We start from the raw sequence: 57,671 nt of genomic DNA on the forward strand, positions 1-57,671 counted from the left end.
TCATCGACATTGTTGCTGAGGCGGACTTTTATATTATCGGCACGCCGATCTTCCAGTCTTCCCTGACAGGCGTACTGAAAAATTTGTTCGACCTGGTGCCGGTGAACGCCCTGTACAATAAGGTCATGGGGTTTGCCGCGACAGGCGGCACGTACCAGCACTATCTCGTCGTGGAAAATCAGCTCAAGCCGATTGCCGGTTATTTCCGGGCGTTTGTCGCACCAAGCTACGTCTACTTGCATGACGACCACTTTAATCCGGACAAACAAATCGCCGACGAGGATGTGCTCAGGCGAATCGATAGATTGGCCGAGGAAGTCGTATTCATGCAGCGCAAGCTTAAATCGTAAGCCGCTAGCCAAGCTGAACTGCCGCCCCGATCAAGCGAAGCCTCCGTTGCATTCGTAAACAATTCGCAAAAACCGCCTGTAAAGGCGGTTTTTTGCTCTGCCAGGACGTTTAAGTTCTTTACCGTGCTAAAGGGAAGGGGAGGGGGGTTCCTTCCTTGGTGTTAGCGAACGTATACTCAGGTCCGATGACTAACGAACGAATCGGATCGTGCTTATGGCTGAAAAACGATGTTATTCCAGACGTAACGAATCCCGGCATCGTTATTGAACTGAAAGTGGAAAAAACGATCCGATTTGCGGGTAATAACCATACAAGAATTCGTTACAAATTCAAACGTCCGCATTCGGCGCTGATAACGAACGCTGGATTCGTTAGCCACACCGCCGCATGAGGACACTACGACTGAGGGCGCAACTGGAGCGAAGGTACCTATTCCTATTCCCTTCCAGCGTACGAACGTATGGGCCTACATGTCAAAGAACCGCCCGGACTTCACATTTTTCGGACGGTTTTTGTACCACCTGCGCCAAAAAAACGCGAATGAACCGCCAATCGGGTCACGGACCCGGCGACTGGACGGAAAACACGATATCCTGCCCTTGGCAGTCGATCGTCAGATCGCGATTGTCCAAATACCAGATGTCGGTTTCCTCCATAAATAAAGTGATCCCGGCATTGCCCGGAGTAACCGAGATCGCCGGATAACGAGGCTCGCTCTTGGTGACGCCGAGCGAATAAGCATCGTCGCCGCCGCCGCTGTACCGGACGAATACGCGGAGCTGATCGCCCTCGCGGACGCCCCATTCCTCCTTAAAGCAATTGACGGCTGCAGAAGTTACATTCAGGCTGGTCATCATTCAACACCTCGCAAAAGGGATGTAGGGATCTTGCTGTTCGGCACAAGAGCATCGGCCGCCTTATATAGCAACAGCGGTAAAAAAGAGTCGCCTCCTTCCTACCGCCGTTCGAGGTTACTGCTTGAGGGGGACGCGAGGTCCCCATCGATTTCAAGTATAAAGGATAACGCCAACAAAGTAAACATACATATATAATTTGTATGATTTCCAAAGGCGCGGCAGTAAGCTGTTACTTGATCTTCACCCGGAACGGCTGACGGATTTTGTTATAGTGATAGTCGTAGATCCGGAACACGAACGGCTCGGGCAAATATTCGCCCATTAATTCCGAACCTGTCATCACGCAGTTCAGCTTTTGGACCGTCTCCTCGGAAGAGCTGTACCCTCCGCAACCGAGCCCATACCCGTCTGAAGGGTCGAACCAGCTTTGCTCCATGGTATTCAGCGAATGTATGTCAATCATGTAGGGAGAGATCTTGTTATCAGCGTCCTTCTCAAGCTCGAACGAAAACTCCCATCGATTCGGATATTTGTTCACATCGACAAGTTTGATCCGCTCGTCCGGCACCTTAAGCAGTTTTTTCTCGCGGGTATCCACGATAATCTCGCGTTTGCTCTTGTCCAGCGCACGGATGGTACTGCCTACAAGGTCGAGCGATTGCGGATTGGCGAGCAAGCTCCCTTCAAAGTAGATCGTATGCAATGTTTTAGGCCGGGTAACCGGATAGACGAAATATTGCCGTTCGAAGCCACGGAGCGGCTTCAGCTCCAGGCCGTCTTGATCGACGAGTCTCAAATCCTCGATGGAGAACAACTGCTTGCTGTTGTTCGGATCGACCGAGAGATCGAGACGAATGGCGGTAGGAAGCAAGGTCGCCCGCTTAAACGTTACGTTTTGTCCGTCCAAAGAAACCGTCTCGTTCAGCTCGAATACTTGTTTGGCGACAATTTGATCTTTGCGGATCGATAAGCTAAGGTTCCATTCCTTATCCAGCTGCACGGTTTTCTGGTACCCGGGCTTCATCGGCACATGCATCGTTACACGTAAACGAAGCTTGTCCGGAATCGGCGCGTCTTCCTTCCAGCGAATCTCCATCGCGCCGTTCTCCCAGGGTCCGCCGCTGCTCATCATAGGCTGGCCTACGGTGTACTCCTCTCCGGTAGCCGTATCCTCCGACGTGGCCTGGATGCGGACGCTGTCGTAGCCATTCTTATCTTTGATCGAATAGTACATAACCATACGCAATTCGTCGACGATTAAATCTTCGATCCGTAATTCGATCCCGTCGTGCTCGACCGACTTGCCGATACGCTGCATATATCCCTGCTCGGCGGCGATATGGAGGCCGTCCTTCGAATCCAGCAACTGCGTCGTCAGTTTCCCGACGAACGATGCGAAAGCGGGGGAGAAGCCAAGCGCGGCGGACAGCGCGAGAACGAGCACAGCTGCGGCTGCGCCGGTCGCCCGTTTTTTTCGTTTTTTGCGGAGTAGCTCCCGTTTCGCCCGGCGGATTCCTTCGCGGATGTAAGCGTCCGTATCGGGAGGGGGAGAGGCCTGCAAATAAGCGTCCTTCAAAGACTCGATGGCCGGGGCCGGTGAAAGCTCCGGATGCGCGGCCGCTTCCGCTTCTGTTTCCCCGGGGGAGTCCGCTTTAGGGGGAGCGACGCCGGCCCTTTTCCGCCGATAACTGCCAAGACCGATGATGTACTCCCAAAAACGCCGTTTCGACTTGTCCCTCAATCCGGTTCCCCGTCCTTCCGCATATAATCTTTTAACTTGCGAAGCGCTTTGTACAGCCACGTTTTGATCGTGCCGTCCGGATATTGCATCGCTGCGGCGATCTCGCGTATCGTCAGATCCTCGAAATATTTCAGGATCACGATCTGCTTCTGCCGCGGTTCCAACACGTCCAGAGCCGATTCCAGGCTGTCACGGACCGCCCGGATCTCGGTCCCGTCGGCGCGTTCGTCCGGTACGCCGCCGAAGCGGTATTCCGCTTGACGGCTTCGCCGCCGCCGCTCGTCGTTGCAATAGTTGATCAGGATGCGGACAAGCCATGTGCCCGCATAATCCGGTTTGCGAAGCGAATGAAGCTTCATATAAGCGCGGTATGTGACTTCCTGAATCGCTTCCAGAGCGTCCGCTTCACTTCGAAAATACGCGAACGCAATTCGGTACAGCTTGTCATGATGCAGGACCATTAGACGATAAAACGCCTCGTCGTCGCCCCTGCGGGCCGCCTGAACCAGCTCGGCCGGATTCGTTTGCTCATTCACTCGGACGTGTTCCCCTTTCTGTTTTGTTTATTAGACTGGGGAATACAGGAAAAAGTTTTAAGAGATAACACAAAGGGCCGTCCGTTTTCACGGACGACCCTGTTTTTCCCGTTGACCGGGACTTATGGTTTACGCATTGAAGGAGATATTATGGGTCGGGACCCTACACAGCTAATGCAAATTACCGGCGACCCGCAAGAGTTTGCTCCGCGATTTGCACGAGCTGCTTCGTGATTTGTCCTCCGACCGAACCGTTTTGGCGGGACGATGTTTCCGCACCCAAAGTTACGCCCAGCGTGCTTGCCGCTTCATACTTCATTTGGTCAATTGCGCTAGCGCTTTGAGGTACAACATAAGTATTGTTGTTTGGCATGTGTGTTCACCTCCTCTGTAGTTGGTTTTCATATTATTATAGGAATCGGCGGATGCCATACATCATAGAGAAGTAGTAAATTTATCCAGATACATCGCGCCGTGTGAAGAAGTACCAGGCCGCAGCATGGAACACTGCGAAGTAGGCGGCCAGCATCACGATCGAGAAGCCCAGCGTCATCCCGGGAAGCGGAGCGCCGCCCTTCAGATAGGGAGTGAGATTGGTATTGGCGAACAATATATATTTGGCCCAGGCTTTCTCGCCGAACAAGAAAGTAACGGTCGTACCCGTAAACAGCAGCACGCAGGACAGAAGCACCGACATGGAGCTGCTGCGCGCAACGGCGGAGATCATAAAGGCGAACGTGACGATCATAAGGAGATTAACCGATTTGAGCCCATACGTTTGCAGTGTAAGAACGATCATCGATTTTTCTTGGACCGCGCCATCTATGAGGGTCAGATGCGGCAGGGCGACATGCCCGAAGCCATGATCGATCAGCCCTTGCACGAAACCCGCGGCAGCGAGTATCCCGATCAGCATCAAGGCGAATCCGACGACCGACACGTATTTGGCCATCAACAGCTTCGTTCTTCCGACGGGCCGGGTCAGCAGCATCTTGATCGTTCCCCAGGAAAACTCGCTTGCGATGCTGTCAGCCGCTACGATGACGGAGAGCAGCGTAATGATGCTGGTCAGCATCGACAGCGATTGCACCGTTCCCCAGACGGATTGTTCTTCCGGTGGCATGTCATGGTCAAGCCGGTATTGGTTCAGCGCAGCGGCGTCCAGCTTGTGCTGCCGTTCGCTATCTGTCAGCTGTCCCTCAACGAGCGTCTTCTCGATTTTGCTATTTTCCTCGCGCAGCTCGGTCCGCCAGTCGTGCTCCGAAGGAGGGAACAATGGACTGACATAGGTCGGGGCGAAAGCGAGCACCAGCAGCACCCCGATCAGCACCCAGTTTCGCCGTCTGGCGAAAATTTTCATAAACTCCGCCTGCAAGATCCGGAGAAAGGTAATCATGTTACGGCCTCCTCGTCATTTCCATAAATTTGTCTTCCAGCGACTTCGATTGGATCGATATGCCGGATACGCGTACTCCGCCGGCGACCAGCTTGGCGTTAATGTCGGCGATGCAGCCGGCGCTTGTCGTCACGAGAATGCCGAGCGGATCGCTGTCTACCGCCAGCCCGTCGAACGCAAGGGCGATCACCTTTCTGGCGGCCTCCTGGCTGTCGACCTGAAAGAGGATCGGGACGGCATGCTCGGGCGTATTCTCCTCCGTCACCTGCTGGATACCGATAAGCACTCCTTGTTGAATGACGCCTACCCGGTCGCACATCAGCTCCATCTCCGACAGCAGATGACTGGAGATGATGACGGCGATCCCTTCCTCGCGGGCGAGCGTCTTCAACTGGTCGCGGAGCTCGCGGATGCCGGCGGGATCGAGTCCGTTCGTCGGTTCGTCGAGAATGAGCACCTTCGGCTTGTGCATAAGCGCTTGCGCTACGCCGAGCCGCTGGCGCATACCAAGCGAGTACGTTTTGACCTTATCGTGAATCCGGTTGTCGAGTCCGACCATCGAGACGACGTCCAGGATGCGGTTGCGGTCTATGCCATTGCCGGGAACGAGCTTGGCGAAGTGGAGCAGGTTTTTGTAGCCGGACATAAACTTGTACATCTCCGGATTTTCGACGATCGCTCCGATGCTGCGGAGCGCCTTGTCCGGAGCGCGCCGCACGTCGTGTCTGTCCACCTTCATCGAGCCGTCCGAGATCGACATCAGTCCGACGAGCATCCGGATCAGGGTCGTTTTGCCGGCGCCGTTCGGGCCGAGCAGGCCGAATATTTCACCGGGGTAGACGTCGAAGGAAACGTTGCGGACGATCGCTTTTTTGCCGATATGCTTGTATACGTTGCGAATCTCGATAACAGGCGATTGCCCGGCTGAACCGGAATGATCCTGTATTTGTTGCAAGGCGGTCATAGCAGCTCTCTCCAGTCTGGTATAAGGGATGACACCAGCTTACCGCGTCACTCTTTCACCCGCCTTAACCGAATGTGAAGAGAAACTTAAGCTCGCCTTAATCGTAAAAAAACCGCCGGGGCTTACGCCAAGCCCGGCGGAATAAAATTAGTCGGTATTCGGTTGAACCGGCTCGGCGGACAGCAGGATCGTAAATACGGTCCAGCCGGGCGTGTGCCGGGAAAGCGCCAACGTCCCTCGATGCTTCTCGACGATTTTTTTGGCGATGGCAAGTCCCAGTCCGGCGCCGCCTAGGCTGTTGCGCGCTTCGTCGCCGCGCACGAACGGCTCGAACAGCGTCGGTTGAAGCCGCTGCGGGATGCCGACGCCGTTATCCGCCACCTCGATGGCGATGAGCGAACCTTGCCTGCGGAGGGCCAGCCGCAGCTCCGTCCCCGGCGGATTGTATTTCATCGCATTGGTGATCAGGTTGGAGAGAACGCGGGCCATCTGACGGGGGTCGATGCCGGCCATCCATAGGCCGTGCGGAATGTCCGCTTCCAGCTTGAACAGCTTCTCCTCCAGCTCTTCGTAAAACTCGGCGGCGATCTCGCGGAGAAATTCGGCCAGATCGGTCCGGACGAGAGTCAGCTTGAAGCCGGGCGTATCCATCGTCAGCAGCTCGAAGATCGCATCGATCAAGTTCGTCAGCCGCACCGATTTGTCGTGGATCAGCTTCAAGTATCGCTCCTTGCGTTCTTCGTCTGGCACCATCCCTTCCTGGAGCGCACGGGCGTAACCCTGGATGCTCGTAAGCGGAGTTTTCAGGTCGTGGGACAAATCGAGCAGCATATGATTTTTGCTTTGCTCCAGTACCGCCTTTTCCTTCTCGGCGTCCGACAGCTTTCCGGCCAAATAATGATAAGCGTCGCGGAGCTGTGCGATTTCCGAGTGCGCTTTGGCCGCAATCTGAATCCGCGTGTCGTATTGCCCTTCGGTCAGCTGCTGCAGTCCTTTGGCTACCGCGTGCAGCGGACGGCTGATTTTCCGGGACGTACGCCTTGCGTACAGCAAAACGAGGCCGATTTGCAGCAACAGAAAAATCGCCAGAAACAAAAGCAGGTGGCGGCCGATTAACCAGTCGGTCTGCTCGGCGTTTTTGCGCAGCTCCACCGTGCCGCTTACTTCGGCCATCGGAATTTTCAGCAGCACCAGATACGGCTTGCCGTCTTCGCCGGCGACCGGCATGGCGGTCGTATAATAGGGCAGCTCGCGCTTATTCCCGAGCAGCAGGTACAGCTCCGCATCCGTATAAACCGGGCTCCGGCCGTTGTCCGGGCCGATCGTATGCACCACACGGCCGGCTTCGTCCAATACTTCGACGGAAGCTCCGGCGGATTCCAGTTCGCCCAGAGCGATCGAGCGGTAATCGGGCTTCGCAATATCCTGAGCCGTCTGAAGCGGTACGGCGCCTTTCTCCAGCTTCATGCCGAGCGAGACGATCGTGACGCATAGCACGATAACGAAGAGCAGGGCGGTTAGCAGCACGAACTGCAAATAATTACGCATCATCGCCGAGTAGATCCGGTTACGTTTCATGACGGGCGATCCTTTTCTCGAATTTATAGCCGATGCCTCGCACGGTGATGATATAAGCCGGATTTCGCGGATCGTCCTCCAGCTTCTCGCGGATTTTGCTGATATGGACCATAATCGTATTGTCATCGCCGAAATAAAAATCGTCCCAGATCGATTCGAACAGCTGCTTTTTCGTAAATACTTTACCGGGATGACGCATCATCAGCTCGACCATTTTGTACTCAAGGGAAGTCAGGGGCAGGAGGGTGCCATGTTTGCTGACCGTACAGCTGGACGGATCAAGCTGCAAATCTCCGGCGGTCAGGACAGCAGGCTCGCTTTGCTCCGGAGCTTGTCCGAGCTTGTAATACCGGCGCAGCTGCGCCTGGATGCGGGCCGTTACTTCCAGCGGATTAAACGGCTTGGCGATATAATCGTCCGCCCCGAGGCCGAGGCCGAGTATTTTATCGTTATCGTGGCTTTTCGCCGACAGCAGGATGACCGGGATGTTATGAGTTTTGCGTATTTCTTTCAGCGTCCGCAAGCCGTCCATATTTGGCATCATAATATCAAGCAGCAGCAAGGCAACCTCATGTTCTCCGAGCATCCGGACCGCTTCGGCTCCATCCGAGGCTTCCAATACCCGCAGTCCGTCGGCTTCCAGATATAAAGACAACAGCTCGCGGATTTCCGCTTCGTCGTCGGCGATCAGTATCGTACGGGACATGAATCGGCTCCCCTTTGCGCTAGCGGTTAAGATGATGTTCATTATATAACATCGGCCGTCAATTGAATAATGGAGAGGGGATATCCGCAAAAAAAGCAGCGTTTTGAGGTAAAATGATTTTTTCGATCAAATAAATGATTGTTGTAATCATTCATTTGATTTATAATTTCATTAGGATGAAAAGGGAGGTAACCGAACATGAGTTTAACTTACAGTGAAATTAAGCAGCAGTACGCTGCGCTCCAACAAACGTATGATTATATGATGTCGAAGCGCTCGGAGATCGTCGCCTTCGTACGCGGGCTGCAAACGAATTCGGTCACGTTTGTAGGCTGCGGCTCGAGCTATTGCCTGAGCGAGTCCGCCGCGTTTTCCGTACGTCTTCGCGCCGGCTTTCCGGCGAGCGCATTGGCGGGCGGCGATCTGATGCTGAATCCGCAGCGCTACCGCTCGTTGATGGAAGAGACGCTGATCATCGCGCCATCCCGTTCGGGGAGCACGAGCGAAGTGGTCGAGGCCGTCAAGCTGATCCGCGAGTTTAAGCATGTTCCGGTGCTGGCGCTGTCTTGCGTAGCCGGCTCGCCGCTGTCCCAAAAGGCGGATTTTACGCTTGAGCTGCCATGGGCGTTCGACAACAGCGTGTGCCAGACGAGAACGGTGTCCAATCTGTACACCGCCAACCTGATGATTGCCGCTTTCCTGGGCGAGGACGAGAAGCTGCTGAACGATTTGGCGGCTGTAATCGGGCAAGGCGAAGCCTACATGGAACGCGTCGAGAACGCGATCCGCCAGGCGGCCGACTTCGAATGGTCCAATGCGGTGCTGCTGGCCGACGGGGAACTTCAGGGGATCGCTGCGGAAGGCGCGATTGCGCTGACCGAGATCGCCAAAGTTCAAGCGCATTCGTTCCACCTGCTCGACGTAAGGCATGGCCCGATGGTGACCGTAGGAGCGGACACGCTCGTTATCGCCTTGCTGACGGCTGACGGAACCGCTCATCAGAACAAGCTGATGCAGGATATTAAAGGCCGCGGCGCGACGGTGATCGCTTATGCCGATCGTGACGGCGTTATCGATCCGGCTGCGACGGATCTGGCTGTCGTTTCCGGCGCCGAGCTGGATATCGCGGTTCAAGGCATTCCATTTATCTTCATCCCGCAAATTGTAGCTTTGGTCAAAGCGGAGCGGCTCGGCATCAACCCGGACAGCCCGGATGGTCTTACCGCATGGGTTAAGCTGTAAGGAACCTGAATCCAAATAAGCAATTGCTCGCTGAACCGTCCGGATGGTTATCCGGACGGTTTTTCGCACAGGTAAAAATTACACGATTATGAGCAGTACGGTAAAGCAAAGAATACAGTCAAACCCTTGTAAACTACGATTTGGGAAACCACTCAGGAGGAACTTAGGGAAGATGCGAAAGCTGGTTAACCTCGTATGTATCGCCGCCGTTCTCGCTTATGGTTTAGCCGCGGATGTCGCGTCCGCTAGTGCTTCCGGCAGTCAGCCGTACCATTTCGGATTTAAGAAAAGCCGTAACGGAGCGCCAGCTTCCATCGATGAGGAAGGCTTCAAACCGGTGCTCGAAACGTACGATGCCATATTCCGGCGAGACGGCACCGGCAAGACGTTGTATTTAACGTTCGACAACGGGTACGAGAACGGCCATACGCCGAAAATACTCGATGTGCTCAAGGAAAAACGGGTGCCGGCGCTGTTTTTCGTAACCGGACAGTTCATCCGGGAACAGCCGCATTTGCTGAAACGAATGAGCGAAGAGGGGCATCGGATCGGCAACCATTCGTGGAGCCATCCCGATCTGACCCAAATATCGGACGAGCGGCTCGCCTCCGAGCTGAAGCAGGTGAAGGACAGCGTCGCCGAGCTGACCGGGCAGCAAGAGATGCCGTTCCTGCGGCCGCCGCGCGGCATATTCAGCGAGCGTACGCTGTCGGTCAGCCGGAAGCTAGGTTATATTAACGTGTTCTGGTCGATCGCTTATGTGGACTGGGATACGAACAAGCAGCAGGGCTGGCGGCACGCCTTCGATAAGGTGACAGGGCAGTTGCATCCGGGAGCCGTTATCCTGCTCCATTCCGTATCGAGCGATAACGCCGAGGCGATGGGGAGCATTATCGATTACGCACGTGAGCAGGGGTACGAGTTCAAGCATTTGGAAGTGATTCCGGGCGGAGTATAAAAGCGTGGCGGGAACCAGTCGGATTATGCGGACTGGTTCTTTTTGGCGCGAATCTTCTTGATCAAATCTTCGAACCGACGAAATAGCCGATCGAAATGAACAAGGTGCACCAGATCAACGCGCCTGCGCCTGCGAATATGAAATAGGTGCCTGGCTTCATGGCGCTTACCCCAGACAAATAACAAGTCAGATGCCGGATACCGGGGATAAAATAGCCGAAGCCGACCGTCCACGGCCCGTACCGGTTAAACCACGTCTCGGCCTTCTCCAGCCTCGGCGGCGTCAGCCGCAGCCACTTGCCGTACCTCCACAGCAGCGGCTTGCCGAACTTCCTTCCCAGCGTATAGCTGATCACCATCCCGCTCATCGCCCCGAGGAAGCTGACGGCGACAGACCCCGGCATACTCATAAACCCGATCGAGGCCAAATAGCCGACAAAGGTCATCAGCAGCTCGTCCGGAATCGGCAAGCCGACAATGCCAAGGGCGAGACACAGAAATAAAGCGATATATCCGTATTGCATAATCATATCTTGAACGAAGGTCATGAACAGCCACGCTCCGATTGGTTATAGACGATCAGACTTCCCTCGGTTCCGGTTCAGGAACTGCCTGGGCAGCCGGTTTTCCCATACGTGTAACTTCTAGTATATCGAGCAAAAAGACGAAGGTCGGAATGCCCACCATCAGCCCCCAGATGCCGAAGAAATGCTCCGAGAACAGCAGCACGACAAACGTGTAAAAGACGGGCAGGTGGGTTTTGGACGCCATTAGTCTCGGGTTGAGCACATAAGCCTCAATCGCATGAATGATCGTGATCGTCACGATCAGATAGATGACGTAGATAAAGCCGCCGATGCTGAAGGCGATCGCGCCGAGCGGGACGAGCGAGATAAAAACGCCCGCGACCGGTATCAGTCCCAGCACGAAGATGAGCAGGGCGAGTCCGATCAAGTTCGGGAAGCCCATAATCCATAAAGCGATAGTCGTCAACATACAGTTGATCAGCGCGATTAACAATTGAGTCTCGATCACTTTCCCGAACGTCTGCACGAATTTGCGGCCGAAAAACTCAATTTCCTTAACGAACCAGCCCAGCTTGCTCGTCCGGAATTGCGCGGTGAAGCGGATGACGTTTCCTTTGCCGAGCAGCAGAAACAAGCTTAAAATTAACGCTAGAAACAAATGAAATCCCCAATTGCCGATTTTCATCATAAAATCGAGCCCGGGCTTCAGCATGCTGGGGATGTCGAGTCCTCCGAGCAGCGAGAGCAAATAAGCGACCATCTCATTCTGCGGATTGTCGTACACTTGCTTGACCAGCTCGAACAATTGGGTCGCCTGATGGACAAGCGCGGGAAACAGCCTTACCATAACAGTAACGAGCAGTGTCACGAGCAGACTGTACAGCAGGGCGAGCACAACGGTGGCGTTGATCGGGACGACTTTGTCGATCCACCGTTTCACGTACAGGTGAAGCCGGTTCATCAGATAAGTCATCAGAAACGTAAGCAGGATCAGATTCAGCATGCTGTGGAGCCAGAACAGCAGCAGGCAGAACAGCGCCAGAACTCCGAAGCGGCGCGTATCTTTATGATTCAATATAGCCCAAATGTTCATCAGAGGCATCCTCTCAAGCGGGAATAGTCTATGGCCGTGGAAGCCATTATAGCGGACTGGTGTGTATTTTATGTGTAGGAAGTCCTAGTTTTTCTTGCTTTTCCTCCATCCATCGACACACTAAGTACACACCGATTCGGTACAGTATAGAGAGACAACTAATGCAAGAGGAGCGAGCGCAAGCATGGGGAGAAAAGTATTGCTGGTCGAGGATGAAAGTCTGATCCGCGAAATCGTCGGCGACTACTTCGAGCGGGAGCAGTGGACGGTCTATGAAGCCGAGAACGGCGTACAAGCGCTCGAAATGCTGGAGAAGCTCAGCGTCGACCTTGTCATTCTCGACCTGTTAATGCCGGAGATGGACGGCTGGACGGTGTGCAGGCAGCTGCGCGCCCGCTCGGCCGTGCCGATTATTATCGTAACCGCCAAATCCGAGGAAGACGATAAAATGCTCGGCTTCGAGCTTGGAGCCGACGACTACGTAACGAAGCCGTTCAGCCCGAAGGTGCTGGTCGCCCGCGCCAAAAGCCTGATGAAGCGGATCGAAGGGACCGTGGGCAAGGAAGATCATCTGATCAGCTTCGGCCGGATCATCATTAACAGACGCGCCCGCCGGGTCGACATGAACGGGCAGGAGATCGAGCTGTCCCCCAAGGAATACGATCTGCTGCTGTACCTGATCAAAAACGAAGGCATCGTGCTGGCCCGGGAGACGATCCTGGACCATGTATGGGGCTTCGATTACTTCGGTGATATGAGAGTCGTCGATACGCATATCAAAAAACTGCGCGGCAAGCTCGGCAGCGAAGCCCGCCATATCCGGACCGTGATCCGCTCCGGCTACAAGTTCGAGGAGGACCGATGAACAGGCGCGGGGTGGCGTTTAAGCTTTTTGCGATTACCGCACTGTTTTTTTTCCTTTTTTACGCGGTCGTGCTGATCGGACAGCTGTTCTTCTTCGACAAGTTTTACCAGTATCAGAAAACGGCCGCCCTGGAAAAAAAGCTGCAGGCGTTCGGGCAAAAATACGCGCAGGGCCGCTGGGACGACGACCGGATCTCCCGCGAGATGGCGTTGTTCATCAGCCAGAACAAAGCCCAGCTCGCGATATTAAACCCGGAGGGCAAAATCAAATACGATAATTCGTTTCGCGTCGTCATTCAGGACGACAGCGGGCGGACGGTGCGGATCTCGCTGTCTTTTCTGATCAATTCGGGACTGAAGGAGCTGCTGCAGGCGAACCTGAGCATCGGGGACCGGATCGAGGTGCTGGGCGTCTACGATAATCCGGACACGAAAGATTTCTTCTTCCCCGGGGTGATCCAAAAAGCGGGGGCGAAGGAAATCGGCAGCATTACAAGCAGCGGGATCGCGGAACCGATGGAACGGCTGGGCGGCGTAATTACCGATGCGCTGCTGCCGCACCCCAACCAGTGGAATTTGCGCCAGGGGCTGCTGTTCCTTGCGCTGGACGAATGGTTCCCTCTCTCTCCCGCGAAGGAAGCGGAGCTGCAGAGCGGAAAGCGGATTACCGAGGAATGGACGGAGACGATCAGCGGGACGCGCGGACTCGTCTCGATTCAGCCGGTCGTGGCCGGGGGGAAGGTCAGCGAGCTGGTCTTCGTCGTGGCGTCGCTGCAGCAGATTAGCGAAGCTTACGATGCGCTGAGACTGTTCTACCTCTATCTCGCGGTCGGCGGCATCGCCCTGATCGTCCTGCTCTCGCTGCTGTTCTCGAAGCTGGTCACGAAGCCGCTGCTGTCGCTGAACAAAATCGCGCTGCGCATGGCCAAGCTGGACTTCTCCGTGAAGTCGCAGGTGAAGGGCAGCGATGAGATCGGCAGCTTGTCGGACAGCTTGAACAGCTTGTCCGAGACGCTGGACAACACGCTCCGCGAGCTGTACGAAGCGAACGAGCGGCTGAAAACCGATATGGAACACAAGCTGCGGATGGAGCAGATGCAGAAGGAGTTTATTTCCAACGCGTCCCATGAGCTGAAGACGCCGCTCAGCATCGTAAGAGGGTTTGTGGAAGGCGTCAAGGACGACGTAAGCGAAGGCAAGCGGGAGCGGTATCTTGAAGTCATTCTGGACGAGACGGAGAAGATGGAAAATCTGGTGAAGGATATGCTGGAGCTCACCAAGCTGGAGTCGCAAAAAACGAAGCCGAAAAAGCTCCGCTATTCGCTCAGCGAACAGATGGAAGACATCGCCGACAAGCTGTCCCACCATCTGAGCGAGAAAGAGCTCCAGGTCGTAACCGTAACGTCGGATGAGCAGCCGGTCCACGCCGACCCGGTCAAGATCGAGCAGGTGCTGTTTAACCTGCTTATGAACGCGATCCGCCATGCGTCCGCAGGTACCGAAATTACGGTAAGGATCGAGAAAGACGGGGAGCGAATCCGCCTGTCTATCGAAAACGAAGGGGAGAAGCTGCCTGAGGATCAGCTGGACCGCGTCTGGGAACGGTTCTACCGGGTGGAGCGTTCGCGGAACCGGAAAACCGGAGGAACGGGACTCGGGCTGGCCATCGTTAAGTATATCCTCGATATGCACGACAGCCGGTACGGGGTGATGAACACGGAGCGGGGCGTCTGCTTTTATTTTGATTTGGAGTTGTAAGCGGCTCGGGTCAGCAAGTGTCGTTATTTTCATCCTGCTACCGTGCCGCCCTGCGGCATGGACATCGTATAGGTTGAGAAACCGTGCGCGTGCGCATACGTTTTGGCGTAGACGAACACAACTGCACATAAGCAAAATGTTTTCAGGCCGCATCTCGTGTCGGGTGGATCTCTTTAAACCTCGTCAACGAGCAGCCGAAGCGAAGGTACCCATTCCCTTCCACGCACCAACGTATGGGTTTGCACGTCAAAGGACCGTCCGGATGTTTTCCGGACGGTTTTCTTATTGCTGACGACGTCCGCGGCCTTAAAAACGATCCGGCTTCTCCGGTACCGGTACTGATTCCGCGTGACGGCGATACAATGATACAAAGGACATTCCGGTGTTCGGTCTCGGAAGGAATCGGGAGGAAGGGGCAACCTGCGATGAATCGTCTGTTCAGCGGCCGGATCGCTTTGTTTTGGCAATTGTTCGCTAGCTATTTCGTATTGTTTCTCGTCCCCGTCTTCGTTGCGAGCACGGTTACATATGTCTTCGTCGTCCGTCTGATCGAGAGCGATGCGGAAGCCCGGAGCGACATGCTGATGCGGCATTATTCCGATCAGACCGATTCGGCCTTTACGCTGCTGCAGACAAGCATGATCCATATGCTGAGCGCGGCCGATCTGAAAGGATTTCTGAAAGTAGCGGCCGATCCGCCGGACAACCAGCAGCGCAACGAATGGGTCCATTCGCTGATGGAGCAATTAAACAAGCTCCGCTCCGAAGATCTCGTGACGAACGCCTACTTATATTTCGCCGGCTACGACCTGGTCATCGATTCGAGGATGCATACTGATAAAACCTATTATTTTCAGTACCATTACAAAATAAGCCAAACGGACAAAGCGGCGCTGTTCCCCCATCTGACAGGGAAAAAAATGATGGTTTTCACGAAGCCGTACGCGGTGATGCAAAATCCGCTTAACGACGTCGACTCGTTTCCCGGCTCCGTTATCTCCGCCGTGATGAGTTACCCGTTCAATTCCGCCAATCCGGATCTGTACCTGGTCGTTGACGTGAACCGGGATAAGCTTCGCGAGAAGATCGGAATCGGGGAGCCGTGGGTGCTGGGAACCGCGATGGTCGACCGGAGCGGGGAAGCGATCGTCCAGGCCGGCTCGATGGAGCCCGGAGCCAGAGCGAACAAGCTGTCCTCGATTCCGTCGCGCTTTACGGATGCGTGGAGTTATGTCAGCGTCATCGATCTGCAGACACTGCTGGCGCCCGCCCGGCTGATCAGCAAGCTGTGCGTGGCGTTTTTCGGTTTTTTCCTGCTGCTTGGAAGCGCAGTCTCTTACTTGTTAAGCCGGAAGCTGTATGCTCCCATCCATGAGATCAAAACCGGACTTGTCTCGTTCCGCGATCCGCTCCATGGGTATGATTTCCGCCGGCGGGGCAACGATTTCGATGTCATCAAGCGCTACTCCGATCAGCTGATGACCGAGAACGACCAGTTGTCCCGTCTCGTAACGGGCATGGTTCCGATGGTTCAGGAGCATCTGCTGACGAGGCTGCTGCTCGGCGAATACCGGGACGGGCCGCTTGCAGCAAGCGGGACGGAGATGCAAAGGACGGTGCTGTGTATCGAGCTGCAGGCGTACTCCCGGAAGCCGGAACACGGGACGGAGGAGGAGCCGGAGCCGCCCGGCGCGTCATGGATCGGAGCGATTGCGGAGCGAATCCGCAAGTCATACCCGGGGCCGGTGTGGCTGTGCCAGACGAAGCCGGATATCCTGGCGTGCGTCGTCCACCATGAGGCGGCGGAGCGGGGCAGTCCGGACGAGGCGGCGCAGAGGCTAAAGGTGATCGTGCTGCCGTATGCGAAGGTACGCCGAATCACGATCGGCATCGGTAGTCCGGCCGATTCTTGGGAGCAGCTCCACCGGTCATACGGACATGCGCTGGCGATGCTGGAGTACAAAGGGCTCGGTCCGGAAGTGGAGCTGTGCGGAGAGGAGCGGATGGCGCAGTGCAGGACGGGCTGGGACAGTTTGTTGTCGGCTCAGGATGTGAACCGGTTCGTCAATATGTACAAAAGCCGGGATTACGGCGGATTACTGAAAAGCGTGTTCGACTTGCTGGATGCGGGGAAGCTTGCCCGGGCGGCCGAGGTCAAGATGTTTTGCTCGGACGTGCTGAGTACATGGATTCGTTCGGCGGAGACGGACCGCGGCGATTTTCATATCGCCTTTTACTCCGGCCTGTTCGACAAGCTGAACCGCTGCGTCACCTGGGAAGAAATCCGGCTCTGTCTCCGCGACATTCACGCCGAGCTGTTCCGTCCGGCCGAGCCCTATGCGCGGTGCCGTCAGTTTGCCGAAATCGCGGTGTACATCCGGGAGCACTACAACGAAGAGCTGTCGATCGAACGGTTCGCCCGGCAGCTTAACATGTCGGCCGGCCACTTCAGCCGCACGTTCAAGGAGGAGGTCGGGGACAAATACGTGGAGTACATCGCCAAAGTCCGGCTGGAGAAAGCCAAGCAATATTTGCTGGAGACGGATATGAACATCGACGAAATCGCCGAGAAGGTCGGCTATTGGGGAAGGAATTCGCTGATTCCGGTTTTTCGCAAATACGAAGGAACGACGCCTGCGAAGTACCGGGCGATCCATCAGAGATGAGACTTCCTTTTTGCGGACGTCTCTTTTTTTTCCGGCGGAGGCTGATGGCAAGCGGTTCCCTGCGCGATGCAAGAAAGGCGACAGCGGACAAATATACGCGCTTTACGGCCTGCCGGCTCCGGACCTATAGTGGGGGCAAGAAAAGGAACACGGCAGGCGAATAAATTGGAACCGTTTACAGAAAGGGCGTGACGCCTGGTGACCTCGATGTCCCGCTTCTGGTTCGTGCTGAAAAAACATAAAGCGTTATATTTGTTAATGCTGCCGGGCATTTTGTATTATTTGATCTTTAAATATTTGCCGATGTACGGGGTCGTCATCGCGTTCCAGAACTTCTCGATCGGCCGGGGGGTGCTCGGCAGCAAGTTCGTGGGGATGAAGCATTTCGTCGAGTTTTTCGTAAACACGCCGGATTCCTGGAAGCTGATCCGCAATACCGTCATGCTGAACGTGTACGATCTGTTGTTCCATTTCCCGGCTCCGGTGCTGCTGGCGCTGCTGTTCCATGAACTGCGCATCCGTTGGTTCAAACGATTCGTGCAGACGATCAGCTACATGCCTCATTTTTTGTCCACCGTCGTTATTGCAGGCATACTCGTGACGTTTCTGTCGCCGTCGACGGGCGTCGTCAATCATATTCTCGTGAAATGGTTCGGCATCGAGCCGATCCTGTTTCTCGGCCTGCCGGAATGGTTCCGGACGATTTATGTAGGCTCGGAGATTTGGCAGCGGGTGGGCTGGGGCACGATTCTGTATTTGGCGGCGATCGCCGGGATCGATCCGACCTTGTACGAAGCGGCCAAAATCGACGGAGCGAACCGGTTCCAGCAAATCCGGCATATTACGTTCGTCGGGATGGTTCCCGTCATGATCATCCTGTTCGTGCTTAACCTCGGCAACTTTATGGAGACGGGATTTCAGAAAATATTGCTGCTGTATAACTCGATGACCTACGAGACGGCGGACGTGATCAATACGTTCGTCTATCGCCGGGGCATCCTGGACGCCGATTTCAGCTTCGCTACGGCGGTCGGTCTGTTCCAGTCGGCGACGGGCTTCGTTCTCGTCGTGCTGGCGAACCGGATCGCGCGGAAATACTCGGAGACGAGTTTATGGTGAGGGGGATGCCGGGTTATGAAGATCAGGGAAAGCTGGATGTCCAGACTGTTCGATATCATGAATGTGACGGGCATGATCGTGCTTATTATCGTGATGGTGTATCCGATGGTGTACGTGTTCTCGGCTTCGATCAGCAACCATGCGATGGTCGCGAGCGGCCAGGTGCTGTTATGGCCGAAGGCGGTGACGCTGGCTGCTTACGAGCGGCTTGTATTTAACCCGGATTTGTGGATCAGCTACTGGAATACGATCCGGTACACGGTCGTCCATACAGCGCTTACGCTGGTCGCGACCTCGGCGATGGCGTACCCGCTCGGGAAAAAGTGGCTGCCCGGCCGCCGGGCGATTTTACTGATGGCGGCGTTTACGATGCTGTTCAGCGGCGGGCTCATTCCGACCTTCCTCGTCGTCCAGAAGCTGGGGCTGCTCAATTCGATCTGGGCGATCGTCCTGCCGACGCTGATCAGCACGTGGCATCTGTTCATTATGCGGACGTTTTTCGAAGCGCTGCCGGAGGAGCTGGAGGATGCGGGTACGATCGACGGCTGCGGCTCGTTCCAGGTGCTGCTGCGGATCGTGCTTCCGTTGTCGCTGCCGGTGATGGCTACGATCGGGCTGTTTACGGCGGTCGGACAATGGAATGCGTTTTTCGACGCGCTTATTTACTTGAACGACCGCAGCATGTACCCGCTCCAGATTATGCTTCGCAACATTTTGATCGCCGGGACGAATGTGCAGGGCGAAGGGGATCTGAGTCATCTGGAGACGCTCAAATACGCGATGATTATCATTGCCACGCTGCCGATTTTGTGCATCTATCCGTTTATTCAGAAATATTTCGTCCAGGGCACGATGATCGGCGGCATCAAAGGGTAGGTCCGGATTCCCCGAATCCGCATCTATAGATCCATTTCTACGATACAAAAGGGAGGCGGCCCCATTGAGGAGAAAAACGATCGCAGCGGCGATGGCGACAATGATGCTGGGCGGATTGGCGGCGGCGTGCAGCGGCAAGGACGAACCCGGACCGGACGGCAAAACGCCGGAAGCCGGTACGAAGAAACCGGTTACGTTTTCTTGGCTCGTGTACGACCGGACAGAAGGAAAAGTGCGGACGGACTGGGAAATTTTCAAAGAAATCGAGGCGAAAACCGGTGTGAAGGTCGATTTCCAGGTCGTCAGCCAGGAAGGGCTGACCGAGAAGCGGCAAATTATGATCGCGACGAACTCCGTGACCGATTTCATCCAGGTAACGACCCAGGAAGGGCGCGAGAACGGGCCGGAGAAAGTGTTCTTGAACCTGAAGGATTACTTGAACATCGCGCCGAATCTGAAAAAGTTTTACGATACGTACCCCGAGGCGAAGGCGCTCGCGACCGGCGCGGACGGCGGATTGTACACGGTGCCGGTGCTCGAAGGCGATGCGGCGGGCAAAGGGTTCAACTTCATCTGGTACGCCCGCAAAGATTTGATGACCAAAAACAATCTGAAGGAACCGACAACGCTGGAGGAATTTTATCAGTTTCTGAAGGCGCTGAAGGAGAAATACCCGGATACGTATCCGCTGGTCTCCAACTCGCCGATCGGCGACACCGGTCTGTACACCGTATTCGGCAGGGCGTTTACAGGCATTCAAGGCTTCTTCAACCTGAATCCGGCCAACGACCAATACGCGTTCGCTCCGTATCACAGCGGATTCAAGGATGCGATCGTGTACATGAACCGGCTGTACGCCGAGAAGCTGCTCGATCCCGAATATTCGCTGCTGACGCAAGCGCAATGGGAAGAGCGCATTCTGAAAGGGAAGTCGCTCGTTACCTATTTCTGGAAAGCGGATCTGGAACCGCTCACCGAGAAAGCGAAAAAAGCCGGCGCTCCCGCCGACTACGAGTTTGACGCGATCCCGCAGTTCGCCGCCTCCGGCATCAAAAACTACCAGTACTCGCGTTCGCTGGTCGGCGCCAGCGGCAGGGCGATCTCGGCCAAGGTGAAAGACAAGGAGAGAGCGGTCCAATTCCTCGATTACCTCGTCGGCGAAGAAGGCTCGAACTATCTGTCCCTCGGCATCGTGAACAAGACGTATACGATAGAGAACGGCAAGCCGCTATATATGAAGGAATTCGGAGCGAGCCCGTACGTGCCGCTGCGCCGCGATTACGGAGTCTGGTATGACAACATCACGCTCGATAACGCCAAGTCGCGCGACGCCTGGGAACGGGGGCTGAACGAGAAAAGCAAGGCGATCAACGCGAAGTACGAGAAATATATTATCCCGGCGCCTAAAGCGATCGTCAAAACCGAGGCCGAGCTGGAGCTGGAGAAATCGAAACTGAGCAACCTGAACAAATTTCTCGAACAGAAAATGACCGAGTTCGTAACCGGCAAAACGCCGATCAACGATACGACGTACAACCAATTCATCGAGCAGGCGAAAAAGCTCGGAGCGGACGAATTGCTGGCGATGTACAATACCGCCTACAAGCGGACCTACGGAACGAAATAGGCTGGAGGCGAGGAGCGAATGACGGAAAGCTTCAAGGTCATCGACGTCGACGTCCACAATGAGCAGAACGATTCGGCGTTAGTCCCGTATTTGCCCGAGCCGTGGAAAAGCCGGGTGGCGGCCGGGGGGATCGGCTCCGTCAGTTCCGGCTATCATTCGCCGGTCGGCGTGCTGCGACGGGATGCGGTTCCTCCGGGAGGCGGCAAGGCGGGCTCCGACCCGGATTACATGATCAAGCAGCTGATCGAGCGTTATGACATGGAGTACGCGATTCTGACCGGAGTTATATACAATATCGCGGCCACCCACGACGCCGATTTCGCTGCTGCGATCTGCTCGGCCTACAACGATTTTCTGATCGCGGAATGGCTCGGCAAAAGCAAGGCGTTTAAAGGAGCGATGGCCGTATCGACGCTGGACCCGCTGCTTGCGGCCCGGGAAATCGACCGGCTCGCCGGTCATCCGGATATCGTCGAGGTAATTATCTCCAGCGCGGCGCGCATGCCGCTCGGCCAGCGGTTTTATCACCCGATCTACGAGGCGACGGAGCGAAACGGCCTGCCGCTCGCCCTTCACCCGGGAGCGGAAGGGGCGGGCAGTACGACCGCGCCGACGGCGGCCGGTTATCCTTCGCGGTATATCGAGTGGCATACGTGCCTGTCGCAGACGTTCATGACCCATCTGGTCAGCATGGTATGCGAAGGCGTCTTCGTCAAATATCCGAATCTGAAGGTGGTGCTGATCGAAGGCGGCATCGCCTGGCTGCCCGGACTGATGTGGCGGCTGGACAAAAACTACAAGGCGCTCCGCTCCCAGGTGCCGTGGCTGACGAAGCTGCCGAGCGAGTATATCCGCGAACACGTCTTCATCTCGACACAGCCGATCGAGGAGCCCGACAATCCGCAGCATTTGATCGATCTGTTCAATATGATCGATGCGGAGAATATCATCTTGTATGCGAGCGATTACCCGCATTGGGATTTCGACGCGCCTACGGAAATTTTGAAGCGGCTGAGTCCGGAGGCGAAGCGCAAAATCTTTTACGAGAACGCCAGGAAGCTGTATAGGCTGTAACCGGACGGGTGCAGGAAACCGGAAGCCTAAAAGGAGGGCGGAAGGGAGCATGGCGGTGCATTACGTGTTAGAGGCGGCCGATCTGGAGGATGGCGGACGAACGATCGTTAGCGTCGAAGGACGGGAGATCGGCGTGTACCGGATCGGCGGGCAGTTTTATGCGGTTCATAACTATTGCCCGCACCAGGGAGCCCCTCTCTGCAAAGGAGTCGTATGCGGGACGACGCTGCCGTCGGACGTGTACAAGTACGAATACGGCCGGGGCGGAGAGATTGTCCGCTGTCCGTGGCACGGCTGGGAATTCGACATCAAGACGGGCAAATCGCTTATAAGCGGGAAGGTCCGGGCCCGGACTTATAAAGTGGAGGTGAGCGAAGGGAAAGTTGGAATTGTGATCGGTAGTTGAAGGAAGGGGTCCGAACGATCACTTGCGCTCACGAGCAGAAGGCTGCCGGACGACCCGGCAGCTTTTGCTGTACGCGGACGCGCCGGGTTTTGTCGATAAAAGCGGATCGATGCAAAAAAATAATACGAATCGCTGTCGTAAAAAGAAGGAAATGAGGGAATAAACGCCAAATAATAAGTCATACACGTATCAAGGAGCCATCAAGTTGTGTATCTCGCGCGACTGCGAAGCATTCACACAACCGGCATTGGTGGAGAGGCAAGCGGAAGGAAGGTGAGCAGCCGTTGCCAGCGCGTGCAGCTCCGCTGCGCGGTCTGGAGCAAGCGCAGAACGTATAGAGGAAGCCGGCAATTTTTAATAGCTGCATCTTACAATTAGAGAGGAATGATCGTGTTGAGTACGTTTTCTAACGGTGACCAGTCGGATATTGACAAGAACAAAGGGATTGCGATTTTGGCGTACATCATTTTCTTCATCCCGCTTCTGACGGCCAAAGATTCCAAATTCGCGATGTACCATGCCAATCAGGGGCTGCTGCTGTTAATCACCGCGGTAGGCATTAACATTATCAGCACAGTCATTCCGTTTATCGGCTGGTGGATCATCGGTCCGCTCGGCAATTTGGCCGTATTCGTACTTCTTGTTCTCGGCATCATCAACGCGGCGAACGGCCAGCGCAAGCCGCTTCCTTTGATCGGCGGATTCGAAATTTTGAAATAATAAGATTTGCCGAGGCAAGATGCAAGACACCCGCTTCCGGGATGGAGGCGGGTGTTTTTTAACTCCCCGGGAATCGTGCAGGGTCCCCGGCAATCAGCCCGTATCGTGATGCTTCGCGCGAAACTCCGCAGCCGACATGCCGGCGAATTTCCGGAATAACCGGGAGAAGTAAGCGGCGTCTTCGAAGCCGAGCTTTTTGGCGATTTCCTTAATCTGCATGCTCGTCATGCGCAGCAGCTTTTTCGCTTCGGATATTTTGAGTCGGTTCACGTACTCGTTCAGCGAGTAGCCGGTATTCTGGTAGACGAGGCGGCGAAGCGTGGAGCGTGATATATGATTGCGTTCCCAGATTTGGCGCTCGTCCCAGGTCTGGTACAGGCTGCTTGCGATATCCTCCAATATTTGCAGCGTAAATTCCGGCTTGCGGCTGGGTCTGTCGCTCGTCTTCCTGCTTTCGTTCGCCAAACAAAAATCGTAGATAAGCGACTCGAGCAGCAGCGCCGCCCGGTCGGCATTGTCGGCTAGACCGCTTTCCATATAGTCGCCGATCGTTTCGATTTTGCGAACCCATTTGCTGTCCATCCCGATCCGAAACACCGTATCCGTATCCTGCAGCAGGCTGTTCTCCAGCCATTCCTGAACGCGGCTGCCCTCGAAGTACACATAATACTCGTCCCAGTCTTCCCCGGGATCCGGCCCGTAATGAAACACATCGTCCGGGTGCTCCCAGAACAGGCAGCCTGCTTCCAGCCGCTGGACAGGTCCGTCCCCCACCTGAAACGTTCCGCGTCCCTTTACGATATAAGTCAGCGCCCAGCTTTCCGGCTTCGCCCCTCTGCGCATCAAGATTCTTCCGGGCAGATGCCCGAACTGGATCGGGGTTAATCCTTTTATTTTCAGCTTGGAGCGGTCGACCTTTAAATCGATAATGCGAATGGGCAGCGGACTGATCACATAGTCCAAGAACTTGGTCACCGGTTGCCTACCCTCCCTTTCTGATCCTTGCTATTGTTATTGATATAGAGCTTTATGCTTGATGATCATACAGTGGCCGCCAGTTCCGGGGCAGGACACCCGAAGCTTCGGAAACGCCGCTGGCAGCGAACTGTACAGAAGGGGTGGCGACTTGAGCAACGCAGCAGACGGCCTTCGAGCTCTTCCGCTTGTAATCGCGGATCCGAGAAATGAACGCCATTCGATTTTTTCCGATGTGCTGGAGCCTTATTTGAACCAAATGGGAATTGCCTTTGAATTACTTGAGCAGGCCGCCGGACCGTTTAACGGAGCCGAATTGTCGCAATGGCCCCTGATCATTCTCGCCCATCCGGGCTGCTTGTCCGGTCAAACCGAGCTGGCTTCCGCGGTCGTCCAGGCTGTCGAAGCAGGCACCGGGCTTGTCAGTTTCGGCGAACAGATCGCGCCCTGGGCGCACAGCTATGCCGGAAGCGAAGCGTCGACATTCGTGGCGATCCGCGATGCGGATCATCCGATCAGCCGGCTTCACCGCCAAGGCGAAAGGCGCAGGCATTACCATCTGAATAAAGAAATCATCCCGGCGATCTCCAGCTCTGCAGCGCCGCTAGTCACGCTCGGCTCGGGGCCGCTGCTCAGCGTCGTCCAAGCGGACGGTCAAGGGCGCGTTGCTTTATGGTCGACGCTGGAATGGGGAAGGCACGATGTCCTCGGTCCGCTGTACGGGTTGGACGATCTGCTGTGGCGGTCGATCGTATGGGCGGCACGCAAGCCGTTCGTAACGCGAAGTCTGCCGCCGTTTCTGACGATGCGAATCGACGACGTATCCGGGTTCGGGCAGCTCAAAGGCGGAGCTACCGGCCTGTACTGGCTCCGCGATTGCGTCGAGCTCGGCTGGAAGCCATGGGTCGGCTTGTTCCTGGACGATCTGACTCCGGATGTGCTTGACGAGCTTCGGCCGATGCTGCGTCAGAACCAAGTGACGGCATGTCCGCACGCATTCTCTTACTGGGATTTCGGTTATTTCCGCCATACTCCGAAATATCCGGATCAGGGCTATTGGTCGGAGGCGGCCGCATGCGAGCCGTATACGGAATCCGAGGTGCTCGATCGGGTCCGGCGCGTAGAGGCATGGTATGCCAAACATCCGGATATTCCGATGTCCAAAGTGTTCGTTCCGCATTATTACGAGCTGTCGGAAGGCTACATGCCCCATCTGGCGCGCTGGGGCTGCGAATTTATCTGCTCGATGAATCCGGAGAACACCCCATACCCGGGTACGATGACGTTCGGCGGACCGTATTACAAAAAAACGACGCCTCCGACACAGACTACACCGGTGTTTTATGCCGACTGGTACCCGGCCAAAGAGGAGAAGTACCGGAAATCGCTATTCGCCAGCATTACGGAAATCCGCGACGATAACGGATACGAGTGGGCGCCTAACAATAAGGTGGACGATACGATCCAGCACGGCATCAACCAAATATCCCGGGCGCTTGACGCCCAGGTGCTGGCCCAGCTGTTCACTCACGAATCCGGTTACATCCAGTATATCAAACCTGACCACTGGAAAGCGATCATGGAAGCGATAACGGATACGTTCGCTGCAAGAGGCGTCATTCATACGACGCTGGATAATGCTATGGCCTACATGCGCGATCTTCATGAGAGCCGGCTGGTCAGTGCGGCTTGCGTTGACGGAGAACTTGAGGTCCGCTTCGAGGGGACGAGCGCAGGCGAGACGAAAATAGCCGTCTACGCTGACGATACGCTGGAGCCCGTATGGCGGGAGATCCGGCCGTTTAACGGGACGCACCGCGAGATGCTGCCGGCCGGAAAATAAGACAACTAATCATTCGGCAACGCTCATATAAGGAGAGGAGTACGTTTATGCAGCTTTATTTTCATGGGGATATCGCAGATTTGCAACAAGGAATCGACATATTGGCAGGCGAGCTCGGATTCCGCAGCGGAGCGGACGGTTTGTCCGTTCATGTAAAGCGTCACGAAGGTCCGGAACTTATCGTACACAAGGACCAGGACGGGATAACCATCTCTTATACACGCAAAATTCATTTTTTCCGGGCGGCAGGTTTGCTGGTGGAAGCGCTGCAGGACGGACGGGAGATGTTCACGATCCGCGAACGCCCCCAATTCTCGATGAACGGGCCGATGTTCGACGTGTCCCAGGGCAATTCGGTCATGAAAACCGAGACGGTCGAACGGTTTATCCGGATGATGGCTGTAATGGGGCTCGATATGTTCATGCTGTATGCGGAAGACAGCTACGACGTGAAGGAGCAGCCTTACTTCGGCTACATGAGAGGCCGGTACTCGCAGGACGAAATTCGCGAGCTGGACGATTACGCCGATATGTTCGGCATCGAGATGATTCCTTGCATACAGACGCTCAGTCATTTGAAAGACGTGCTGAAATGGAATACGTTCGCCGATATTCGCGACGATGAAGAAACGATGCTGGTCGGCGAGCCGAAAACGTACGAGTTTATCGAGCAAATGATCAAGGCGGCCGCGGCTCCCGTCCGTACGAAACGGATTCATATCGGGATGGACGAAGCGTGGAAGCTCGGTCAAGGGCATTACTTGGCGAAAAACGGTTACCGCTCGAAATTCGAAATTATGAACGAGCATCTGCACCGCGTCCTGGAGATTACCCGCCGCCTCGGCCTGGAGCCGATGATGTGGAGCGACATGTATTTCCGCGCCGGCTCCAAGACGGGCGCTTATTACGACAAAGAATGCGTTATCCCGCAATCTACGATCGACGCGATGCCGAAGGACGTACAATTCGTCTATTGGGACTACTACCATTACGACGAAGAGTTTTATGTCGATTGGATCCAGCGCCACAAATCGTTCGGCTCCACCCCCGTATTCGCAGGTGGCATCTGGAACTGGAGAGGCTTCGTCCTCAACTACGGCGCGACCATGAAGTCGACGAACGCGGCGCTGAATGCGTGCAAGAAGGAAGGCATTACCGAGATTATCGCTACGTTGTGGGGCGACGACGGAACGGAATGCGACTGGTTTTCGGCGATTCTCGGCCTCCAGCTGTTCGCCGAGCACGGCTACGCGGACGAATTGTCCGAAGAGAAGCTGCGCAAGCGGTTTGCTTTCTGCACAGGCGGCCAGTATGACGACTTCATGGACATCCGCTGGGTGGACGAAGCGCCGGGAATCGGCAAGGACAATCTGGAGACGGCCAACCCGTCGCGCGTGATGCTGTGGCAGCAGCCGATGATGGGGCTGTTCGACGCCAACTTGAACGGACGGGAGTTCGACAGCTATTATGCCGGGCTGGAGAAAAAGTTTGCGGCGATCAAGGAACGAAGCGGCGAATACCGGCCGATCTTCGATATTCTCCAGAAGCTGTGCGCCGTACTTTCGGTGAAGGCCGAGCTCGGAGTGAACCTGACGAAAGCTTACCTCGCCGGGGACAAAGAGAAGCTTAACGATTACGCGAACGTCGTCCTGCCCGATCTGATCGGCAAAGTGCGCGAGCTGCAGGCAAGCCACCGCGACCGCTGGTTCGAGGTCAACAAGGCGTTCGGCTGGGAAGTGCTCGATTTCCGCTATGGCGGGCTGATCCTCGCGCTGGAAACCTCGGCGAAGCGGATCGCGGACTATGTATCCGGCAAAGCCGCCAAGCTGGAGGAGCTGGAAGAAAAACGGCTGTTGTTCCAAGGCGTGGAAGGATTGCTCGATTGTTACTGGTATCAGTTCATTCCGACGGCGAGCCGTCTTGCCCAGCCGTAAGCCAGCCGGTTGTGTTGAATTCATACTCAAACAAGAGCGGCAGGAGGATTGTCCATGACGATCAAAGTAGGGATCGCAGGGGTACGGGGATTGAGCGCGTTGATGGGATTTCGCTCGATCCCGGATGTGGAGGTCACCGCTTTTTGCGATCTCAACGAAGATTTGCTGAACGCGACCGCCGAGAAGTACGGAATCGCGAACAAGTACCGATTATTTGAGGATATGATTCAATCCGATATCGATGCGGTCGTCATCTCCACGCCGATGCAGCACCATGTCCGCCAGTCGATCGAGGCGCTGTATGCGGGCAAGCACGTCTTGTGCGAGGTGACGGCGGGCGTGTCGATGGAGGAGCTGTGGTGGCTCATCGAGACGGTGGAGAAGAGCGGCCGCACCTATATGATGGCTGAAAACAACTGTTATTTGCCGGAAAACCGCATCATCGGCGAAATGATTCGCCGGGGGATGTTCGGCGATATCTATTACGGCGAAGGCGAATACATCCACGAGCTAAAGAAAAGAACGCTGTACCCGGATGGCACGCCGAACTGGAGAGCGTTTTGGCAGTATGGCCGAAGAGGTTCCTTTTATCCGACCCACAGCATCGGTCCGTTGATGAAATGGTTCGAAGGCGACCGGATCCGTTCGGTCATCACATGCGGTACCGGCTGGCATACGGCGCCGCAATTCCGCCAGGAGGATACGGCGGTTACGCTGTGCCAGCTCGAAAGCGGCAAGCTGCTGAAGCTGCGGGTCGACTGCATCTCGGAGCGGCCGCATAACCCGGCCTATTATTCGCTGCAGGGCACGAAGGGTTGCTACGAGGCGCCGAGAGGGATGGGCGACGATCACAAGCTGTGGCTAAACCATATGGATCCGGATACGGACAGTGCGAAATGGCGGCCGCTCCATATGTATGCGGACCTGCTGCCGGAGCGGTACAAGACGGCGACCGACGAGCAGAAAAACGCCGGGCACCGGGGCTCGGACTTTTTCCTCATCCACGATTTCGTCGATGCGGTGCGTACGGGCGGACGCCCGCCTGTAGACGTATACGAAGCGTGCGAGTGGACGGCGGTCGGCCTGTTGTCGGAGCTGTCGGTCATGAACGGCGGCCGTCCTGCGGAGATGCCGAACTTCCGTAAAAATATGCCGATGTCCGAAAAAATTACGAAAATGCTGTAGCGGAATCCGAATTCCGAAGGTGCAGTTATAGTACGAGGGCAACCATAATAACGGGGATGGAGAGATATCCATGGCGCTACAAGGCAATATTCCGGTCATACCGACACCTTTTCTGAACGGGGAGGTCGAGTATGCCGCATTCGACCGGCTTCTGGCTTACACGCTGGACTCGGTTGACGGTTATGTCGCATGCGGCAGCACGGGAGAAGCTCCTGCGCTGACCGCGCAGGAACGGATCGAGATCGTCCGGTATTTGTCCGAGCGGATGCCGGCCGGCAAAGAGCTCGTGGTCGGACTCGGTCATACGAATCTGAAAGAAGCGATCGAGCTTGGCAAAGCGGCCGCCGATTGCGGAGTGCGGGCGGCGCTCGCCCCGAGTCCGTATTATTTTCCGAATTCCTTGAAGATGGTGGCGGAATATATGACCGCCCTGGCGGAAGGAACCGGTCTGGAGCTGGTGTTCTACGACAATCCGGTAACGACCAAGACGTTGTTTTCAACCGGAGATTTGCTGCAGCTGGCAGAGGACGTTCCGTCTATTACAGCGATCAAGATGACCGATCACAACTTGGGGAAAGTGCGCGAGCTGAAAGCGCATTCCGACCTGACTGTTTTCGGCGGGGACGATATCATCTGCTTCCGCTCGTTCGAGGCGGGAGTGGACGGCAGCATGATTATAGCGCCGATCATTTTTCCCGAAGCGTTCCGCGACAGCTGGAAGGCGTATCGTTCCGGAGACCGGACGGAAAGCTACTGGATCTTCTCGCGGACGCTGCTACCCTTCATCCATATGTTCGGTCCCGGCGACGAGATTCCGACGACGAAGGCGCTGTTCCGCGAGCTCGGCCTGTTCTCCAGTGCGGAGACAAGACTGCCGCTGCTTCCCGCGGACGCCAAGCGGATCGGCGAGTTGATGCTCGGATACGAGGCGGGCAAAAACGGCCTATTGTCATTAGGCGTATAAGCGATACCGGGAAGGAGGGCGTCCAAGTTGAAAGCATTGATCTATGAAGGTCCGAAGCAGATGCGTATCCGCGAAGTCGAGCGTCCGGAGCCCGCCGAAGACGAGGTGCTGATCCGCGTGGCGTATTCCGGCATATGCGGCTCCGAACTAAGCGGCTATTTGGGGCATAATGCGCTGCGGCAGCCTCCGCTTATATTCGGCCATGAGTTTGCCGGTACGATCGAATCGATTGGAGAGCGAGCGGCGCGCCAGACGACGCTCTCGCCAGGACAACGAGTGACGGCCAATCCGCTTGTGACGTGCGGACTATGCTCGTATTGTCTCGCGGGACGCCAGCAGCTGTGCACAAGCCGCAAGCTGCTCAGCGCCGCCCTGCCGGGAAGCAATGCGGAGTGGGTTAAGCTTCCGGCCCGTTTCGTTTATCCGCTGCCGGATTCTATATCGTTCAAACAGGGGGCTCTAGCCGAGCCGCTCGCTTGCGGCGTGCGAGCGGCGGAGCTGGCCGCTCCGCGTCCCGGCGACCGGGCGATTGTCTTCGGGCTTGGCCCGATCGGGCTGTTCGTCATTCAGGCGCTGCAAGTATACGGCGTGGAGACGATCTATGCGGTAGATTTACACCGGGAGCGGCTGGACATGGCCGAGGAGCTCGGGGCGAAGCCGATCGATCCAAAAGCAGGCGACGTTGCCGCGGAGGTTCGCGCCGGGGGAGCGCTTGGGGTCGAGATCGCCGTCGATGCGGTAGGATCGGGAATTACGCGCCGACAATGCGCGGAGCTGACCGCTCCGGGAGGCAAGGTTGTATTTACGGGGCTGCACGAAGCGGAATCGCCCCTGCCGGTCAACGTAATGATTCGTAATGAAATAACGGGCTTCGGCTCTTTCGCATATTCGGCGGCCAATTTTGAGACGGCGCTGAGGCTGCTGGCCGAAGGAAAAGCCGGCTTTCCCGAGAATTGGCTGACGGAAGCCCCGCTTGAGGAAGGGGCGGTCTGGTATGAGAAACTGCTGGGCAACCCCGGCAAGGTGGCGAAAGTGCTATTAAGACCGTAATTGGAGGTAGAGGGGTATGGACGTTGTTCTGCAGGCAACCGGCAATTACCCGAGTACGGGCAACCGCGTCCTGCTGCTTGTAGTGAATACGGCGCTCGAAGCGGAGTATACCGTGTTCGAACGGACCTTGCTGCCTGCCATTCACCATTTCGGCTTTCCTTATCGATTAATCGACCTGGCCCGGGAAGGAGCGGATCCGGAGCCGCTCGCGGATGCGGCGGCAATCGTGCTGGCTCATGACGGTATCGCTTCGGCTCTCGGCGAGGCTTTATGGAAAGAGATCGTTACCGCCGTGCGCAAAGGCTGCGGAGCGTTAAGCTGGGACGGGGCGATTCACAAGGCGGAAGCTGCCGTCCGGCTGTTTTTCGGCATCGAGGATACGGTTCCGGCCGAGTTTGACGATATCCGGTTCGGCGATTCGACGCATTATGTCAGCGCTTGGCAGGAAGCGGGCGCACATTACCGCTTTCTCCGCAGCGTACCGGGTACGGCGGTAACCCGTCAGACGAATTCCTTCGAGACGATCGCCGAGGACGGGGCGGGTCGTCCGCTTGCGGCGACCGTCCGCAAAGTGTTTGTGGACGAAGGGAAGCGCTGCGCGTTTTATTTCTCGCCCCTTCTGTGGCAACGCAGCGTATTCGGCCATGCGATGGGGCTGGACGATTTGTTGTGGCGGAGCATCGTATGGGTTGCACGCAAGCCGTTTGCGGCGCTGCTGATGCCCCCGTTCGTCACATGCCGAATCGACGACGTATCCGGTTCGTACGATCATCTGGATTACGTGCGGGTGTTGAACGAGCACGGCTGGATCCCGAATCTCGGCTTGTTTCTGGAGGATCTGGACGAAGAGGATTTGAAGGCGGCGAGCCGGCTATCCCGGGAAGGGAATGCTGAGATCAGCGCCCATTCGTTCGACGAGCTGGAGCGGTGCAAGCCGGATCAGATTTACTTGAAGCACAACGGTGAAGAATACGAGCCCGAGGAGCTGGCGGAGCATTTTCAGCGTCTCGATTCGTTTTATGCGAAATGGGACATCACTCCGTCGCGTACGGTTAACATTCACTACGATGAGCTCGGATTAAACGCTCTGCCGTATTTATACAAGCGCAATCAGCCGTTTACGATGGGGCTCATTCCGTTCGGCGTCGCCTGGTCGGCGAACAGCTACAGCTGGGAGCCTTATCCGTACGGCCATCAAGGGTTCAATTACGGACCGATGGAGCCCGACCACCGATTCTGGAACGTGGTCGCCCATCATCTCGGCGGCTACAAAACACCGGATACGCATATGGGTGTGGGCGAGTTTCTCGGTTCGTGCACCGTGTTCGCAGGAGAGAACGGCCATAACGACATAAGCCGGGCGGTGGACCGGGGAGCTGCGGCGCTAAAAATCGGCGTTGGCAGCCGGTTTTTCGGAACGCTGATGACGCACGAGCAGCGGATCGCCGTCATTCCGCCGGACGAATGGCTTGCGATCGTCAGCGGGATTTCCGAGCGGCTCGCCCGCTGGCCGGAGAAACCGGTATTTGAAAGCTACGACCGGATCGCTGCTTACTGCAAAGACAAACGGAGAACGCGGATCGTATCCGCAGCGGCATCGGAATACCGTACCGAAATCCGCTTCGAGCTGGAAGGCGTGGTGGAGACGGGACTTTCCGTCGCTGTTTTTACAGACGAATCGGAAGGCTGCAGGTGCGAATGGCACGCCGTCGGGCCGTTCTCGGGCCGCCGGGAACAACTTGCTAAAATCGTTTTATAGGGAAAGAGGATACACGATGAATTCACCTACTTACGACACGCCCTGCATCATGATCGATCTGGATAAAGTAGAGCGCAACATCCGTCATATGCAGCAAATTGCGGACGATCACGGAATCGGCCTGCGGCCACATGCCAAAACCCACAAAATGCCCGAAGTGGCCCGCATGCAGATGGCGGCCGGGGCGATCGGCGTCACCGTCGCCAAACTCGGCGAGGCGGAGGTGCTGGCAAAAGCCGGAATCAGCGATATATTGATCGCCTATCCCGTTATCGGTGGGGATAAGATTAAGCGGCTTGCCGCGCTTCTGACTATGACGCATATTACCGTAGCGGTCGAAAGCATCGAAGGCGTCGAAGCCGTAGCCGAAGCCGGACGATTGGCCGAAGTCCCGGTCGACGTGCTGATCGAGATCGACAGCGGCTTCGGACGGGTCGGCCTGAATCCGGGAGAAGACGTCATCCGGCTGGCCGGCGTGATCGCTTCCCATCCGTGGCTTCGTCTGAATGGGCTGCTGACGTTCGCAGGCCAGTCGTACGATGTGCCGGATCCCGAAGCGATCCGCCTGACGGCTGAGCGGGAAGTCGGCACCTCCGTCCGGATGGCGGAGCAATTGCGCGAGGCCGGATACCCGGTTACCGTCGTCAGCGTCGGCTCGACGCCTTCAAGCTCATATGCCGCGGCGATCCCCGGGGCGACCGAGCTGCGTCCCGGCACCTACGTGTTCGGCGACCTGATGCAGGTGAAGCTGGGCGCCCACGAGCTGGAGCGCTGCGCGCTAACCGTACGAGCGACCGTCATCAGCCGCCCGGCTCCGGACCGCGCCGTCATCGACGCCGGGTCGAAAGTATTTTCCAGCGACGGGGAAGACTCGCCGCTTGGAACCGGACGCGGTTACGTGCCGGGACGTCCGGGCATCACGCTCGAGTGGCTGACCGAAGAGCACGGCATGTTGAAGCTGGCGCCGGAGGAGCAGGGGCTTGCGATCGGAGACATTCTCGATTTTATTCCGGTTCACTGCTGCGCCGTCGTGAACTTGACCGACCGGGTGGCCGTTACCCGAAACGGGCAGTTCGAATCGTTCTGGAACGTGAGCGCCAGAGGGAAAGTGCGTTAATGCGAGCGAAGGTAAGGGTGCATATTTTCCAATATATTTATAAAAGGAGCCAACCGATATGATCCATCATCAACCGGATAAGCTGATAAAAGGGGTCGCTTACCACGGCAACCGGATATTGCGCCATGTAGAAACCGATTTGCGTGATATCGTAAACCGTCACTTCAACCTGGTCGTGCATATGTTTTCCCATACCGACTGGGACCGCCACCGCCGGATTATGAAGGAAATCATTCAAATGACCGAAGGGCACGGGCTGGACGTCTGGGTCGACAACTGGGGCCTTGGCGGACCTCCGGGAGACAAATCGCATTTTCTCGCCTATTACCCGGACAGCCATCAGGTGTATTCGGACGGTTCGGTCGATCCGGTCCGCGCCTGCCTGAACAGCCCGGACTTCCGCAAGTTTACGAAGGAATGGATCGATGTGGTGCTGGATATCGGCGGCAAGAGCATATTCTGGGACGAGCCGCACCTTGCGGCCAAGTCGATGGAAAACGGCAAGCCGAAAGTATTCACGTGCGCCTGCAGCCGGTGCAAATCGTTGTTCCGGGACAAATACGGCAAAGATATGCCGGAGCAGTTCGACGAGCAGGTCGAAGAGTTCCGGATCTGGTCGGTCGTCGACTATTTCCGCGAGGTGACGGAGTACAGCAAGAAAAAGGAAATGGAAAACATCGTCTGCGTCATGCTCGGCGGTTCTTACGGCATCAATCTCGACTCGATCGAGCAGATCTGCGGACTCGATACGCTGGAGAACATCGGCTCCGATCCGTACTGGCTCGGTCAGAAAGATGTCCATCCGTACGATTTCGTGTACGAAAAAACAAAGCTCAATCTGGATGTGTGCAAAAAACACAATAAAGATCATAACATCTGGATCCAAGGGTACGCCACGCCTCCGGGACGCGAGGAAGAAATCATCTGGGCGACCGACGCCGCTTACGACGCCGGCGCACGCAAAATTCTCGTCTGGGGGTACCGGGGCTCCGAATCGAACGATTACCGCGCTACGTTCCCGGATATGGCGTGGAATGCGATCGGCGAAGGGATGAGGCGGATTACGGACCGGCATAACGACGAGATTCGCCGCAAGCGGCTGGAGCTGCTGAAGCAGAAATGATCGCATCAGACCGGTGCGGCCGCGCCAGTCGCAGCCGTACCGGGGAAGGAGGGTTTTCTTGGACAGCCGACAACTGGAACAACGCATCTCCCGGTGGGTCCGGGACAATCGATCCGCCGTTATCGGACTCGTATCGGATCTGATCCGGTACGATACCGTAAACAAGGTGACGGACGGGACGGAGAAGGAATGCCAGCGGCATATCGCCGGCGTGCTGGAGCGTCTGGGGCTCGAAACGGCGCTGTATTCGCCGGAAGAGGCGCCGGGCTTCCGAAGCCATGAGGCGTATTTTCCGGGGAAAGAATATTCGGATCGGCCCAATGTCGCCGGCATCTGGAGAGGGAAAGGAGACGGACGCTCGCTGCTGTTCTCGAGTCATGCGGATACGGCGGTCGTTGCCTCCGGCTGGTCTCGCTCGCCATGGGAGCCGTATGAGTCGGACGGCAAGCTGTACGGTCTCGGCTCGTTCGATATGAAGGGCGGATTGGCGGCCTCGATTATGGCGGTGCGATGTCTGATCGAGCTCGATATTCACCCGGGCGGCGACGTTACGATCGAATCCGTCGTGGACGAAGAGTTCGGCGGTGCGAACGGAACGCTCGCCGGCCGCCTGATGGGTTACAACGCCGATGCGGCGATCATTCCGGAGCCGACCAATCTGGCGATCTGTCCGGCAACCCGCGGCGGCGCCTTGTGGCGCGTCACGTTCCGGGGGAAGACGGGGCTGTCGTTCAGCGGAGAGACGCTCGTCAATCCATTGTTCGACGCAGGCAAGTTTCTTGTATTTCTCCAGAAGCATGAGCAGGAGCGAAGCCGGAAGCCCGGACCCGCGCCGTGGTATGCGGCCGTATCCGAGATGCCGATTATCCCGACCCGGGCCGAGGCCGGCGATATGCAGGCCGAGCTGTGCGACGTCGGTCCGGAACGATGCGATATCGACATCTGGGTGGAATGTTACCCCGGCGTGACGGAGGAGCAATTGCAGCAGGAGCTGATCGGCGGGTATACGGCGATGTTCGGCAGCGATGCGGCGATTCCTGAATTCCGCAAGGTGATCCGCTTCCTGCCGGGTTCCGAGGTCGCCCCGGAGTTTCCGCTGCTCTCCGTCCTGGAGAACGAAGCCCGAAACGTATGCGGTGAGGAGCCGGTCGTGAAGGGAGCGCCGTTTGCCTGCGACGCGTTTATGTTTAATCTGCACAGTCCGACGCCGGCCGTCATCATCGGGCCGTCAGGCGCGAATGCGCACGCGGCGGACGAATATGTCGAGATCGACTCGCTGCTCCGCCTGACGGAGCTGTACGCAAGAACGATTGCCGCCTGGTGCGGAGTATCCAACACAGACGAGGAGGATGACCGATGAGAAAAGCGGTTCGCACGCAAGACGCGTCCCCCGGGGACGGCCCTTATTCGCAAGGTATCGTATCGGGAGGGTTTATTTTCGTATCCGGCCAAGGTCCGCTCGATCTGGAAGGCCGCGTCATCGGGGAGACGATCGAGGAACAGACCGATCTTACTTTGCAAAATATAAAAGGCATTTTGGAATCGGCAGGCTGCACGATGGACGACGTTGTGAAGGTGAACGTCATTTTGGCCGATATGAACGATTTCTCCAGATTTAACGAGATGTACCGCACCCATTTCACGGAGCCGATGCCGGCTCGCACTTGTTTCGGAGGAGCGCTCGACGGAATCCTCGTGGAGATCGACGTTATCGCCAAAACCCGTGATTGACTCAAGGAAGGGAGGACGTGCAGATGAACAGATTTAACGGAAAAGTCGTGCTGATCACCGGAGCCGGCCGAGGCATCGGCAGAGCTGTAGCGGAGAGGTTCGCGGATGAAGGAGCGTCGCTTGCGCTGTTGTCCAATGTGGAGGCCGACTTGAACGAGGCGGCTTCGGAGCTTGCTGCAAAAGGCACGATCGTCCAAAGCCTCGTGGTCGACGTATCGGACGCGGAGCAGGTCGAGCGAGCGGTGAGCGCGGTGGCCGAACGTTTCGGACGGATCGATGTGCTGGTGAACAATGCCGGTATCGCCTGGGAGGAGCCGGTACTTGAGATCAAGCCGGACAACTGGAAGAAAATAATCGATGTCAACCTGAACGGCATGTTCTGGGTAGCCCAGAGTGTGGCCAAGCGGATGGCGGCGCAAGGCGGAGGCGTCATTCTGAATATGGCGTCCACCAACGGGCTGGTCGGCGAAGCGAATTACGCTCATTATAACGCCTCGAAGGGCGGAGTCGTCCTGCTGACAAAAACGATGGCGCTGGAGCTTGGAGCCAGTGGAATTCGCGTGAACGCTGTATGCCCGGGTTATATTCAAACCCCGATGTCGGCCGCGATCGACAGTCCGGAATTTATCGAAAACTATATTAAAACGAAAATTCCGCTCGGGCGGGTAGGCAAACCGGAAGATATATCCGGCGTGTTCGCTTTCCTCGCCTCGGATGATGCTGCTTTCATTACAGGGGAAACGATCGTCGTAGACGGCGGCCAGCTCGCATTTTGAAGAAAACGCGCCGCTTGCGCTTGCATTTTGCGCCTGGATCGGCGGAGGAAGCTGCTTGCCGGACAGACGAGGCGGCACCCGGGGCCGTACGGCCGCATATAGGGAGGTAAGCTCGAATGAGTAAAGTATGGAAAATGGGCCTCGTCGGACTGGGAGGCTCCCGGCGTTCTGCGGCTTACATGCATCATCCGCAAATCCGGGTGACGGCGGTATGCGATACCGACAGCGGGTTGCTAGAACGCGCAGGCAACGAGCTGGGCGTTGCCGAAGCGGGACGTTTCGATTCGTTTGACCGGATGCTCGAATCTGATGTGGATATCGTCATGATCGGCACGCCGGTGCCGGTTCATGCGGCTCAGACGATTGCCGCGCTCGAGGCGGGCAAGCATGTGCTGTGCGAAGTGACGGCTGCGTCAACCGTCGAGGATTGCTTCCGGATCGTCGAGACGGTAAAGCGTACGGGACGGACGTATATGATGGCCGAAAATACGATTTATTTCCATTTTATGCAAACGTGGAAAAAATGGGTGCGTGAAGGACTGTTCGGTACGATTTTTCATGCCGAGGGCGAATACGTGCACGAAATCCGCGACCGGATCATCGATCCGGCGACCGGTCAGGTGTACTGGCGCGACCGGAGGCCGCCGCTTCATTATTGTTCGCATTCACTGGGACCGCTGCTGGAGATGATGAACGACCGGATTGTGCGCGCAACCGGTTCGGGAACGTCCAAGACCGTATTGCCCGCCGGCGGCGTCGGCTGTACCGATATGCAGGTGGCGCTGTTCGAGACCGCACGGGGCGCTACGATCAAGCTGCTGCGCAGCTCGGTCGCTCCGCGCAAGCCGGCGACGGGACATTTTGCGCTGTACGGATCGAAGGGCCAGATCGAGAACGGACGTCTCGGCTACGGCAGCGACGGCTGGATCTATGTCGAGGATCACCCGGAATATGGGGAGACCGCTCAGCCGCTGCGCTGCGAGATCAGCGATCCGAACGCGCCTGAGGAAGCGACGAAGGGCGGCCACGGGACTTCGGAGTATTACTTGATCCGCGATTTTATCGAAGCGCTGGAGAACGGAACGCCTCCCCGCATCGACGTCTACAAAGCGATGGAATATACGCTGCCCGGCTTAATCGCCCAGCAGGCTGTGGAGCGGGGCGGCGTATGGCTGGATGTGCCGCAGGTTCGCTGAACGGATAGCTAAAAAATAATAAACCTCCGAGTCCGTTACTCGAAAGTTACTCGAAAACGGCTTCGGAGGTTTATTCGTGCTTGCGACATACGTACCGAATGTACAGCAGCGCTGGTTTAGCTGCGATCAGCGACGGGCGCTTTCAAATAATCGAGAAAAATCCGCTTCAGCAATAAAAGCTGCGTTTCGGGAGGCAGGTCCGATTCGAGCATGATGATGTTTTTCTGCAAACTTAGCTTCTTGGAGAAAATGCCCATCGTATTCGCAATCGTCGACAACGTCTCCCGAACCGGAATATCGGAGCGGATCGAACCGTCGTGAAGGCCATCTTCGATAATGGTGAAAAAAATAGCGGATACCCGGTGATGCGCCTGATTATACAAGGCGATATCTTCGAGCGGTTCGGTCGAGAGCGCCGCGTAATTTTCAAAAGCTTCCAGCATCCGCATGCTCTCTACATATTTCGGCTCTGTAAAGGAGATGAATATATCGAACAGCTTGCCGAGCTTGTCGAGACACGTTCCGGGCATATCGGCAACGGATTGGAAGACGGAGACCTGATCTTCGATCCGTTTTGCGGCGACGGCGACGATCAGCTTTTCCTTTCTCGGAAAATAACGGAATACGGTAGCGACTCCGACGTTGTCTTCCGCAGCGATATCCTGCATCGTCGCTTTCTCCAGCCCTTTGCGGATAAATACGCGTTCTGCGGCTTCCATAATGCTTAATTCCCGCTGCTTTTTGCTTTCCTGCCGTTCTTGTTCCCATCTGCTTTTGGGGTCCATACCCGCAACCGCCCCCTAGCTTGAGATATAGTCGAAGTCATGCTAGCAGACAACCAGTGCAAAGTCAATGGAAGGCTGGAAATTGTTCGATTGTATCCGGATGGGTAGAGGTGATATAATGACTATCATAGTGATAGAAATCATATCACGAATCAAGCATTGCGAGAGGGGAGAATCAGAATGACAAATTCGAATCAAATCGCATTGATTACAGGTGCAGGCAGCGGGATCGGCCGGGCCAGCGCTATAAAGCTAGCCGCAAGCGGGGCGAAGGTCGTACTGGTCGATTATAACGCCGAGTCCGGCGAGGAGACGCTCCGGCTGATTCGGGAGCAAGGCGGGGAAGGGATATTCGTACAGGCCAACGTTGCGGTCAGCGAGGATGTGCAGCGATATGTGAATACAGCAGTGGACACTTACGGACGTATCGACGTTTTCTTTAATAATGCGGGAATTATCCAGAAGTTCTCCATGCTTAGCGATATCGAGGAATCCGAATTCGACCGTGTCATGGCTGTTAATGTGAAGGGCGTTTTCCTCGGCCTGAAATATGTGCTGAAAGTGATGGAACGCCAAGGCAGCGGCAGCATCATTAATACGGCGTCTACGGCCGGGATTCGCAGCGAGCACAGCGTCGCGGCTTATTCGGCCAGCAAGCATGCGGTTGTCGGACTGACCAAATCGGCGGCGCTCGAATATGTCAAAAAAGGCATCCGCGTCAATGCAATCTGTCCGGGAGGCGTGCAAACGGCGCTGACGGCCAGCGTGCCGAAAATGCTCGAGCAGTCGGGCTACGTTCCGGAGGAAGTGTCCAACATGAGAATGGGACGTTACGCCCAGCCGGAGGAGATGGCGGAAGCGGTCGCCTTCCTGGCGTCGGACAAGGCCAGCTATATGACCGGTTCGATCGTGACGATTGACGGCGGACTTACTTTGTAAGAACGAAGAACGGTTTTGGCTGTAAAAAAGGAACGTCTCGGGCGAAGGACGCCCAGGCAATCGGATCTAAGACTACACACGATACCCAGGGAGGTCATCCGTTATGGGAAGATTACAAGGGAAAGTAGCGTTGATTACAGGTGCAGGCGGCGGTATGGGAAAAGCGGACGCGCTCTTGTTCGCCAAAGAAGGGGCCAAGGTCGCCATCTCGGATATCCAGGAAGACAAAATTCAGCAAGTGGTGGCCGAGATTAAGCAAAACGGCGGGGAAGCGATCGGATTCCGGCAAGATGTATCTAAGGAGGAAGAGTGGGTTCGCATTGTCGGCGAAACCGTCAAGCAGTTCGGCAAAATCGATATTCTGGTTAATAACGCCGGCATATCCGGGGCGACTCCGCTGCTCGACATGACGGTGGAAGAGTGGAACCGGATTATGAATATCAATTTGACGGGAACGTTTCTGGGGCAAAAACACGTCATTCCTCACATGATTCAAAGCGGCGGCGGTTCAATCATCAACATCTCCTCGATCGCAGGCTTAACCGGAGGAAGCGGAGCCGGCGCTTATACGGCGAGCAAAGGGGCCGTCCGTCTGCTGACGAAGGCGACTGCGATCGATTACGCCAAGTTTAATATCCGAGCCAACTCGATTCACCCAGGATATATCGCTACGCCGATGACTGTGGACTTGATGGCCGACGAGAAAATGAAACAATGGTTCCAGGCCCAGACTCCGCTGCCCCGTCTCGGAGCTCCGGAAGATATTGCGGCGGGTGCGCTGTTCCTCGCTTCGGACGAGTCTTCGTATATTACCGGCATCGAGCTTCCGATCGACGGCGGTTATTCCGCACAATAAGGGATCGGCAGATAGCTGATCCGGACAAGATGCGGATACGAAATCGTACTAAAGCGGAGAAGGGGGGAAGAAAGCCCCGGACCCAAATAGGAGCGGTTTGTACACGGTTTGTACCTGTTATTTGTCCAATAGCTTGCTCGGATGGGGGAAGCGGTTTGGATCTGCTAAAAACCGGGAAAAGGGTATACCTGCCCTTAGTGGGCTGAAATCGGGAATCCCTTGATTGAATAAGGATTGCAAGGTAGGGGATTCCAGACAAAACTCGCCAGAAGGTAATCTTTTCCCTTTCCACTCGGTTGTCCACATTGAATCGGCAGCCTCACAAACCGCCTCTATACGTCGCTATCGTCCCCAAATGCCGAAAATAGGGAGGGTGCCAAAAACCCTTATTATGTTAGTATACTCAGGTTCGATGACTAACGAATCGGATCGTGCTTATGGCTGAAAAACGACGTTATTCCAGACGTAACGAATCCAGGGATCGTTATCGAAACGAAAGTAGAAAAAAACAATCCGATTTGCGGAAATAACCATACATGAGTTCGTTACACATTCAAACGTCCGCATTCGGCTCTGATAACGAGTGTCGGGTTCGTTAGCCATACCACCCCATGAAGACAACACGACTGAGGGCGAGCGGCTGGAGCGAGCGAAGGTACCTATTCGCTTCCCACATACAGACGTGTGGGCTTGCACGTCAAAAGACCGTCCGGACACTTATACCGGACGGTTTTTCCTAATAGCAAAGCGGAACGTGCAGCGAATCCCCCAGTCCCTCAAAGTACCGGCTGTACCGGATATCCGGCGGGTTCCTCTTCGGCTTCGCGGCTTGCAGGCGTTTCGGGAGATCGTCCGGCCGTTTCCGGCTGAATCGCTGCGATGTCCTCGACCATCTCCACCAAATCGCCTTTAGCCAAAAATTCGGTAGAGAGCCATGCGTCCATCTGAGCGGGACTGAGCAGCATCGGCACCGGTCCGTCCTGGCCGGCGGATCTCGCCGGGACGGATAAGATCGTACACGTCCGGAGCACCTCGCCGTACGGATTTTTGTACAGGTCGTATACGCCGGCGATGGCCAGCAGGCGTCCCTTATGGAGCAGGCGGCGCTCCTGCTTGCGGCCGCGTTGTCCGGGGGTCACGCTGTAATAGGAGCTGCAAGGAATGATGCAGCGTTGTCTTTTCAGCATATAATCGAACGATTTATTCGTCAGAACGGAACGGGTATCGGCCTGAACGGACGCTTTGGCCCAATAAGGCATCAACCCCCAGCGGCACTCGTCCAGCAAACGTTCGGACTGCTTTCCGAATATCGCGGCAACAAGCCCGGTGGGCGCGATCTCGCTATTTCGTTCATGAAAGGCGAGCACCTGTGTAACGTTGAACCGGTCGGTTAATTCGTGCATATCCGTTTGCAGGACGAGGCGGTAGCTCATCGGGAAAGTCTCCTTATCGGCGCGATTGTCAAGTATTACTATGCACCGATATTTCCAAATCTATCCCGAACATTCATGAAGCGAGAATCGGCCCCTATGCTGCCGGATTCGGCCGGATATCATCGCCCGGGCGGTCCGGCAGCGGCCCTCTTTCTTCGGACGACGCGTCCGGAGCGGTGGAGGGCGACAAGCTCCGGCGTTTTTCACTAAGCCTTAGCCTAGCAGTCCGAACCGGATCGTCGACAGCGGAATCCACAAGCTGACGGCAAGCAGCATCCAGCGGATGACCGTTTCTCCGGTAGATCCGGTATCGATCGCCAGCCATTTCGGCAGGAGACGAATTTTGCCTTTAATCGGCCAAAACAGCTGGACCCCGTTATCGTTCAGCAAATCGATCAGCGGATGGGAAGCGTAGGCGGCCAGAAAAACGAGGTAATACAAATCGGGCAAGGGGGCCGCGACGAACGACAAGACGGCGATACATAAGATCGAATGGGTCAGCGTCCGGTGCTTCACGTTAATCAGCTTAAGCAGCGCCGACAGCGGGAACAACACCTTGGCCATCGTCGAGCCCTGCTTATCCACGTCGGCCAAAGTTCCGACCAAGCAGCCGAGCAGCACAGCCCCCGCAGCCTCCCAGGACAAAAACGGCACGTCCCGGTAGACGAGTACGATTTCAGCAGCGACGAGTCCGGCGGCGCTGTGCGTTTTTTGCAGCAAAACAATTCTCCTCTCCGACTTTTCCTCCAGACAAAGACGGCTGTCCGGAAACGAACGATATAGGTTTCGAAACATTCATACGTTAACGGTACGCAGATGTTTCTTTTTTCGACATCTTTTTTTGCGTTTCTTTGCCGAATCTCTCCGGCTCTCATGAATAAACTTCCAGAGCGGGTCGCCATACTAACAGGGATATGGAGCTTTTTCGATCTTGTTCGTCTATCATCCGCAGAACGGAGGTGTTCGGGTGTTCCGGTTTCCCTGGCAAAAGCCGAAACGGCGTCAAAGCAAATATGCGGCCCCGTATGGGCAAACCCGTCCCCAAGAGCCGAACCGGTCTCCGGTTACGAAACGGATCGAGCATACGATCGGTTATTTGGAGCAGCGTCTCGGGCAAAGCGACGACTTCGTCATTCGCACGTTCCATGTGATGGGGGATACGCCCGCCGTTATTTGTTATTTTACTCATCTGACCGACGGAGCTCACAAGGAAGTACTGAAGTCGCTGATGACGATCGGCAACCGGCAGGAGACGGCCAAGCTTCGCGGCGGCAAGCTGACCCGGCAACTGATGAACGACTTCCTGTTCGCCAGCGACGGCTTTACGGTTAAAGACCGCGAAGCGGTGTCGGAAGAGCTGCTTGGCGGAAGTACGATCGTTCATGTGGAAGGCTCGGATGAAATCTGCGTATTCGGTACGCGCAATATCGAGAAGCGAGCGATCGACCAGCCCGAGACGGAGCAGGTCATCCGCGGTCCGAGGGAAGGCTTCATCGAGCCGATCTCGACCAATCTGTCGCTGATCCGCTACCGGCTTCAATCGCCCGATCTGCGGATCAAGACGCTGAAGCTGGGCAAGCGGACCCGCTCTACCGTGGCGGTATGTTACATGGACGGCATAACGAACCGAAAGCTGCTGGATGAAGTGATGCACCGGCTGTCGCTGATCGACATAGACGGGATTTTGGATTCCGGGTATTTGGAGCAATTGATCGAAGACAACCACTATTCGCCGTTTCCCCAAGTGCAGTTGACGGAACGTCCTGACAAGGCGGTGGCGAATTTGTTGGAGGGGCGCGTCATCTTGATCGTCGACGGATCGCCGATGGCGTTGATCGTGCCGACCGTGTTCACCCAATTTTACCAGACGAGCGAAGACTATGCGGAACGATTTCTGCTGGTCAGCTTCATCCGGCTTGCCCGGCTGCTTGCGCTGCTGTTCTCGCTTGTTTTTCCTTCCTTGTACGTGGCGATTATTTCGTTTAACCCGGAGCTCATCCCGACGGAGTTCGCCGTTGCCGTCGCAGGCGGAAGGGCGGGCGTTCCTTTTCCGGCCGTCGTTGAAGTGCTGATTATGGAAATATCGATGGAGGTGCTTCGCGAAGCGACGATCCGGCTGCCGCAGCAGGTAGGCGGCGCACTGTCGATCGTAGGCGTGCTCGTCGTCGGCCAGGCCGCGGTAGCAGCCGGCTTCGTCAGCCCGATCACGGTCGTCGTCATCGCATTAACGACGATCGGCTCTTTCGCCACGCCGGCTTACAATGCCGCGCTCGCCTTAAGGCTGTTAAGATTCCCAATCATTATCGCTTCCGGCATGTTCGGGCTGTATGGCGTCATGGTCGGGCTGATCTTTATCGCCAATCATATGTTGTCGCTGAAATCGTTCGGCGTGCCGTACCTCAGCCCGATCGTCCCGGGCGACTATGAAGGGATGAAGGATTCCTTGTTCCGGGCGCCGCTCTGGTGGATGAAGCGGCGTCCCGCCATGCTGCAGCCGGGCGATGATACAAGACTGTCGGAGAAACGGATGCACGAGCTGGAACATTCGAAGCACAACGTGCTCGATCCGCTTCCCGTAAACGAATCGGGGGAAGGTCATGAAGGACAATCCGCGTCAAATCACGGAGATCCAAGCGGCGATCATCGTTATTAGCACGATCATCGGGGTCGGGGTGCTGCCGCTTCCGCTGTTCGCTTCCCGGGCTGGCGGAACGGGCGGGCCGATGGTGACGGCTGCTGCAGTTGTGACGGCTCTGGTAAGCTTGCTGCTGATTACGAAGCTCGGTCAGCGGTTTCCGAAACAGACCATCGTCCAATACAGCGAAGAGCTGATCGGCAAGTGGCCCGCCCGGCTCGGGACCGTGTGCATTATCGTTTTTTTCGGCGTGCTGACGGCGATGACCGCCCGCGAATTCGGCGAAGTGGTCATTACGTCCGTACTTAAGAAGACACCGCTGGATGTGACGGTCATCGTCATGCTGCTGCTCGCCGCGTTGTCGACCCGCAACAGTTTGGCCACGTTCGCTTACATCCATCAGTTTTACTTTCCGCTCATTTTGTTTCCGGCGATGGTCATCATCGCGCTGTCGCTCAAAAACGCCAACCTGCTGTATCTGCAGCCGATATGGGGGGAAAGTACGGCAGGGATGCTGCACGGAATTTTGATCATCGCGGCGCTGTTTCAAGGCTCGTTCGTCATGACGCTGGTTATTCCGGCGATGCGCTCACCGGGCAAGGCGATGCGGGCTTCCGTCTGGGGAATCGCGATTTCGGGCGGTTTGTACCTGCTGATCGTGATCGCCACCTTGGCCGTCTTCGGCCCGGAGGAGACGAATAAGCTGCTGTGGCCTACGCTGGAGCTGGCCAAGGTGACTTCGCTTCCCGCCAATATTTTGGAAAGGCTTGACGCCGCATTTCTGGCGATCTGGGTGACGGCCGTGTTCACGACCTTACTGTCCGCCCACTACTTTACGATTCATGCGCTTAGCCAGCTGTTCCGCCTGAACGATCACAAGCTGTTCTCGATGATGCTGCTGCCGTATGTGTTCGTGATGGCCATGTATCCGAAAAATGTGCTCCAAATGTACGAAATTATCAGTATAGTCGGGCGGATTGGACTCGTACTGACGTTCGTCTACCCGCTTTTTCTGCTGCTCGTGGCGATTTTTCGCAAAAAAGGAGGTGGCAAAACCGATGACCGCAACCGGACGACGGACCGAAAAGGAGCCGAACCAACCCCGTCCGTCTCTTCCCAGCCGGTTAAGTAGAGCTGTTCTTCGCGCAGCCGCGGCATGGATTGTCTGTTCCCTGCTCAGCGGCTGCTGGGACAGGCTGGAGATCGAGGAGCGGGCGATGGTGCTCGGAATCGGCATCGATACCGAAACGCACGAGATAAGCGGCCAAGACGAGAATATTACGCATGTCGGAGAAGCATTTCCGAAGCCCAAGACGGACCCGATCCGGTTAACCGCGCAAATCGCCGTTCCCGGCCGGATTCCGCTCGGACCGAGCGATGCCGGCGGCGGGTCGCAGCCTGGGCAGAAGCCGATCTGGGTGCTGGAAGTGGTCGGGCATACGATGGACGATGCGATCATGAATTTGCAGCAGAAGATGGCGGACCGGCTGTTCTGGGGACATCTGCGGGTGATCGTCATCTCCAAGGAGCTGGCGAAGCAGGGGCTCACCAATATTAACGAGTATTTGCGCCGCAATACGGAGGTCCGGCGGACGACGTGGATCGCCATATCGGAAGGGAAAGCAAGCGATCTGATGGGACTCACTCCCCAATTGGAACGGCTGCCGCCGCTTTACTTGCTGAACACGATGGAGCATGCTGTGCAGATGGGCAAACTGCCGAACATCTTCGCAGGCCGGTTCTGGTCTGCCGGTTCCTCGAAGGGGTCGGACCCGTTCCTGCCGTATATCAAGCTGCTTGAGGCGGAAAATATCGAGATTGCGGGGCTCGCCTATTTCCGCACGGATAAGCTGGTCGGAACGACCGAACCTCTGGAGATCGCCGGATTTATGGGAATCAAGGGATTGTCGCCCGGAGGTTACGGTGTAGTCGTGCATATTCCGGGTTCGGAAACGACGGTCATGTATCAGGCGACTCACCGGAAATCGCGGATGAAGGTCGAGATCCGCGACGGCAAACCGGTAATGAAATTGAGAATCCACACCGAAGGGAACTTATCCGAGAAGTCGAGCGAGCAGGTCCGGCTGGACGCCCACATTATCGAGCAGATCGAACGCCAGATTAATGAGAACGGGATGAAGGAGTACCGAAACCTGATCCGTAAAACACAGCAGCGGGGGTCCGATATATTTGGCTTCGGAGAGTATGTCAGAGCGAAAAGGCCCGGATACTGGGGCAGGGAAGTCCGCACGAAGGAACGATGGGAGGAGCTGTACAGGACGCTGGAGATCGAGCTGGAAGTGAGCAACAGCATACGCCGGGTCGGCAGCAAGACGATTTGACGGCCTGATGACTCGATAGCTAGCGGTTTTGCCGGTTTGGCTGTTGACGGTTTGTTGGCATGGCGTTGACAGCTTGACAGCGTGATGGTTTGACAGCTTGACAGCGTGATGGCTTGATGGCGTAAACGCGAAGGAGGGCGGCTCATGTTTGGCGGGAACACGTACATCGGATATTTGCATTACATCGTCATATTGTTTATCGCGAGCGGCGTCTTTATCTTGTACATGGACGCAACGGTCTATAAAGACGGGAAGATGATGAGGGAACGCAAAGCCGCTCTCATTTCCGCTTGGCTGAACTTGACGCTTGGCGTAGTCGTATTGCTGGGGAGCTGGGTGTACACGAGATTTCTCTGGTGATTGGCGCGTCGTGATTGTATCGAAAAAGTCTGCGGACGGTTCGCAGGCTTTTTTCGTTTTGGTTTCAGGGCGGATAAAGACTGAAAATAGAGGGTACCCGAACGCTTATTTTGTTTAGAACCCGCATGCATACGTTGGGGCGAGGGCAAACCTGAAGGGTAATGGGAACTTATGCTAAATTAATCTCTGTAAAAGGATAGGAATAAAATGAATTATAAGCTATAATCGAGGAGGTGCCGTTAGTTTTTTGGCGAATATAGTTGCGGCGGAACGAATTAATGGTACTATATCTAGTAGAGTTTTTTGTACTTATCGATTTTTGGGTTGGAGCAGACCCCTCCTACCAATTCACAAAACGAAGGAGCCAGACGATGGAGAAAACATTAATTTTTGGACACAAAAATCCGGATACGGACTCGATTTGTTCCGCTATCGCTTACGCTGCGCTGAAAACCGAACTGGGGCAGGCCGTAGAGGCTGTCCGGCTCGGAGACGTCAACGGCGAGACGCAATTCGCTCTCGACAAGTTCAAAGCGGAGGCGCCCCGTCTTGTCGGGACTGTAGCGAACGAGACGAAAACCGTCATTTTGGTTGACCATAACGAGCGCCAGCAAAGCGCCAGCGATATCGAACAAGTCCGTGTAGCCGAAGTGATCGACCATCACCGGATCGCGAATTTCGAGACGAGCGGCCCGCTGTATTACCGTGCCGAGCCTGTCGGCTGCACAGCGACGATTCTGAACAAATTGTATAAGGAAAACGGCGTTTCGATTCGTCCGGAGATTGCCGGCCTGATGCTGTCGGCGATTATCTCCGACTCGCTGTTGTTCAAATCGCCGACCTGCACGCAGGAAGACGTCGCGGCAGCGCGGGAGCTTGCCGCTATCGCCGGGGTGGACGCTGACAGCTACGGTCTCGAGATGCTGAAAGCCGGAGCGGACCTGGGCGACAAAACGATCGCCGAGCTCGTATCCCTCGATGCGAAAGAGTTCCAAATGGGCACGTACAAAGTCGAGATCGCGCAAGTTAACGCTGTGGACGTGAACGACGTGTTGTCCCGTCAGGCCGAGCTGGAAACGGCTCTTGAAGCGATCATCGCTTCGAAAGGGCTCGATTTGTTCCTGTTCGTCGTTACGGACATTCTCAATAACGATTCGGTAGGCGTTGCGCTTGGCCGCGCCGCGCACGCGGTTGAGAAAGCCTACAACGTGACGCTCGCGGACAACAAAGCGGAGCTCAGAGGCGTCGTATCGCGCAAATCGCAAATTGTACCGGTTCTGACCGACGTTTTCAACAAACTGTAATCGGTTTTGTTAACCGGTTCGGAACTGCCATTCGGCCTTCATGCCGGACCCGGTCTTCGTCCCGCCCTCCGGCGGGATTGAAGGCTTTTTTTGTTCTCAAATGCCCGTGAATATCGTGTGAAGATGGTGCGGAACCGCTTTTTCGGCGAATCGGATGCCTCTATAATGAGGGAAGCCGAGGGATACGTCCCCGAATACGAAAGGACGGTACATGCGATGAGCGGGAAAACGAACGATTCACTCAACTGGAGACGGAAATTGACGAACGGGGAGCCGGTAACCGTAGTTGCACTTGGAGACAGCTGGACATACGGAAGTGTGGCCGAAGGCTGGTACGAAGCCCGGGAGTCTGCCATGAATCCCGAGCTAATCCGCGGATCGTGGGTGATGCAGCTTCGCAGACGGCTGCAGCAGCTTAATCCGCAGGCCGTCGTAGTGAATTCCGGCAAGGGCGGCTGGACGGCTCCGCAAGCACTGGAGGCGTTCGATGCGCTGGTCACCCCCCACCAACCGGATCTGCTTCTGCTGAACTACGGCATTAATGACTGGAAACGTCCGATATCTCTGGAGCGGTACAGAGCCGATATGGAGCGCATTCTCGATAAAGCCGGTGAGCTGGGCAGCGCCTCTGTTTTGTGGACGAGCGGTCCGGTATCCGCGCAATCGGGCGAGACGTACGGCTGGCACAGTCCGATGAAGGACGACGGGTTCCCGGAGCCGTTCGCCCGGTTCAACGATACGCTGCGCGAACTCGCGGCGGAGCGCGGGCTTCCGCTGGCCGATGCGGAGCGCTGGATCGAAGCGGAATGGCGGGAGGGAACCGATATTTCGGGCTGGTTTTATGACTCGATTCATTTTTTGCAGATCGGCCACGACCGGATTTTCGCCTGCATTTGCGAAACGCTGGACATTTGAGGCGGAGAGAAAGCTTCGTTGATTGCCCTTTGGGCGATGGACGAGGCTTTTTTTTTGTGCGGATGCAGGAACGTTAGTTGGAAGTTCGGCCTTGTGCATCCGCTGGTTTGCGAGGGACATGAACAGCCGGTGTATGATCATGGACTCTTGACGGGAGATGTGCAGGGCCAGGAGCAGGAGTAGGGGCAGGAGCAGAAGTAGGAGCCGATATCGGTTAAGGGTGGTTTGTACCCTCCCTCTATTTGCTCCGAAAACCCGTTTGGGCACGGAACAAGAGCGGTTTGGAGCTGTTAAAATTGGCGAAACGGGTGCAGACCCGACAACGGGTTGAAATAAGGGGTGCAAACCGCTTCTATGTGTCTCCGTCTTCCCGATATGCTGAAAATAAAGGGTGCCAGCATCTCTTCTTTCTTTGCAGGCAGGCGCGTATCCGTTTACGTTTGGGAGAAAAAGCGGAACGTTCTCGACTCGCCGGTAAGCTGACGTTTACCCAGGGGATGTGCGATGCGGCAAAGGTGTCGAACAAAAAATAAAACTTTTCCCGCAAAGAATTTCCGTTTTGTTTTGAAAATAAGTATATTCAAAAATAAACAAAGATGATATAGTGAAAACAAGCATAAACAAAACAAAACAAACGCAAGGTGGAGGAGAACGATGGTACAAAGCTTGTGGGACAACACGAAAGCATCGCAGCTGCAAGAAGGGCTTGATCAGCTCGTCTACCGGTCGAATCTGATCGGGGCCGACCGTCGTGTATGCAATTGGGGAGGCGGCAATACGTCGAGCAAGACGACGGTGCGCGATTTTCGCGGCCGCGAGGTGGAAGTGATGTATGTGAAGGGCAGCGGCTCCGACCTCGCGACGATGAAGGCCGGCAATTTCACGGGGCTGCGGATGAACGACATCCGTCCGTTGTTCGAGCGGCCGGAGATGTCCGACGAGGAGATGGTCGGTTATTTGGCGCACTGCATGATCGACGCCAAACATCCGCGCGCTTCGATCGAGACGCTGCTGCACGCGTTCCTGCCGTTTAAGCATGTGGACCATACGCATCCGGATGCGATTATCAGCTTGTGCTGCGCGGATAACGGCAAGCAGGCGGCACGCGAAATATACGGCGACCGGTTCGTCTGGGTGCCGTATGTACGTCCGGGCTTTACGCTCTCCAAGATGATCGCCGAAGGCGTATTGGCCAATCCGAAGGCGGAGCTCGTGCTGATGGAGAAACACGGTCTCGTCACTTGGGGCGAAACGGCGGAAGCCTGCTACGAGAAAACGATCGCGATCATCAACGAAGCCGAGCGTTATATCGAAGCGCGCGCCGACGAGGCGAAGCTGTTCGGAGGAATGAAGCACGAGGCGCTGCCGGCCGAGGTGCGCCGCGATATCGCCGCGCAAGTGATGCCGGCTGTCCGCGGAGCGGTCAGCGATGCAAAAAAAATGATCCTCTCGTTCGACGACGGCGAGGACGTGCTGCAATTTGCGGGAAGCCGCGATTGCGCGGAGCTGTCCCAGATCGGCGCCGCATGCCCGGACCATCTCGTCCACACGAAGGTCGTGCCGCTTCTCATCGACTGGACGCCGGACCCGTCCGACGTCGAAGGCTTGAAGGCCAAACTTGCAGCAGGCATCGCCGCCTACAAGGAGCAATACGCCGCTTATTTCGAGCGCAATAAGAACGAAGGGGACGTTATGTTCGAGGCGGCTCCCCGCGTCATCCTGATTCCGGGCGTCGGCATGATCAATACCGGCAAAAGCTGGGCGATGTCGCAAATCAGCGGAGCGCTGTACCACCGCGCGATCGCGGTGATGAGAGGAGCGACGGCGCTCGGACGTTTTGTCAGTTTGAGCGAGAACGAGTCGTACAACGTGGAGTATTGGCCGCTCGAGCTGTATAAGCTGACGCTGGCTCCGCCGGAAGCCGAATTTTCCCGCAAGGTCGCGTTTATTACGGGCGGAGCCGGGGGGATCGGCAGCGAAACGGCACGCCGCCTCGTATCGGAAGGGGCGCATGTCGTCCTGGCCGACCTGAATCTGGAGGGAGCGCAGAAAGTAGCTTCCGAAATTAACGAAAAATACGGCGACAACCGGGCCCTCGCGGTTAAAATGGACGTAACGGACGAAGAGGCCGTAGCGGCGGCTTATACCGAAACCGCTCTGGCTTACGGCGGCGTGGACATCATCGTCAACAACGCGGGGCTGGCGACCTCCAGTCCGTTCGACGAGACGACGCTGAAGGAATGGAACTTGAACATCAACGTGCTCGGCACGGGATATTTCCTCGTCGCCCGCGAAGCGTTCAAGCTGATGAAAACGCAGGGACAGGGCGGCAACATGGTGTTTATCGCCTCGAAAAATGCGGTGTATGCCGGCAAAAACGCCTCCGCCTACAGCGCCGCCAAAGCGCTGGAAGCCCATCTCGCCCGCTGCATCGCAGCCGAAGGCGGAGAGTACGGCATCCGCGTCAATACGATATTACCGGACGCGATCCTGCAAGGCTCGGCGATCTGGAACTCGAACTGGCGCAACGAGCGCGCGGCCGCTTACGGCATCGAACCGGATCAGCTTGAGGAGTATTACCGGAAACGGACGACGTTGCTGGTGAACATTTTCCCGAAAGATATTGCGGAAGGCATCGCCTTCTTCGCTTCGTCCCGATCGGACAAAACGACGGGCTGCATGCTGACGATCGACGGCGGTGTGCCGGCGGCATTTACTCGATAAACGCGGAGGGATCACGATGAACCATAAGGCGGCTGGAGCTTTGCACTGGATCATCCCGGACGGCTACATTCCGGAGAAAAGCTCGGGAGACTTGACGAGCCATGAGTCGATTTGCGTGCTGAACTGCTCGTCCGACGATGCGCAGCTTGCGATAACGATCTATTTCGAGGACCGGGACCCGATGGAGGATCTGTTCGCTATCGTTCCGGGCAGACGTACGAAACATATCCGCACGAGCTTGCTCGAAAAAAACGGCGCTTCGATTCCCGTAGGCGTTCCGTATGCGATCGAAGTGCGCAGCGACATTCCGGTTATCGTGCAATACAGCAGGCTTGACGCCACCCAGGCGGAAAATGCGCTTATGTCAGTCATGGCGTATCCGCTCTGACGAACGAGTATGGAAGCGAACCCGCTACGAGACTAAACGGGTTATCCGGAAGGAGTACAACCGATATGGAACCTACCATTCAATCCAGCTACGAAGAAGCCAAGAAACTGTATGCGCAGCATGGAATCGACGTCGACCGGGCGCTGGAGCGGCTGGCGCAAATTAAAATCTCGATGCATTGCTGGCAAGGGGACGACGTGCGCGGCTTTCTGAACCGCGACCAGGATCTGACCGGCGGCATCTCGGTAACCGGCAACTATCCGGGAGCGGCCCGGACGCCGGAGGAACTGCGCGCCGATCTGGAGAAGGCGTTTAGCCTTATTCCCGGCAAGCAAAAAGTGAACCTTCATTCGATCTATGCGGATACGGACGAGAAAGTCGAGCTGGACCGGATCGAGCCGAAGCATTTTGAATCATGGGTCCATTGGGCGAAGGAGCACGGGCTCGGTCTTGACTTTAATCCGACTTGCTTCTCGCACGAGAAGTCGCAGGACGGCTTTACGCTCAGTCATCCGGACCCGGCCATCCGGCAGTTCTGGATCGACCACTGCAAGGCGTCGCGGAAGATCGGGGCGTACTTCGGTGAACAGCTGGGCCAAACTTGTGTGACGAATGTATGGATTCCAGACGGATTCAAAGATATTCCGGCAGACCGGCTCGGCCCGAGACAGCGGCTCAAAGACGCACTGGATGAAGTGTTCGCCGAGGAGCTCAACCCGGCTCACAACCTGGACGCCGTCGAGAGCAAGCTGTTCGGTATCGGCTCGGAAGCGTATGTCGTCGGCTCTCATGAATTTTATATGGGCTACGGGCTGCAGAACAACAAGCTGATTTGTCTGGATGCCGGTCATTTTCATCCGACTGAAGTGATCTCGAACAAGCTGTCGTCCTTGTCTTTGTTCGCGGACGGAATCCTCCTGCACGTAAGCCGCCCGATGCGCTGGGACAGCGATCATGTCGTCATTCTCGACGACGAGCTGCTCGATATCGCGAAGGAACTGGTCTACGGCGATTTGCTGGGCAAAACGCATATCGGGCTCGACTTCTTCGACGGCAGCATCAACCGGGTCGCGGCTTGGGTCATCGGCACGCGCAATACGATCAAAGCGCTGCTCCGCGCCATGCTGACTCCGGCGGAAGCGCTGAAGCAGGCCGAGCTGGAGGGCGATTATACGACGCGTCTGGCGTTGACGGAGGAGTTCAAATCGTATCCGTTCGGAGCGGTCTGGGATTACTACTGCGCCAAATCGGGCGTTCCGGTTCGCGAGCAGTGGCTGGCCGAAGTAAAATCATACGAGCGGGACGTACTGCTGAAGCGCGGCGAATAAGAAATTCGGGTTGGGTGATATCAATTGACGAGCATACTCGCGTATGACCTCGGCGCGAGCAGCGGGAGAGCGCTGCTGGGCCGGTTAAACAGCCGCACGATCGAAACGGAAGAGCTGCACCGGTTCCCGAACGACCCGGTGCAAGTGCGGGGACGACTGCACTGGGACATTCTGCGTCTGCTGCACGAGATGAAGCAGGCGCTGCTCAAGGCCAAGCACCGCAGCGTAACGCTTCAAAGTCTGGCGATCGACTCGTGGGCCGTCGACTTCGGGCTGATCGGCCGAAGCGGCGAGCTGTTGGGCAATCCGTACCATTACCGGGATACGCATACGGACGGCGTGATGGAGAACCTCTCCGCCCGACTGACGCCGCCGTATATTTTCGGTCGCACCGGCATTCAGTTTCTACCGTTTAATACGATCTACCAGCTGGCTGCGATGAAACGGGACGATTCGCCGCTTCTGCGGGAGGCGGACCGCTTCCTGATGATCCCGGATCTGCTGCGCTATTTCCTTACCGGAGACATGTACAACGAATTTTCCAATGCGACGACTACGCAATTGTACAATCCGCTGCGGGGAGATTGGGATGCGGACTTGCTGGCGGCGATCGGGATTCCGGCGTCCTGGTTCGGTCCGGTGCTGCAGCCGGGAGCGAGTGCGGGCGAGCTGCTTCCTTCCGTATGCGGGGAGCTCGGCATCGCCTCCGTCCCCGTTATTGCCGTCGCGGAACACGACACGGGATCGGCCGTGGCGGCCGTTCCGGCGACAGACCGCTCCTTCGCTTACTTGAGCTGCGGCACCTGGTCGCTGATGGGAACCGAGACGGACCGTCCGGTGCTCAGCGAGCTGGCGCAACAGCTGAACTTTACGAACGAGGGCGGCGTAAGCGGCACGTACCGGCTGCTGAAGAACATTATGGGCTTGTGGATTTTGCAGGAGACGAAGCGAGAGTGGGAGCGCGGCGGGACGACGCTATCGTATCCGGAACTGATCGGACTGGCCGAACAGGCGCCCGCCTTCGCCGCCTGGATCGATCCGGACGATGCGCGCTTCCTCGCTCCCGGCGATATGACCCCGCGCATCCGGGACTACTGCCGGGAGAGCGGACAGCGGGCGCCCGAGCAGCCCGGCGAAGTCGTTCGTTGTATTTTGGAAAGTTTGGCGTTAAAATACCGCTATGTGCTGGAGTTAACCGAGCGGTTGTCCGGGAATGCATTCAGCGGGCTGCATATGGTAGGCGGCGGCATCCAGAACAAGCTGCTGTGCCAGTGGTCGGCGAGCGCGATCGGCAAGCCCGTCTGGGCGGGACCTGCCGAGGGCAGTGCGATCGGCAACTTGGCCGTCCAATGGATCGCTCATGGAGCGTTCGCGGACATCTGGGAAGCGCGGCGGGTCATCCGCGAGTCGTTTCCCGTGGAGGTATACGAGCCGATAAACCAGGATGCCTGGGAAGACGCGTACGGACGATTCCGTACCGCTGCCGGCCTGGCGGAATAACGACACGGAAAGAGGGAACGCATGCTGGTCGCGGAACGATACGAGAAAATCGTACAACTGGTCAATGAGAGAGGCAGCATTCGAGTGTCGGAGCTGAGCGAATTGTGCGAGGTGACGGAGGAGACGATCCGGCGCGATCTGGACCGGCTGGAGCAGTCGGGACGGCTGCGCCGCTCCCACGGCGGAGCGGTGAGCGTCAAGGACCAGCAGCAGCCGGAGATCCCTTACGCCGAACGCGAGATTACGCGGGCGGAGGAGAAGAAGCGGATCGCCCGGGAAGCGGTCAAGCGGATCGCGCCGAACGGACGCATTCTTCTCGACGCCAGCACGACGGCCTGGTATATGGCGGCGAATCTGCCGGACCTTCCGTTGACCGTGCTGACGAATTCGATTAAAGTCGCGATGGAACTGGCTGGAAAAGAAAAGATCGAGGTCATTTCTACCGGTGGCATTCTCGCCGCCCGTTCGCTGTCGTACGTAGGTCCGCTGGCCGAGCGTTCGCTTGACGCGTACCATGTCGATCTCGCCTTTTTGTCCTGCAAGGGCGTCCACCTGGAGCGGGGCATCAGTGAATCAAACGAGCTGCAGGGCCGCATCAAGCAGAAGATGATCGGGATCGCGGACCGCGTCGTGTTGCTGGCCGATTCGAGCAAGTTCGGCGTTCAGGCGTTTACGCATGTCGCCCCTCTGCACAAAGTGCACGAAATTGTTACCGATTCGGAGCTGGACCGAGAGACAACCGAGCAGCTGCAAAGCTTGGGAATCACGGTTACCGACGTATAACGACGGCACCGGATGTGCAAGTTTTACCTTTATTATATGGAGCCGGAGCCGTTCCCGCTTTGGGGTGCGGCTCTTTTTTTCGGTGCAGCCGCAACGGAGGGGGACACGTGCCCAGCGAACCGCAGCTTTCCTTCTACAAGTTTACTGTGCCATAATGTCAATAAAGCGCAGAAAGCGGTGAGCCTATGACTTATGAAGAAGTAATGGACAACTTGAAGGAGCTCGGAACGGAGCAGACCAAGCGGACGTTTCTCCGTCATGGAGCGCACGAGCCTTTATTCGGCGTCAAGGTCGGGGATTTGAAAAAGCTGGTGAAGCACGTGAAAAAAAACCGCGAGCTGGCGTTGGCGCTATACGATTCCGGCAATTACGACGCGATGTACTTGGCCGGGCTGTCGATCAATCCGAAATCGATGACCGTAGACGAGCTTCGGCGGTGGGCGGACCAAGCGAGCTGGCACGGTCCGGCCGAATATACAGTGGCCGGCGTAGCGGCCGAGAGTGCGCATGCGCTCGAGCTGGCGAAGGAATGGATCGCCTCCGAAGAGGAGTTGAAAGCGGTCTGCGGATGGAGCACGTATACGAATTATATATCTATCACACCGGACGATCAGCTTGATATCGAACACATTCGAGGTCTGCTGCGCGTCGTTCGCGATACGATTCAT

53 protein-coding genes (2 of these 53 running past the window's edge) are annotated in these 57,671 nt (G+C 56.4%); 39 read left to right on the top strand and 14 right to left on the bottom strand.

What is annotated here, in order from left to right; genetic code table 11:
- On the top strand, positions 1-350 hold the 3' portion of the coding sequence (locus tag PV433_RS22250; RefSeq protein ID WP_332074239.1) for an NADPH-dependent FMN reductase. The gene continues 187 nt to the left of window position 1, outside the view; only the last 350 of its 537 coding nucleotides appear in the window; its start codon lies beyond the left edge, outside the window; the stop codon is at positions 348-350.
- A gap of 558 nt (positions 351-908) precedes the next feature.
- On the opposite strand, the gene PV433_RS22255 is transcribed toward PV433_RS22250, so the two are convergent.
- From PV433_RS22255 to PV433_RS22290, 8 genes are all read right to left on the bottom strand, one after another.
- Positions 909-1,208, bottom strand: a complete 300-nt coding sequence (locus tag PV433_RS22255; protein WP_332074240.1) for a HesB/YadR/YfhF family protein — start codon at positions 1,206-1,208, stop codon at positions 909-911.
- A gap of 229 nt (positions 1,209-1,437) precedes the next feature.
- Entirely contained in the window at positions 1,438-2,949 is a 1,512-nt protein-coding gene (locus PV433_RS22260; protein ID WP_332074241.1) for a DUF4179 domain-containing protein, read from the bottom strand.
- Positions 2,946-3,485, bottom strand: coding sequence for a sigma-70 family RNA polymerase sigma factor (locus PV433_RS22265; protein WP_332074242.1), 540 nt, complete (start codon positions 3,483-3,485; stop codon positions 2,946-2,948). The genes PV433_RS22260 and PV433_RS22265 overlap by 4 nt, the downstream gene beginning before the upstream one ends.
- Positions 3,486-3,666: 181 nt before the next feature.
- Positions 3,667-3,858 (bottom strand): alpha/beta-type small acid-soluble spore protein, encoded by a 192-nt coding sequence (locus PV433_RS22270; protein ID WP_190929540.1) that lies wholly within the window; start codon positions 3,856-3,858, stop codon positions 3,667-3,669.
- A gap of 81 nt (positions 3,859-3,939) precedes the next feature.
- On the bottom strand, positions 3,940-4,881 hold the full coding sequence (locus tag PV433_RS22275) for an ABC transporter permease (RefSeq protein ID WP_332074243.1): 942 nt from the start codon (positions 4,879-4,881) through the stop codon (positions 3,940-3,942).
- A gap of 1 nt (position 4,882) precedes the next feature.
- On the bottom strand, positions 4,883-5,845 hold the full coding sequence (locus tag PV433_RS22280; protein ID WP_332074244.1) for an ABC transporter ATP-binding protein: 963 nt from the start codon (positions 5,843-5,845) through the stop codon (positions 4,883-4,885).
- 147 nt (positions 5,846-5,992) lie between these two features.
- Positions 5,993-7,423 (bottom strand): sensor histidine kinase, encoded by a 1,431-nt coding sequence (locus PV433_RS22285; protein WP_332074245.1) that lies wholly within the window; start codon positions 7,421-7,423, stop codon positions 5,993-5,995.
- Positions 7,413-8,129 carry a response regulator transcription factor gene (locus PV433_RS22290; RefSeq protein WP_332074246.1) on the bottom strand — a complete coding sequence of 239 codons (717 nt, stop codon included), beginning with the start codon at positions 8,127-8,129 and terminating at the stop codon, positions 7,413-7,415. The genes PV433_RS22285 and PV433_RS22290 overlap by 11 nt, the downstream gene beginning before the upstream one ends.
- Positions 8,130-8,327: 198 nt before the next feature.
- Here PV433_RS22290 and PV433_RS22295 point away from each other — a divergent pair, with 198 nt between their 5' ends.
- Positions 8,328-9,371 carry an SIS domain-containing protein gene (locus PV433_RS22295; RefSeq protein WP_332074247.1) on the top strand — a complete coding sequence of 348 codons (1,044 nt, stop codon included), beginning with the start codon at positions 8,328-8,330 and terminating at the stop codon, positions 9,369-9,371.
- Between the two features lie 172 nt (positions 9,372-9,543).
- On the top strand, positions 9,544-10,329 hold the full coding sequence (pdaA, locus tag PV433_RS22300) for a delta-lactam-biosynthetic de-N-acetylase (RefSeq protein ID WP_332074248.1): 786 nt from the start codon (positions 9,544-9,546) through the stop codon (positions 10,327-10,329).
- 61 nt (positions 10,330-10,390) lie between these two features.
- On the opposite strand, the gene PV433_RS22305 is transcribed toward pdaA, so the two are convergent.
- Both PV433_RS22305 and PV433_RS22310 read right to left on the bottom strand, forming a co-directional pair.
- Positions 10,391-10,876, bottom strand: coding sequence for a DedA family protein (locus PV433_RS22305; RefSeq protein WP_332074249.1), 486 nt, complete (start codon positions 10,874-10,876; stop codon positions 10,391-10,393).
- Positions 10,877-10,907: 31 nt separating this feature from the next.
- On the bottom strand, positions 10,908-11,948 hold the full coding sequence (locus tag PV433_RS22310; protein ID WP_332074250.1) for an AI-2E family transporter: 1,041 nt from the start codon (positions 11,946-11,948) through the stop codon (positions 10,908-10,910).
- A gap of 184 nt (positions 11,949-12,132) precedes the next feature.
- On the opposite strand from PV433_RS22310, the gene PV433_RS22315 reads away from it, so the two are divergent.
- The 9 genes from PV433_RS22315 (at position 12,133) to PV433_RS22355 (ending at position 23,058) form a co-directional block, all read left to right on the top strand.
- Entirely contained in the window at positions 12,133-12,813 is a 681-nt protein-coding gene (locus PV433_RS22315; RefSeq protein WP_332074251.1) for a response regulator transcription factor, read from the top strand.
- Entirely contained in the window at positions 12,810-14,570 is a 1,761-nt protein-coding gene (locus tag PV433_RS22320) for a sensor histidine kinase (protein ID WP_332074252.1), read from the top strand. Before PV433_RS22315 ends, PV433_RS22320 begins: the two co-directional genes overlap by 4 nt.
- 425 nt (positions 14,571-14,995) lie before the next feature.
- Positions 14,996-17,236 carry a helix-turn-helix domain-containing protein gene (locus PV433_RS22325; protein WP_332074253.1) on the top strand — a complete coding sequence of 747 codons (2,241 nt, stop codon included), beginning with the start codon at positions 14,996-14,998 and terminating at the stop codon, positions 17,234-17,236.
- A 207-nt stretch (positions 17,237-17,443) separates the two neighbouring features.
- Positions 17,444-18,355 carry an ABC transporter permease gene (locus PV433_RS22330; protein ID WP_379214229.1) on the top strand — a complete coding sequence of 304 codons (912 nt, stop codon included), beginning with the start codon at positions 17,444-17,446 and terminating at the stop codon, positions 18,353-18,355.
- Between the two features lie 15 nt (positions 18,356-18,370).
- Positions 18,371-19,231 carry a carbohydrate ABC transporter permease gene (locus PV433_RS22335; protein ID WP_332074255.1) on the top strand — a complete coding sequence of 287 codons (861 nt, stop codon included), beginning with the start codon at positions 18,371-18,373 and terminating at the stop codon, positions 19,229-19,231.
- Between the two features lie 91 nt (positions 19,232-19,322).
- Positions 19,323-20,858 carry an extracellular solute-binding protein gene (locus PV433_RS22340; protein WP_442951565.1) on the top strand — a complete coding sequence of 512 codons (1,536 nt, stop codon included), beginning with the start codon at positions 19,323-19,325 and terminating at the stop codon, positions 20,856-20,858.
- An 18-nt stretch (positions 20,859-20,876) separates the two neighbouring features.
- Positions 20,877-21,932, top strand: coding sequence for an amidohydrolase family protein (locus PV433_RS22345; RefSeq protein WP_332074257.1), 1,056 nt, complete (start codon positions 20,877-20,879; stop codon positions 21,930-21,932).
- Between the two features lie 49 nt (positions 21,933-21,981).
- Positions 21,982-22,338: a Rieske (2Fe-2S) protein gene (locus PV433_RS22350; protein ID WP_332074258.1), complete on the top strand. Its 357-nt coding sequence runs from the start codon at positions 21,982-21,984 to the stop codon at positions 22,336-22,338.
- 390 nt (positions 22,339-22,728) lie between these two features.
- On the top strand, positions 22,729-23,058 hold the full coding sequence (locus PV433_RS22355) for a DUF4870 domain-containing protein (RefSeq protein WP_332074259.1): 330 nt from the start codon (positions 22,729-22,731) through the stop codon (positions 23,056-23,058).
- A gap of 93 nt (positions 23,059-23,151) precedes the next feature.
- On the opposite strand, the gene PV433_RS22360 is transcribed toward PV433_RS22355, so the two are convergent.
- The gene (locus PV433_RS22360; RefSeq protein ID WP_332074260.1) at positions 23,152-24,033 is read right to left on the bottom strand and encodes an AraC family transcriptional regulator; all 882 of its coding nucleotides are present in this window, start codon (positions 24,031-24,033) and stop codon (positions 23,152-23,154) included.
- A 151-nt stretch (positions 24,034-24,184) separates the two neighbouring features.
- Between PV433_RS22360 and PV433_RS22365 the strand changes: the two genes are divergently transcribed.
- The 12 genes from PV433_RS22365 (at position 24,185) to PV433_RS22420 (ending at position 38,711) form a co-directional block, all read left to right on the top strand.
- Entirely contained in the window at positions 24,185-25,876 is a 1,692-nt protein-coding gene (locus PV433_RS22365) for a hypothetical protein (RefSeq protein ID WP_332074261.1), read from the top strand.
- Positions 25,877-25,923: 47 nt separating this feature from the next.
- The gene (locus tag PV433_RS22370) at positions 25,924-27,810 is read left to right on the top strand and encodes a beta-N-acetylhexosaminidase (protein ID WP_332074262.1); all 1,887 of its coding nucleotides are present in this window, start codon (positions 25,924-25,926) and stop codon (positions 27,808-27,810) included.
- A gap of 54 nt (positions 27,811-27,864) precedes the next feature.
- Entirely contained in the window at positions 27,865-28,995 is a 1,131-nt protein-coding gene (locus tag PV433_RS22375) for a Gfo/Idh/MocA family protein (RefSeq protein ID WP_332074263.1), read from the top strand.
- A 70-nt stretch (positions 28,996-29,065) separates the two neighbouring features.
- On the top strand, positions 29,066-29,959 hold the full coding sequence (locus PV433_RS22380) for a dihydrodipicolinate synthase family protein (protein WP_332074264.1): 894 nt from the start codon (positions 29,066-29,068) through the stop codon (positions 29,957-29,959).
- A 27-nt stretch (positions 29,960-29,986) separates the two neighbouring features.
- Positions 29,987-31,009: a zinc-dependent alcohol dehydrogenase gene (locus PV433_RS22385; protein WP_332074265.1), complete on the top strand. Its 1,023-nt coding sequence runs from the start codon at positions 29,987-29,989 to the stop codon at positions 31,007-31,009.
- 16 nt (positions 31,010-31,025) lie between these two features.
- Positions 31,026-32,768, top strand: a complete 1,743-nt coding sequence (locus tag PV433_RS22390; RefSeq protein WP_332074266.1) for a hypothetical protein — start codon at positions 31,026-31,028, stop codon at positions 32,766-32,768.
- Between the two features lie 16 nt (positions 32,769-32,784).
- Entirely contained in the window at positions 32,785-33,885 is a 1,101-nt protein-coding gene (locus PV433_RS22395; RefSeq protein ID WP_332074267.1) for an alanine racemase, read from the top strand.
- A gap of 58 nt (positions 33,886-33,943) precedes the next feature.
- Positions 33,944-35,008: a hypothetical protein gene (locus PV433_RS22400; protein WP_332074268.1), complete on the top strand. Its 1,065-nt coding sequence runs from the start codon at positions 33,944-33,946 to the stop codon at positions 35,006-35,008.
- Positions 35,009-35,066: 58 nt separating this feature from the next.
- Positions 35,067-36,368 (top strand): M20 family metallopeptidase, encoded by a 1,302-nt coding sequence (locus PV433_RS22405; protein ID WP_332074269.1) that lies wholly within the window; start codon positions 35,067-35,069, stop codon positions 36,366-36,368.
- Complete coding sequence (locus PV433_RS22410) at positions 36,365-36,739, top strand: RidA family protein (RefSeq protein ID WP_332074270.1); 375 nt, start codon at positions 36,365-36,367, stop codon at positions 36,737-36,739. Before PV433_RS22405 ends, PV433_RS22410 begins: the two co-directional genes overlap by 4 nt.
- A 23-nt stretch (positions 36,740-36,762) precedes the next feature.
- Positions 36,763-37,515, top strand: a complete 753-nt coding sequence (locus PV433_RS22415; RefSeq protein WP_332074271.1) for an SDR family NAD(P)-dependent oxidoreductase — start codon at positions 36,763-36,765, stop codon at positions 37,513-37,515.
- Between the two features lie 116 nt (positions 37,516-37,631).
- Positions 37,632-38,711: a Gfo/Idh/MocA family protein gene (locus tag PV433_RS22420; RefSeq protein ID WP_332074272.1), complete on the top strand. Its 1,080-nt coding sequence runs from the start codon at positions 37,632-37,634 to the stop codon at positions 38,709-38,711.
- Between the two features lie 116 nt (positions 38,712-38,827).
- Here PV433_RS22420 and PV433_RS22425 read toward each other — a convergent pair whose 3' ends face one another.
- Complete coding sequence (locus PV433_RS22425) at positions 38,828-39,496, bottom strand: TetR/AcrR family transcriptional regulator (RefSeq protein WP_332074273.1); 669 nt, start codon at positions 39,494-39,496, stop codon at positions 38,828-38,830.
- A gap of 180 nt (positions 39,497-39,676) precedes the next feature.
- On the opposite strand from PV433_RS22425, the gene PV433_RS22430 reads away from it, so the two are divergent.
- Together PV433_RS22430 and PV433_RS22435 are read left to right on the top strand one after the other, a co-directional pair.
- On the top strand, positions 39,677-40,435 hold the full coding sequence (locus PV433_RS22430) for an SDR family NAD(P)-dependent oxidoreductase (RefSeq protein WP_332074274.1): 759 nt from the start codon (positions 39,677-39,679) through the stop codon (positions 40,433-40,435).
- Between the two features lie 103 nt (positions 40,436-40,538).
- Positions 40,539-41,291, top strand: a complete 753-nt coding sequence (locus tag PV433_RS22435) for an SDR family NAD(P)-dependent oxidoreductase (protein ID WP_332074275.1) — start codon at positions 40,539-40,541, stop codon at positions 41,289-41,291.
- A 776-nt stretch (positions 41,292-42,067) separates the two neighbouring features.
- Here PV433_RS22435 and PV433_RS22440 read toward each other — a convergent pair.
- Together PV433_RS22440 and PV433_RS22445 are read right to left on the bottom strand one after the other, a co-directional pair.
- The gene (locus PV433_RS22440) at positions 42,068-42,724 is read right to left on the bottom strand and encodes an SOS response-associated peptidase family protein (protein ID WP_332074276.1); all 657 of its coding nucleotides are present in this window, start codon (positions 42,722-42,724) and stop codon (positions 42,068-42,070) included.
- Positions 42,725-42,937: 213 nt separating this feature from the next.
- Positions 42,938-43,444 (bottom strand): metal-dependent hydrolase, encoded by a 507-nt coding sequence (locus PV433_RS22445; RefSeq protein ID WP_332074277.1) that lies wholly within the window; start codon positions 43,442-43,444, stop codon positions 42,938-42,940.
- A gap of 247 nt (positions 43,445-43,691) precedes the next feature.
- Between PV433_RS22445 and PV433_RS22450 the strand changes: the two genes are divergently transcribed.
- From PV433_RS22450 to PV433_RS22510, 13 genes are all read left to right on the top strand, one after another.
- Positions 43,692-45,377 (top strand): spore germination protein, encoded by a 1,686-nt coding sequence (locus PV433_RS22450; protein WP_332074278.1) that lies wholly within the window; start codon positions 43,692-43,694, stop codon positions 45,375-45,377.
- On the top strand, positions 45,322-46,491 hold the full coding sequence (locus PV433_RS22455; RefSeq protein WP_332074279.1) for a GerAB/ArcD/ProY family transporter: 1,170 nt from the start codon (positions 45,322-45,324) through the stop codon (positions 46,489-46,491). The genes PV433_RS22450 and PV433_RS22455 overlap by 56 nt, the downstream gene beginning before the upstream one ends.
- Complete coding sequence (locus PV433_RS22460; RefSeq protein ID WP_332074280.1) at positions 46,418-47,701, top strand: Ger(x)C family spore germination protein; 1,284 nt, start codon at positions 46,418-46,420, stop codon at positions 47,699-47,701. The genes PV433_RS22455 and PV433_RS22460 overlap by 74 nt, the downstream gene beginning before the upstream one ends.
- A 144-nt stretch (positions 47,702-47,845) precedes the next feature.
- Positions 47,846-48,061: a CLC_0170 family protein gene (locus tag PV433_RS22465; protein ID WP_332074281.1), complete on the top strand. Its 216-nt coding sequence runs from the start codon at positions 47,846-47,848 to the stop codon at positions 48,059-48,061.
- Positions 48,062-48,432: 371 nt separating this feature from the next.
- Positions 48,433-49,365, top strand: a complete 933-nt coding sequence (locus tag PV433_RS22470; RefSeq protein ID WP_190929579.1) for a manganese-dependent inorganic pyrophosphatase — start codon at positions 48,433-48,435, stop codon at positions 49,363-49,365.
- 165 nt (positions 49,366-49,530) lie between these two features.
- Complete coding sequence (locus PV433_RS22475; RefSeq protein WP_332074282.1) at positions 49,531-50,280, top strand: SGNH/GDSL hydrolase family protein; 750 nt, start codon at positions 49,531-49,533, stop codon at positions 50,278-50,280.
- Between the two features lie 296 nt (positions 50,281-50,576).
- Positions 50,577-50,813: a hypothetical protein gene (locus PV433_RS22480; protein WP_332074283.1), complete on the top strand. Its 237-nt coding sequence runs from the start codon at positions 50,577-50,579 to the stop codon at positions 50,811-50,813.
- A 121-nt stretch (positions 50,814-50,934) separates the two neighbouring features.
- Positions 50,935-53,004, top strand: a complete 2,070-nt coding sequence (locus PV433_RS22485) for a bifunctional aldolase/short-chain dehydrogenase (RefSeq protein WP_332074284.1) — start codon at positions 50,935-50,937, stop codon at positions 53,002-53,004.
- A gap of 16 nt (positions 53,005-53,020) precedes the next feature.
- Positions 53,021-53,392: a sensory rhodopsin transducer gene (locus tag PV433_RS22490; protein ID WP_190929582.1), complete on the top strand. Its 372-nt coding sequence runs from the start codon at positions 53,021-53,023 to the stop codon at positions 53,390-53,392.
- A gap of 65 nt (positions 53,393-53,457) precedes the next feature.
- Positions 53,458-54,720: an L-rhamnose isomerase gene (rhaA, locus tag PV433_RS22495; RefSeq protein WP_332074285.1), complete on the top strand. Its 1,263-nt coding sequence runs from the start codon at positions 53,458-53,460 to the stop codon at positions 54,718-54,720.
- A 24-nt stretch (positions 54,721-54,744) separates the two neighbouring features.
- On the top strand, positions 54,745-56,220 hold the full coding sequence (locus tag PV433_RS22500; protein WP_332074286.1) for a rhamnulokinase: 1,476 nt from the start codon (positions 54,745-54,747) through the stop codon (positions 56,218-56,220).
- Between the two features lie 21 nt (positions 56,221-56,241).
- On the top strand, positions 56,242-57,003 hold the full coding sequence (locus tag PV433_RS22505; protein ID WP_332074287.1) for a DeoR/GlpR family DNA-binding transcription regulator: 762 nt from the start codon (positions 56,242-56,244) through the stop codon (positions 57,001-57,003).
- 185 nt (positions 57,004-57,188) lie between these two features.
- Positions 57,189-57,671 carry the 5' portion of a DNA alkylation repair protein gene (locus tag PV433_RS22510; RefSeq protein ID WP_332074288.1) on the top strand. Its footprint extends 225 nt past the window's final position, so 483 of the gene's 708 nt are visible here — the first part of the coding sequence; it begins with the start codon at positions 57,189-57,191; the stop codon falls past the right edge of the window.

It is taken from the genome of Paenibacillus sp. GYB004 (assembly GCF_036577605.1).
Taxonomy (GTDB): domain Bacteria; phylum Bacillota; class Bacilli; order Paenibacillales; family NBRC-103111; genus Paenibacillus_AB; species Paenibacillus_AB oceani.

What these genes read in the sequence shown, in the direction of transcription:
- PV433_RS22255 (WP_332074240.1), bottom strand. Translation starts at nt 1,208, where the DNA reads ATGATGACCAGCCTGAATGTAACTTCTGCAGCCGTCAATTGCTTTAAG.
- PV433_RS22270 (WP_190929540.1), bottom strand. Translation starts at nt 3,858, where the DNA reads ATGCCAAACAACAATACTTATGTTGTACCTCAAAGCGCTAGCGCAATT.
- PV433_RS22275 (WP_332074243.1), bottom strand. Translation starts at nt 4,881, where the DNA reads ATGATTACCTTTCTCCGGATCTTGCAGGCGGAGTTTATGAAAATTTTC.
- PV433_RS22280 (WP_332074244.1), bottom strand. Translation starts at nt 5,845, where the DNA reads ATGACCGCCTTGCAACAAATACAGGATCATTCCGGTTCAGCCGGGCAA.
- PV433_RS22285 (WP_332074245.1), bottom strand. Translation starts at nt 7,423, where the DNA reads ATGAAACGTAACCGGATCTACTCGGCGATGATGCGTAATTATTTGCAG.
- PV433_RS22290 (WP_332074246.1), bottom strand. Translation starts at nt 8,129, where the DNA reads ATGTCCCGTACGATACTGATCGCCGACGACGAAGCGGAAATCCGCGAG.
- PV433_RS22295 (WP_332074247.1), top strand. Translation starts at nt 8,328, where the DNA reads ATGAGTTTAACTTACAGTGAAATTAAGCAGCAGTACGCTGCGCTCCAA.
- pdaA (WP_332074248.1), top strand. Translation starts at nt 9,544, where the DNA reads ATGCGAAAGCTGGTTAACCTCGTATGTATCGCCGCCGTTCTCGCTTAT.
- PV433_RS22305 (WP_332074249.1), bottom strand. Translation starts at nt 10,876, where the DNA reads ATGACCTTCGTTCAAGATATGATTATGCAATACGGATATATCGCTTTA.
- PV433_RS22310 (WP_332074250.1), bottom strand. Translation starts at nt 11,948, where the DNA reads ATGAACATTTGGGCTATATTGAATCATAAAGATACGCGCCGCTTCGGA.
- PV433_RS22315 (WP_332074251.1), top strand. Translation starts at nt 12,133, where the DNA reads ATGGGGAGAAAAGTATTGCTGGTCGAGGATGAAAGTCTGATCCGCGAA.
- PV433_RS22320 (WP_332074252.1), top strand. Translation starts at nt 12,810, where the DNA reads ATGAACAGGCGCGGGGTGGCGTTTAAGCTTTTTGCGATTACCGCACTG.
- PV433_RS22325 (WP_332074253.1), top strand. Translation starts at nt 14,996, where the DNA reads ATGAATCGTCTGTTCAGCGGCCGGATCGCTTTGTTTTGGCAATTGTTC.
- PV433_RS22330 (WP_379214229.1), top strand. Translation starts at nt 17,444, where the DNA reads ATGTCCCGCTTCTGGTTCGTGCTGAAAAAACATAAAGCGTTATATTTG.
- PV433_RS22335 (WP_332074255.1), top strand. Translation starts at nt 18,371, where the DNA reads ATGAAGATCAGGGAAAGCTGGATGTCCAGACTGTTCGATATCATGAAT.
- PV433_RS22340 (WP_442951565.1), top strand. Translation starts at nt 19,323, where the DNA reads ATGGCGACAATGATGCTGGGCGGATTGGCGGCGGCGTGCAGCGGCAAG.
- PV433_RS22345 (WP_332074257.1), top strand. Translation starts at nt 20,877, where the DNA reads ATGACGGAAAGCTTCAAGGTCATCGACGTCGACGTCCACAATGAGCAG.
- PV433_RS22350 (WP_332074258.1), top strand. Translation starts at nt 21,982, where the DNA reads ATGGCGGTGCATTACGTGTTAGAGGCGGCCGATCTGGAGGATGGCGGA.
- PV433_RS22370 (WP_332074262.1), top strand. Translation starts at nt 25,924, where the DNA reads ATGCAGCTTTATTTTCATGGGGATATCGCAGATTTGCAACAAGGAATC.
- PV433_RS22375 (WP_332074263.1), top strand. Translation starts at nt 27,865, where the DNA reads ATGACGATCAAAGTAGGGATCGCAGGGGTACGGGGATTGAGCGCGTTG.
- PV433_RS22380 (WP_332074264.1), top strand. Translation starts at nt 29,066, where the DNA reads ATGGCGCTACAAGGCAATATTCCGGTCATACCGACACCTTTTCTGAAC.
- PV433_RS22390 (WP_332074266.1), top strand. Translation starts at nt 31,026, where the DNA reads ATGGACGTTGTTCTGCAGGCAACCGGCAATTACCCGAGTACGGGCAAC.
- PV433_RS22395 (WP_332074267.1), top strand. Translation starts at nt 32,785, where the DNA reads ATGAATTCACCTACTTACGACACGCCCTGCATCATGATCGATCTGGAT.
- PV433_RS22400 (WP_332074268.1), top strand. Translation starts at nt 33,944, where the DNA reads ATGATCCATCATCAACCGGATAAGCTGATAAAAGGGGTCGCTTACCAC.
- PV433_RS22410 (WP_332074270.1), top strand. Translation starts at nt 36,365, where the DNA reads ATGAGAAAAGCGGTTCGCACGCAAGACGCGTCCCCCGGGGACGGCCCT.
- PV433_RS22415 (WP_332074271.1), top strand. Translation starts at nt 36,763, where the DNA reads ATGAACAGATTTAACGGAAAAGTCGTGCTGATCACCGGAGCCGGCCGA.
- PV433_RS22420 (WP_332074272.1), top strand. Translation starts at nt 37,632, where the DNA reads ATGAGTAAAGTATGGAAAATGGGCCTCGTCGGACTGGGAGGCTCCCGG.
- PV433_RS22425 (WP_332074273.1), bottom strand. Translation starts at nt 39,496, where the DNA reads ATGGACCCCAAAAGCAGATGGGAACAAGAACGGCAGGAAAGCAAAAAG.
- PV433_RS22430 (WP_332074274.1), top strand. Translation starts at nt 39,677, where the DNA reads ATGACAAATTCGAATCAAATCGCATTGATTACAGGTGCAGGCAGCGGG.
- PV433_RS22435 (WP_332074275.1), top strand. Translation starts at nt 40,539, where the DNA reads ATGGGAAGATTACAAGGGAAAGTAGCGTTGATTACAGGTGCAGGCGGC.
- PV433_RS22440 (WP_332074276.1), bottom strand. Translation starts at nt 42,724, where the DNA reads ATGAGCTACCGCCTCGTCCTGCAAACGGATATGCACGAATTAACCGAC.
- PV433_RS22455 (WP_332074279.1), top strand. Translation starts at nt 45,322, where the DNA reads ATGAAGGACAATCCGCGTCAAATCACGGAGATCCAAGCGGCGATCATC.
- PV433_RS22460 (WP_332074280.1), top strand. Translation starts at nt 46,418, where the DNA reads ATGACCGCAACCGGACGACGGACCGAAAAGGAGCCGAACCAACCCCGT.
- PV433_RS22465 (WP_332074281.1), top strand. Translation starts at nt 47,846, where the DNA reads ATGTTTGGCGGGAACACGTACATCGGATATTTGCATTACATCGTCATA.
- PV433_RS22470 (WP_190929579.1), top strand. Translation starts at nt 48,433, where the DNA reads ATGGAGAAAACATTAATTTTTGGACACAAAAATCCGGATACGGACTCG.
- PV433_RS22475 (WP_332074282.1), top strand. Translation starts at nt 49,531, where the DNA reads ATGAGGGAAGCCGAGGGATACGTCCCCGAATACGAAAGGACGGTACAT.
- PV433_RS22485 (WP_332074284.1), top strand. Translation starts at nt 50,935, where the DNA reads ATGGTACAAAGCTTGTGGGACAACACGAAAGCATCGCAGCTGCAAGAA.
- PV433_RS22490 (WP_190929582.1), top strand. Translation starts at nt 53,021, where the DNA reads ATGAACCATAAGGCGGCTGGAGCTTTGCACTGGATCATCCCGGACGGC.
- rhaA (WP_332074285.1), top strand. Translation starts at nt 53,458, where the DNA reads ATGGAACCTACCATTCAATCCAGCTACGAAGAAGCCAAGAAACTGTAT.
- PV433_RS22505 (WP_332074287.1), top strand. Translation starts at nt 56,242, where the DNA reads ATGCTGGTCGCGGAACGATACGAGAAAATCGTACAACTGGTCAATGAG.